The sequence below is a fragment of the Sphingobacterium sp. UBA2610 genome (assembly GCF_002339225.1).
GTDB classification, from domain to species: domain Bacteria; phylum Bacteroidota; class Bacteroidia; order Sphingobacteriales; family Sphingobacteriaceae; genus Sphingobacterium; species Sphingobacterium multivorum.
Genome location: NZ_DDKA01000001.1, coordinates 452,469 through 510,139, shown reverse-complemented (window position 1 = coordinate 510,139; position 57,671 = coordinate 452,469). Strand labels below are relative to the sequence as shown.

The window sequence follows — 57,671 nt, the reverse complement described above, 5'->3', positions numbered from 1 at the left end:
ATTATCGCTCTTTGATGAAAGCCTCGAGACATTTGGTTACCTTGCCTTAGGCAGTCAAGAGACGCTGCGCTTCTCTGCGCTGGCACCCAACTATGATCAGGTAGGAAACGAAAAAATATGGCGCAAGGTCAAGTAGAATGGACTACTTTTTTTTAACTGGATAGTATTAAAAAATTAACTTATTTAAAAAAATAAAGTATCTTAGTAGGATTGGAGGAAAAATGACTAAAATTCTTTTAGTTGATGACCACCGGCTTGTACGCAATGGGATACGCTTGATAATTGATACCCACGACAAGCTTACGGTGGTAGCTGAAGTAGATAGTGCGGAGGATGCACTGATCTACCTCGAACAAAATACATTGCCAGATCTGGTTTTAACTGATGTGAATATGCTGGGGATGGATGGCATAAGTTTTATCCGTATGGCCAAAAAAATCTATCCGGATGTTAAGTTTGCCATATTATCCATGATTGAAGAGCCCGCTCAGGTAGCCGAAGCTTTTCGGAGCGGAGCGGACGGCTATCTGTCCAAGGGTGGCGATTATGATGAGATCTTGTTTGGCTTATTGCGCTTGGCGCAAGGTCACAAGTATCTGATGACCAATTTCGGTTTGCGCTTTATGGAAGATTATAATGTTGAGAGCAGTGCTACGGTCGATGTAGGTTCGCGCCTGGCACAGTATGAGATTTCCGATAGGGAGTTTGCTGTGCTGGAACTGATTGCCCAGGGTTTCACTGCAATGGAGATTGCGGATAAAATTTTTCTAAGCAAACGAACCGTTGAAGGACATCGCCAGAACTTGATGGATAAGACAAAAAGTAAGAATACGGCAGATTTGATCCGTTTCGCTTTTCAGCAGAAGCTTTTGAGTTAGCGCAGGATTTTTCGAATGGCGAAGACCTTAGGAAAGGTATCAGGAAATATTTTGCTAAAGTGAGTTATTAAGAATCGGGCTTCCATCTAAATGGAAGCCCGATTTTTGGGCGTCTTACGATCTCTTTTGTTTCTAGCGTGAATGCTAGCGTAGATATAGCCCATGTTTAAGTCGACCGTTGCCTGGATTTTTTGCTACTTCAGCTTTTTCAATTTTACCGTTTTTGTTGATAGGGGTATTACATAGCGATTCATCGCATCTTTGGCTATTCCTTCCACATCATAATGGCTTTCTGGATTTACATTGAGCAGCATATTCGTGCTATATTGGTTCGCCTCCGTATTGAAGATCAGGGTGACGCTGCGGTCTTTTTGATCGTACTGTAATTCGGCAATTTCTCCGGCGTCGGTGGTCAGCCAAAGATTTTCTTTTGCCAGAAAGACACGCCCTTTGGAAGCTGTAGTCAGGGCAACCTTAACCAGCTGTTTTTCGGTTTTTAGATTACCACTGAAAGCCAGCCAGCCAAATTCGGGATGGTCGACAATATAGGTTCCCGAATTGACGGCATAGCCATAAAAACCGGTTCCATAATCGCCCGAGATACCGTCATTGGCCAGTGTGGACGGGTAAGAGTGGAATGCTCCCGGGCCAAAGCCGTCTTGGGTGACATTGGCCAATGCACCCATCATGCCGGCATGTCCGATACGGAGTAGGTAGAAGTCGTCCGGATGATCGCGGTAGGCAGTCAGGACGGGAATGGCATTGAGGGCCGAACCATAATGATGCAGCTGCCGCTCGATACGGGAGAGCTTGCCGCCATAGACAAAATCCCAGTAACGGCGCGCACTGCCATTGTAACCCCAGTGCGGAACGGTTGGCATGTAGGCGATGATGGCATTTAGGGTGACTTGAGCCTTTTCATCGAAACCAAAAAAGCGTGACCAGAGGTATACCTCTTCCTGACCGGTAGAGTCCCAGGGCATCTCGCTTCCGAATGGATAATTGAGGGTTTTCCAATGCTCTGCTCGTTTGCGCATGGCAGCTTCAAGCTTATCGGCCATGGTGGTTAATCCTTCCTTTCGGAGGTCATTGAGGACGATAAGGAAAATACTGCCTTCCATTTGACCGAACTGCGCGTAATAAGGCGCTTTTTCGACCATGGCGATACTGGTCTGGTACGCCCGTTCGAGGTACTTGTCCCAAGTTTCCTCGTTGACCAGATTGTTGTAGTTGCGGGCAAGCCTGTACATCACCCAGTGTGCTGCCGCCACGTGTGGGTAATTGTAGGACCGCCCAATGTCGTCGGCTTCTTTTTTAGGCCAAGCAGCCCAGGTCTTCCAGTTGATGTCCGAGCGGTAGGTTCCTGCGGGCATCGAGTCGGGTTCATAATAAAAGAGGCTTTTGACAACGCCATATTTCTTGTCGCCTTCTTTATGCTGGATATGGCCATATAGCGTCTCATTGACAAAACGTTTCAATTTGGCTATTTCCTGCTGATTGGGCTGTAGTACCTGTTTCATCAGGGCGGCAAGCCAGCTTGCGGCACCGGCTTCATCGCTTAGACCCGCAAACCAGGCACTCTTATTTTGGGTGATGGGCTGCTGTTCTTCATAGTCGTAGGATATAACAGATGGTGATCGGTCAAAAAGATCTTTATCATTTTCATACCACTGCTTTGTAGTGAGGAAATGGCCCAGATCTTGGACGACTTCATTTTCAGATTTGATCACTTTATAGTGTATCGTCTGTGTAATGCCATCCAGGTAGTTGATGGTAAGCCGCGCACGTCCCCAACGGTTGCCCTTCACTTCGTATTCGGTCCAGTGCTGTGCCGTACTTCCTTTTTTTGTCAGGGTCAAAGCACCTTCAGGATAGACACTGACATTTTTGACCGCTTTGCTATGCTTAACAAAAAGTTTGGCGGGATTGTCCATGGGGACAACATATCCGGGAAGCCCAACAGCAACAGGCCTATTATTTTTCAGTAACTCCGATTCAATTTGTCGGATACTTGGTGCGAGAACGAATTTTAAGGCAAAGGTCTTTGATTCCTGTGGCTTCAGGAGGGTAGAAGTCGGTGTATTCCATTGTTCTACGCCTTTCCAGTCAGTCTCAGCATGGGCCTTACTGTGGATCAGCCATTCATGAAATCCCTCAAAGGTAATACTTCGGGGGGTCGGGTCGGTATTGAGCGGATTGTAGGCTTCAAAGCCTGCATTTTTATAGGGCAATACCAATAGACTCGGTCCATTGCCATGTAGACGGTTGACCTGTAGATAACCCGCATCTTGGCCGATATAGGGATCGAAAAACACATTCTGTGCATGCGCCTGATCGAGATTTTTCCAGTCCATGTTGTTATTGAATGGAAGGGGGATCCCCAGCGCGCCAATTTCTATGGTATAATCAGTTGGATTTGAAATCTCAAAGCTAAGGATCAGGTCGCCATGGTCATCTTGCCAGTTGCGGATGACCTTTAAGGGGATGTTGTTGAGCGTAGGACTAATATCCGCGCTGGCCAGGTTGTTTTTTGTAGGACTTAGCGCCTTTACGTGCTTACGCGCTGTAGCCGATGAATAGGCGCTCCAGGAGCTGTCGCCCTGACGACGCAAACTGATCGTGATATCACCGATATGAAAAAATTGATTACGGTCTCTTTTGCGCAGGAGTTCAACAGGTGTATAGTCAAAGTCTTTTTCGCTTCCGTTGGGACGAAAAGAAGATAGCGTCTGCGACGCATTGAGAATGGCTACATTGAGGTTTTTGAGGGTAAAGCTTTTGGCGCCCTCTTCTACGCCTAAGGTGGCTTGCTGCGCTTTGACTGCTTTCCATACGGGGTGTTCGTCCTGCTGGCTATATACGCTGCCTGGCAACTGTGTGCATACGAGCGCAAATAGGATCCAATAGCATTTTTTAAGATTCATTTTAGATATTTTAATACTCATTATAAGACAGCTAAGGTCAATGCTCTTACAAAGATGAAGGATTGTACCCTGTATTTATGGGTAGATTTTAACCTTCAATAGCCCATTTTTAACCAGTTAGCCCTCAAAATTTGTAATGTGATGACTGAAGTTATAAATTTAATGTTAAATAGACATTTATCGTAGATTTTATTTGTTGTAAAGTCTGTTAAATGGCAATATCGTTTCTTATGTACCTGTAAACTCTTATGTACTTGTAAACCTTGTGTTATCATGAAACATCATTTTTCTTTCGCTATTTTGGCAGCAATGGTAATGTCGTTAACAGGGCTGGTGGCTCAGCCATTGAAACCGTACCAACAGCCTAATGTATTGAATCCACTGCTGCCCGGATATTTTGCGGACCCGAGCATCAAGAAAATTTCCGATACGTATTATATCTATGCGACTACGGATGGGAACGGTTGGGGCGCAGGCCCTTCGCAGGTGTGGAGCTCCAAGGATCTGAAGAACTGGACCATTCAACCCATGAACTGGCCCAATACACATTGGTACTGGGCGCCTGATATGACGCAGGGATACGACGGACGATATTACCTCTATTATAGTCAGCCTGTAGAAATTTTTGGGGCAGTGGCCGACAGCCCAAAGGGACCTTGGGAACCTTTGGTAGCCGAAGGCAAATCGATGATCCCTAATTATATGATTCCAGGTGTAATTACTCTGGACGGGCAAACCTTTCGGGATGATGATGGCCGCATTTATCTATTTTGGGGAACCTGGGGAATCTACCCCGATCATGGATGTGGGGTGGGGATACTCAACAGGGATATGAAAACGTTCGACAAGACAGCATTGATCCCCAATACGGTGGCAAAGGACTTTTTTGAGGCCCCTTATATGTTTAAGCGTAAGGGCATCTATTACCTGATGTACTCCTCGGGGCATTGCGAAGATGGTACGTACCGTGTTCAGTACGTTAAAAGTAAAACCGGTCCCATGGGGCCTTTTGAATACCCATCGACCAATCCAATATTGATTACAAACGAGGATGGCAGTATGCACGGTCCAGGACATCATAGTATTCTTGAACAGGATAATCGTTATTTCATTGTCTATCACAGGCACAACAATCCACACGCTGGGGGTGGCTTCCATCGTCAGGTTGCCATGGACGAGCTATTCTTTACGCCTGACGGCGATATTGAGCCGGTGCGGCCCACACATGTTGGTGTACCGGATTTGTTTCCAACAGTAGCAGAGCCAGTCGATTTGGCTTTTGGTAAAACCGTGACGGCCTCTTCCTGGTACAATACCGACTTTAGGCCTTCTTTTTTAGTAGACAACAACAATGGAACGCTATGGCGGGCCAAAAATAATCAGGGACCCGCCTGGGTAGCTATCGACTTAGGTAAAACAATGGATATACAGACCATAGCCATTCAGTTTGAATACCCGACGTATGCCTATCGATACCGACTCGAAACCTCTATGGATGGTATCGTCTGGGAAAATTTTGTGGATCGCTCGGATAACGACCGCTGGGCGAGTCCTATTGTAGAACATGGCAAAGCTAGGACGAGATATGTTAGGCTAAATGTATTGAACAGCCAATTGAATGGACTTCCTCGTGGCGTTTGGAACATGAAGGTGTATGCACAAAAGCTTCCACAACAGACGCTATGGTCCGCAGCACAAAAGATGCCTGTGCAGGAAGTCGCAGTGGGTAATTTGATCCACATCGATGCGGCCAATTACCAGGAAGGACAATACGTAAAAAGTATTCAGAATAAAGGGCTACTCGGGGGCATATTCAGCACGGAACAGGCCCTGGCTGTTAAAAATTATCAGGGTAAAAAGGCATTCTTCTTTGATGGTGGAACTGCGCTGCGATCGACATTCGCCGTGCCACAGTCGTTGGCTGCAAATGGCTCCTATAGTATAGGACTATGGGTCAATAATCCGGACATAGCGCGGTTTGAACAGCTGGTTGCCTGGTCGTCGGGGCAGCAGGATCTCAGTAAAGCGATTTTTGGTTATGGTACTGATGCCGGACGTGGGGCCATCTCGCATGGCTCCTGGCCTGATTTGGGATATGCATCGGTTCCGGACTCAAATGTGTGGCATCATATTGTATTTTCCTTTGACGGCTATCAGGAGTCTGTTTATGTGGATGGAAAGCTGCAGCGTAGGGAAAATAGGATGCTGTTTGTCAAGCCCGGGGATGTTTTTGTCCTGGGAGCTTCGGATATACTGGACCAGCATTTTTCGGGCTATGTATCCAGTTTGCAGGTATATAATACGAGCTTGGATGAGGAGGAAGTGGTTAGGTTGGCCAATGAAGTGCCGAAATCGAATTTCTTTGCGCTGCAAACTGACGATTTAAACCTCGGAAAGCTCAGTACCTTGCGGAACCATGGAACAGCAAAGGATACTTTAGTGACGGTTGACGATGCGGTGGTCACGGTAGCGGGAAATAGACTGGCACTGAAAGGTAAAGCTTTTGAAAGTGCGGCGCTAAGGGAGATTCTTCAGCAGCAGCGGTATACGCTTTATTTTGATTGGTATGACGATGGTTCCTGGCAGCATGCTGTGCTTGTCAATGATAAAGGAAAGAAGAGCTTTTATCGCAATGGGAAGATTGAAAAGCGCGTGTTTTCTGACAAACTGCTGCGGGTAAGTAAGAATACCCTCGAACTGGCTTATCCATTTCATTTCTTTCGCGCCTATGCTGGTACCTTAACATCGGATGAAGTAGACGCAAAGTTCAGTCAGTGGAAAGAGGGCCTAGCCAAGGGACTGGACGGGTATGTTCCGCAGGTGCTTTCTCCGCCGCACCTGATCAATGCCGATCAGGTATTTGCACAGGTAGAGAAAAAGCCAGGAATGTGGTATTTATTCCGTTCTGATGGTGAGAGCTCAGGCTGGAAGCAGCAGTCTTACCACCTTTTTAAATCATCCGGACCCGGAAAATCGATCGAAGTTCTTGCGAAGGATGCCTTTGGCCATGTCAGTGAGCCGGTAGTGGAAGCGATTTCGGCGCAAAAGCCGAAATTGGTGCAGCCAGCACAGGATGAAAGCTATTCAGCCAAGGATCAGAAAATTCCTTTCTGGGATGGTTATCAATACAGTGAAAGAATCGATAGCACACAGACAGCGCTTTCCTACCTGGCTGGAACCTGGAAAATCCAGTCCAAAAATACCAAATGGGGCGATGCAGATCTTCTAGCCCCGTTTGTTTTTAAAGAGCTGGAGGGCGATTTCACGCTAGAGGTTAAGGTAAGTGATGTGGTAGGCCTGGGCCGTAAAGTACGTACATCAAGTGAAGCTGGTGTCATGATTCAAAGCATGGATCGTAAGGATGCCTACATCAGCAATTGTATTTTGACGGGATGGAACCTGGGCAACCTTTCGCGGAGCATCGGTCCACAGATTTTTCAGGAAGAGAATACAGGAACGGGCCTTAATTTTTCGCCTTACCTTCAGGTCCAAAAGGTCGGTAGTTATTTCTTTTTGCGTTGCTCGATAGATGGTGTGGATTGGAAAGATCTGCCTGGAACACCGTTTCTACGTCCAGATCTGAACGGCAAAAGACTGCGCGTCGGCCTTTACCAGATTGCCGGTAACAACCAGTTGGGCTATGGCGAATTTGAAAGACTTCGTATCTGGAAATAAAAACAGTGAGTAGATGAAAAACGGTAAGAAGGATCACTTGGAGTCATTTGGCGTTAAAGTGCTGATTAATGAGTCAGCCTCCGCCTTTCCGACAAGCCTGGTGGATGATATGGTCTGCAATTTATAGCGGAGATCCACCACTTTCGCTTGTATATTATAGCGAGTCATCACTTTCAGCACTTTGGTATATTGCCTCTTTTCGGCATCGTACCCGAAAGCGAAAAGATCCAGTTCTTCCTTGATGTTGCAGCCTTTAAAATAAACATTTTTCCAACGATGCCCTATATTGCCGCTCGGATTATACCAGATGATGGAAGAATCGAGATTTCTTCTGCCCCAGCTATCGGGAATGGGATACAGGCCCAGTTTCTTACGCTGTTCATTGTAATGAACGCCATATTTTTCGGTGATACAGGTTTTGCTGAAATACGACCGGATGGAAGGATAAATGGGCAATAGAATAGCAATAAAAGATAGTACGACAAATAGGTTCCGAAAAGTGGTCTTCTTCATAAGTGGTCTTTTGATGTTGCTAGGCTCGTATATTGTGCACCTTCATTGTATCTGTCTACAATGGGTTTCCTGTTTTCATTTTAAATATATTAAAAAAATATGGAGTGATCGACCTGTTGTGCGGATTTTCAAAAAAATATAGGGCCTTCTTTTTGTTTTCCAAAAAAGTAAATAGGTGGGGCAAAAACATTCTGAAAAGGTTATTGTTGTAAAAATTAAGGCATAACCTCAGGTAATGAAAATACTTCTTCTAACGCTTAGATCCTTTCTCTTTTTGTCCGTATTGCTGTTGACAGCCTGTTCGACCTTGATCAACAATGTTCAGGTACATACGTTGACAACAAACTACTGTGCGCCAAATGTGGCCTATACATCAATTCCAATACAGGAAATCGCTGCCTCGGATAGTATCCAGATAAGGAAAATTTTTTCTTACCATGATTTTGTGCTGATCAAATACCTCAATCTTGCAGAACCTATCATCCAGTATTTGGGGACTGCGAATAATGCTACGCTGAAATTGGCGGCCAAGCAAAAGATGATTGAAAGGTACATGCTGTTTGAGACAGAGCTGAATGCCATCGCAGCAGAGTTGGATTGTAATGGTGAGCGTATCGATAAGCTCGCAGGTTATATAGACGAACTGAATGCGAAAACGCAGACCCGTCTGACTGTGGCTTCTATACTACTGGGAGCCGTTACAGCCGTGACTGCAACCACGGTCAAAAATGATGGTCTCAACAATGGGTTGAGTATCGCTGGCGGGGTCGGCACCGCCGTATTGGGGTTTATGACACTAAACCCCAAAGGTAAAAGGATCAAGATGCAACTGCAGCGAAATATGCTTGAAAGTATTTGGTATCAAAATAATAAGCAGCAGATCTACCCAAGCTCAGTTTGGGGAATTCTGTCCGAGAAAAAATTTAGCAACGCTGAAAATTTTTCTTTGATTGAAACAATGCGGCAGCGCTGGTTGCAATATGGTTTGGATGATGAACCGGGTAGTCCCCGGCAGCAGCTTTATTTTAAGGATGGTGGAACTTTTTCAGCCGCGGAACTACATGATCTAGCCAATATGCACAATGAATTGCAGGCGACCATTCGTTCCATCCAGCAAGATATGCGAAGTTTAATACTGGCCATTCATACACTGGAATGAGGTTAAGTCCTTTCATTACTGAAATGACTAGTCACAGTTCTAATTTTGGTTCTAGTGGGCGTTGATCTTTAGATATTTTTCAATTGCTTGCCCGATACTGTTGGCCTCGATAAATTCAACTAATTCCTGTACCAGGTTAGAAAATTCAGGATAGTCCGCGAATGATAGCTCCCAGATATCCTTATCGGACAGTAAGTCGTGAGTGGACTTTAAACCATTGATATACTGGCTCAGCTTGGGTTGGAGGTCGTCCTGAAAAACAAGCCTTTCACTGGCGGCTTCACGAATGACCAGCAGATAAGCCGCAACACCAATGGCTAGACCCACTGGTGGTTTGCCCTGAAAGGAATACCATGGGGCGATCAGCGGAAACACACGCATTTTCATCTTGGTGGTATACTGTAAAGCAATAGCATGCCAGCGGTGGGCAAGAAAGGGATTTTTAAAACGGTCGATCACCGCCCTGCCAAACTCTTCCCATGCTGCTTGCTCAATATGGGCATAATGCTGTAGTGTGGGGCCGATTTCGTTGAAAAGAATATGGCGGATATATCGGTCAAACGCAGGAACCTGAAAAAAGTCCTTCACATATTCTACAGAAGACAAAAGCGCGATGCCGCAGCATAGGGTATGGGTAGCGTTTAATAAACGTAGTTTAATCTCTTTGTACTGCTCGATGTTGGCTACAAGTTTAACTGCAGAATCAATTGCTGCAAATGAAAGTTGTTTCTTTACGGTTTCACTGTCTGTTTCTATTGCCCAGAGACAATATGGTTCGGCCATAATAGCGAGTAGGTCTTCATAGGGGAACTTGCTGCTCGAGATACTCCCTGGGACGATACGGTCGACGAGTGAATTGCAAAAGTGATTGGCCTCTTTAATCCAGCTGACAAATTCGGAATTAAGATTTTGCCGTTCAGCTATCTTAAGGATGACTCTTTTAAGTACCTGTGCATTGTCGGGAACGAGTTCCGTCGGAATAATAATAAGTCCTTTGCTTGGATCGCCGTTAAAATGACGGAATCTTGTATAGAGATATGCAGTTACTTTAGCGGCAAAGCTTGCCGGAGGATTACCTCCGATGTCACCTTTATCTTCGACCAGACCTGCTTCTGTGGTATTGGATAGCAAGATTTCCATCTGCGGATTTGTAGCAGTTTCCAAAATTTCTGACCAGCTTTGCTGTGCCGACAATACCCTGGAAATGGAGGCATTTACTTGCTGACGATCGACAATCTTTCCATTTGAATAACCCTGCACGGAGAGGGTATATAGCGCATCCTGTGTATTGAAAGCTGAACTGTCACCTTGGGTAGTTGATTTTACAACCAAAATTCGTCCATTAAATAGCCCTGCCTGATTCGCCCGATGGATAAAATCATCGGGTAGTCCTCTCAAAAGGGAACCTGTCCCAAACTGAATCACTTTTTCGGGTAAATCGAAAATGGAGGAGTGGGGTAGATGTATATTGTGAACAGCTATATTAATCAAATTTTCTTTAGACAGCTTCATGTGGCGTAAGATTAGATTCTAAAAATCAAAAATGATGACGCAACTATTTATGACGCGCGCATATTTATCTAAGTACAAGTCTAACGGATCTTTATCTTATTTACAAATGAAAATAATCTAGCAGCCTTTATTGGTCGATATTGTACTATTTTTGGTCGATAAGCATCCTGTCTTCGAAAGGAATAGTATGCTACTTGACCTGGCTGGGACTGACCGCAAACTTTTTCTTAAATGCAGTACTGAAATGCTGCAGCGAACAATAGCCCATTTCAAATGCGATTTCAGTAACCGGTTTTTTACCCTCGAGGAGCTGGTTTTTAGCAAGTTCTAGACGCAGGTCGGAAAGATAAGAAAATGCAGTTTGATGGAATACTTCTTTAAATCCCCGTTTGAGTTTATATTCATTTAGACCGCCTATCTTTGCCAGTTCGATCAGCGAAGGTGGTGATTCCATATTTTTGACTAGATAATCGCGTGCGAATATAATCCGTTCTTTATCGTGGTCATATTTGAGGTAGGCGGAGTTTGAATGTTGGATAGTATTGAAGGACTCTGCTTGCAGGACAAGTAATTCAATGGTCTTCGAAAGAAAAAATAACTTTTTGAGATCGGCAGTGTAATTACAGTTCAAAATCGAATGAATGCAGTTCAGTTGGGATAGATCGATGTTCAAATTGGCTTTGGAAAATAGGATGGGCTTCCCTGCTACAATGCTATCGGCAAATCGTTTAAGAGATTCGTTTCCATTTTTTGATATATCCAAAAAAGCATCCTTCTGGAATTGGATCATAAAGGATTTCATTTTTAGTTCATCAAACCTCATTTTACCGGAAGCCTGTGTGCCGTAAAACAAATTGTGCTGATTTTTTTTTCAGTTCAAAAGCACCATTCATCCCATCCTGTTGGATCGATGTACAACCTTGCAAATTAAAATGCATGTTGATCAGTTCGGTATCTCCCTTCCAGTCGAAATGCGTTGTCCGGTCAAGAATGGCTTCGGTGTATAGGATTTTGATCCCATCAAAAATCCACTGTTTTGACGAGAGCTCACCATTAGATAGCTTGATTTTAAAGACCTCATCTTTAAAATCACTGCCCTTAAAGCGTTCTTCGTCAAAGGCCATTTTAAATGGCTTTCCTTCGTTGGTGAATTCAAATCCCATGGTTCCCTAATTTACTAGTTTTACTCCTTTTTTTGCAAGTTGATGCGATGGAAGCGAGGTAGTTTTGTATAGAAAATTAACGATAATTCCTCAACATGCAAAATACTTTTACATTCTCCAAAGCTACCCATTGGCTATTTTATTCAATCTGTGCATACTTTCTGATGAATGGCGCCCAGCTTTGGGAGACAGCGCTCATGGTGCCTGCGTGGACAGTAGCGCCGCCTTCTTCTCTGATTGTTTTTCAGAAGCCATATGCCCTGGATTTAAGGTTTTCTGGATTGTCATGCACAGCCTACATGAAATTATCTTTATCGTCGCTTTATGTTATAATTGGAAAATAAAAAAGCGCCGTTATTTGATGGTCGCCGTGTTTTTGGCCCATCTGAGCGTTCGGATTTGGACCTTGATCTACTTTGCGCCCACCCTGATGGAATTTCAGCGATTGCCCTACAGTGATACCGTGGACCTGATCCTGAAAGAGAAAGCCATGCAGTGGCGCAATCTCAATATTGTGCGTGTGGTCCTATTTTTTATGCTCAACTTTTTATTGATCTGCGTATTGAAAATAAAACAAAAAGACGATGAATAAAAATACAAATATTATCCGTGTCGGAACCGTCAGAGCTATACCGCTGAAAAATATCAGACAGCAGCCCCTTCTTCCTGTAACCGATTAGTTTGTTGTCTTTTAATATCTTTGATGCCTTTGCTACCCAACCATTCCATAAAATGATCGGGATTGTCCGGTATAAAATGGATTACCTGACCATTTTTAAGAAGTAAAGAAAATATACCGCAATTAGCGATGAATTTAATGATTTCATCAGAACGATGTTTCAATAGTGAAAAATATTCCATTAAGTTTGGTTCGTTTTTTTCTTTAAAAAATAGGTTGGGTAAGATTACCCAAAATATGCGTTAAATGGTTAATTTAAACGATTGCATAAATCAACTCAAAGATGTGAAATATTGTTGATATTTCTTCAAAAGATGAAAAATTATAAGAAATTATTTTTTTCCGTTAAATTGTTTTTCGTAGCGTGCTGATCGCTGCATTGTATAGGCCTTCCCGAAAGGCTTTTCCCATAGACTTGCTGTTTTCGTTCGAAAGGTTGGCTTTGAATCTTTAGCTAAAATCAATTAGAGATGTCATTGATAACAGGTTTTAAACATTTTTACCCTTCTTTTAATTATTCGTTGCAAAGCCTTTTTGCGGAAAGCCATAGTTTTGCTTTGTAACCAATTGGCGAATAGCCGGTCCATTTTTTAATCAAGGATCGGTAAAATCAAAAATAAAATTCTAATGATGCATCGTATGGATGCAAAGTTATTAAGTATGGACCTGCTTAAATAGGCGGGCACCAAAAAAAAATAACCAAGTACTTGCCTCTCGGGGCAAAAAAACGTCTCTGCATTCGGCTTGAGGTAAAATATGGGGTAGATCTTGAAAGGGTAACTCAGTTGCTCAAAAAAATAATGGATGAGGACGAGCAGATTCTCTCTTCTGGGGGTACTGCTGTGCAGTTTGCACAGGTAACCTCACAGGCAGTGGTGGTCGAACTCTATTTTTGGGTCAGAATATCTAAAGACGGTGGTAGTGTCAAGAGCGGACTATTAACCAAGATTTATAACGCGTTTGCTGATGAAGGTATCGATATGGCTTTGCCGATTCAACAGGTAATGCTCAATCAAACCAATAGCGAAACAAAAGTGAAACCCAATCATTAAAGTTGCTCTGCCTGATCAAATAGAGAAGATTATTTTACCATGTTATTGACTGATGGTCGCATCAGCACATTAGTTTACGAGAGTCAACTTTTGAAGAAATGGGGTAGAATGTCCTCCTTTGGGAAGACAGAAATCACTTAAGGAAATAATAAAGTCGGGTTGTTCGTGGTTCATTGCATCGATAAAGCTTTGAGCACGGCGGTCCCCATCCTGCATCAGATCGTAATGTAGATCGGTGATAACACCGAATTTTAAGTTCTGATGTCTAACATCAACTTCTCGGTTGGAGCTGTGTCAAAGTCGGTACGCATTTTTGCAAGTTTTTAAGAATTTTTTTCGGTTTATCATGGCTTTTTATTTGATATTGATTTTGGACTTCGGACAAAACCAATGATTGTTGCACATATCGCACATATCAATGCAACAAAAAGAAATATATTGGCCGTGTTGCCTGTGTAATCTATCAGCTTACCAAACAAAGGTTCACCAACGGCCGCAAATACATACGCAAACATGTTCATCACGCCGATACCTGTTCCAACAAGTTTGGTTCCAAGCAGATCTGGGCTCAGGGTCCAGAAATTGGCTTGCGGACCATACACAAAGAATCCTGAGGTAAACATGAGTATGCCCATCAGGAGGTGATTGTGAATAGGTACCAAATAAATGAGAAGGGCAATAATGCAGCTGATCATCATACCCGCAGCGATCGATTTACTTCTGTTTTTGTTAAAGACGAGGTCTGAAATGTATCCGAAAGAAACAGCACCAAGGGCCATCCCAATGGGGATGAGTAAGGTTAACCACATATTGCCTGAAGATTCTTTGTAGTTGTTGCCTAAAAAGTGGATCGGTACCCAAAAGATTAAACCATACCGTGCCATACTTTGAAAACCGATGGCGAGCGAAGCGATCATAAAGTTGCGATGCTGAAATACATGCAGATAGGACTGCTTCCAGTTTTCTTGTTTTTCTGATGCTGCAACTTGTTCTGATGTGTCTTCCTGATCCGTGATTCCTTCTTTTTTGTCAGCAGGAGTATAGCCTTTTTTTTAGGGTCGCTGTATGCGACAAAAAGAAAGACCAATAATGCGCCGGCGAGAAATAGGATAGGATAGCGAAATAGGGTACGCCAGCTTTGTTCCTGTTGGACGAGTACCAAAGCCATCAGAAAGGTCAAAACGGAGGAGCTTCCGGCAGCCATGGTATAAAAGCCAAAAGCCTTGCCACGTTCGGAGCTGCTCCACCAATTGGAAATAAGCTTACCTCCTGAGCCCCATGCCATGGATTGGAAATAACCGTTCAGCGTCCAAAGAACCAAAATAGCTGTATAAGAACCAGCGAAACTGATGGCGAGATTACAGAGAATGGACAAGCCTCCTCCAGCGACAATCATCATCTTGGGACTCCATCGATCGGCTAGATTTCCATTGATGAGCTGGCCGATCGCATAGCCCATTAACATTGCAAAACTGATCCAGCCTACTTGCTGAAAACTGATGTCTAGCTCTTTGGCAATACCTCTTGCTGCCCATCCAAAATTGTGTCGACCTGTGTAAAAGAATAAGTAACAAAACATGGTTACAAACAACATTTTCCACTGATCTTTTCTAAATTTTCTTTCCATTAAAGCTGCTCCGTTGAGGGGTGGACGAATAAACCTGCTCGTATTGGTTTGTGCGTTAACGCATAGCTTATTGCATCATTGACTTCAGCAAGTGGGAATTCACGTTCGATCAATGATTCAAAGGGATACTTTTGCCAGTTTTCAATGATAAAGTCTACAGCGACAGAGAAATCGGTATAGTTGTAATTATGCAGTCCTTTGATCGTGAGCATCTTTCGAATTACTTTTTCGGCGTCTATCCCAGTAGCGCGCTGCTTAAACACGGCACCTACGAGAACATCATTCCCATGGAGCACCAATGTATCGATGCCAAGCTCCATCGCCTATGGCGAGCCGCTCATGTCGATAAATCGGTCTATAACTGTAGCTTCTAATGCTGTGCTGGATGTGGTTTCACGTAGATCTATTGTAGCTGTCGCGCCAAATTTTTTAGCGAGTTCTAAACGTGCAGGATTAGTGTCAGAAGCGATGATACTTTTAGCACCCATTTCCTTGCACATGGCAATGCTAACCAGTCCCAATAATCCAATGCCTGCAACATGAATGTTTTTTTTCGTAATGGTCTCTGCCAGGCGAAGGGCTCCTGCCGAAGTAGCAACAGCACAATTGATGGTGGCAGCTACTGCAGGAGAGATATCTTTTGGAAGTACTCGTATGCAGGTATTTGGCCGTAAGATGATATGGGTTGCCAATCCACCATGAAGGTCATCCATTTCGGTTATCTGACGGTGACCATATTTGTAGATCTTATCGTTTTTCTGCGGAATCTCCGGCTGATAATTGGCACTATTGGGATCACTGGAAAAAACAGTCCAGGTAATTAGGTCGCCAATCTGTAGCTGATTGCCTCGTGCATCAAGTCCGCTATGATCAGAAGAAATCGCTGCGATAACGCCCACAATCTCATGACCTAAAATCGTAGGACATGGTTCGTTTCGCAACCCACAATAGGTATGAAGATCACTACCACAAAGAGTGGTATAGCGTATGTTGACCAAAATTTCGCCATCTTTCAAAGGTGGAATAGGTTTGCTCACTTTAGCGAGCGTCGTATTAGCTTGATCAAAAACGTAATATGTTGCTAGTTGTTTCATTTTGCATAAAAATACATAAGTTATGCGATACTAAACAAAGTTTATTTATACTATATTTTCAAATGATTAAGTTTTTGTGAATAAGGTCAACGATTGATCAAAATTAATGAGATTCGTTTTAAGGTAAATTTTTTAATTAGCACGTGATTGTTTAGCTTTGATATTCCATTAGTCATTATTATTAATTTATTACCTAAAAATTGTGCAAAGCCAAACTATTATTACTTTACTTATTGTTGGAATAGTCATCAGTAAAACGCTGATAGGTGTACTGATCTACTTTTTAATCCGAAAGAACCAGTTGCTAAAGGTCGAACAGCTCAAATTAACGACTGCCAACAGTATCCTCAGTGAACAGGCAATTTGTATTCATCATTATAATGAGGAGTTAAAAATTGCTGAGAGTTTCAAGACTAAAGTCCTATCCATTGCATCGCATGATCTCAGGGCACCATTTGCATCGGTCGAAATTTTGCTGGCGATTGATGATATTTCTCTCGTTGATAAGGAGGATCTTAAACTCATTTTTTTAAATCTAAAAGGTCAGGTGGCCAGATCGCGGACGATGTTGGAAGAGGTCTTACTTTGGACAGAATCACAACTTCGAGATAAGCTTGAAAATACAGAGAACTGTAATATTCGCGATCAAATTGATGCGGTATTGGGAATCTATGCGCTAGAAATCCAACGTTTCAATATACAGATCATAAATTCGGTGAATCCAGATTTTTGCGCGCATACACATAAAGGAATTCTCGCTTTTGTGCTAAGAAATGTGATTAGCAACGCCATTAAATATGGACGAGTCGGCGGTAGCATCGTGCTGCAATTGATCGATGACCAAAGCGATCGATGGGAGCTTACCGTTAGCAATGATGGGGAAGAACTTTCATCAGAAGTCCTCCACAATTTAAATTTTGTTAATAGCTGGGACCGTAAAAGATCTGAAAACAAAAATGGTGCAGGGTTGGGTATCTCCCTCTGTAAGGATTTGATCAAACGGATTGATGGAAAAATGCAGTTCGAGAATCAGCATGGTATAGGCGTTTCTGTTCGGATCTCGTTTCCGCGGAAGGCTTATCAGGCTGTCTCTTGATAACAATCAATCTACTATAAAAGCCCGATCTATATCGGGCTTTTTTTATGAAGAATTAAATGACAAACTTAGTTTTTTATGAATGATCAGTTGGTATGAAAGATCCGTAAACCAATCATTTTGAGTCTTTTCCAAACGAAAAACACCTCAAAGGTCTTAAAAAAGTTTTACTTCTTTAGAGCTTCTAGCATAAAAAGTCCTTCAGTTTCGAAAGGGAGTTCAAGAATACGATTTTGGGCATCCATATCGACTTTAATAGAACCAAATCCAACTGCTTCCAATAGTTCGATGTCTTTGGCAGGAGGTTGATGTGCACTGATGTCTAATGCCGATTTGATGTCATTGATCTGATCTATAGCGCCCGATGGACATTCATCGTGCCTTTCGGTACTAAAGACCGTTTTCCCAAAATCGGCATCTAGGTTGATCATTTTTCCGCCCGGCTTGAGCACACGTTCCATCTCGCGGTAGCATTTTTCGAGATCGGGGATGGTCCACGTCATCAACCTGGTGAAGACGAAGTCAAAGGTGTTGGCTTCAAACTGTAGTACTTGCGCATCCATGACCCGATAGTCTACGCGAAGTTCTAGTTCTTGGCTGACGAGTTTTGCATATTCAATCATCTGCGGGGAGAGGTCAACGGCAGTAACCTCAAAACCCGCAAGGGTCATAATGTTGGCGAAATATCCCGTAGCAGTACCGACTTCAAGTACCTTATTGCCCGAAGCCTGGCTACGGACGGACTTGAAAAACGCTAGCCAGCGTTCGGTCTCCGGCCTGGACCAAGCTTCATCCCTTTCCTTGCGCCAGGAGCTACTACGGTCATTCCAATATGCTGTTATTCTTTTAATCATCGCAATAGTGTTAACAGGTACAAATTTATCCATTTTATCAGCAACAATTGCTGGAATTTATGTCATATCTCTGACCAGCTTATTTTGGATTTTTATTCTGCTTGCCTCAGCTGCGGACATAAATATCACCCAGCCAATCCACAAACGTAATATTAAATAATAAGCAATACCTGTTGAATGTTGCACGACGACGTGGGTGAATTTGCCAAGGAAAACAAATTTTAGCTGTTTTTTGATTGTTTTAGTTCATCAATCGTCCGGTTGTATCGATCATAAATAACTTTTTCAGGTTCAAAATTTGGATTAGGTTTCCAATATTCTTCGATCTGAATCGTATTTTCCTTTAAGATGGTCTTTGATCTCAGTAGTGTACCTTTTCCATGGACTTCGTTTATGTCAACAGGGTTGATGGAGGAAAAATGTTTTTCTAGCATTTTCGGGATTTCGCGAAAATTGATGCAATTTTCGTAAATAACGACCTTTTTACTTCTTTTTATCAAGGGTAAGAGAACTTTCGCTATCCATCCTGGCTTTTCTGACGCGATTTGAATTGCCGGTTGTGTCAGATAAAAGCTGAACTCCGCCTGATCGTCGCTGTGGTAGTTGCAGTAGATAATGGTCTCGATAATTTCCCAGGAGATAAATTGGGTTGTTTTTAGCAAGGGGATTTGATAGGATATGCCTTTATGATCGGATGTTACACTTTCCTGTTGGGCAATCTGTCGTGTTATGGTTTTCTCGGATACTCGAAATCCAAGGGTCATACCGTACAGGATAATACCGGGGAATAGTATGAAAAGTACAGAAACGACATAAGCCCCCACAATTTTGCTGCCATGAACCATCATGAATATAGTCAAAGCTATTCCGATACAGATAAACAGCCCAAGTAATAATTTAATGACTAAAAGAGGATTAAACTTCATTTGTTCAAAGCGCGTGATTTTTAGCTAAATGTACTAAAACTTCTTGATGTTTTAGAAAACATTTGAGCGTTTTGAAAAGAGGCAGTTCGTTGCTGGTATGTCAATAATTAGTATATTTGCTGCACTAGCGATACATGAAAGCGAAACAATTGATATGGATTCTACTGCCGCTGATGCTCCTGCAGAGCTTCTCGTCGGTATGGCTATGGACTGTTTTTGAATTTAACAGAGATTATATTGCTAAGAATGAGTGTATCAATCGATTCAACGAAAAGGCACTTTCCTGTAGAGGACAATGTATCTTGATGAAGAAAATGCGTGAACATGAGGAGAAGGAACAAAAGAACCTGGAATCTCGTATAATCGACGTTGTATTTATCAATAATCAGCAACGTTTTAACCTTGATATCGCTTTTTTTGAAGAAGCGGCTGCGGAGACCTTACTTCCAGCATATCAGGCAAACTATAGCTATAGACCAATCTTTACTATTTTTCATCCACCTTTGGTTTAAGTCATTTTGCTTTTCGTACGGGCTGTCGGCATATTGACTGATGGCAGGTACTGTCTATTTTCAAAAGATTTAAATTAATACATATGAATTTATATTCCCGTGTCGGGACTGTCGGGGGCGTAATCTTACTGCTACTCGCATTTTCAGTTGCTTTTTCAACTTCATCCTGTACTGCCGATCATTCAAAAAAGAACGGTAAGAAAGCTACGGATTTTATCTTGCCTAAGGAATCCGATCTGGTCCGTATAGCGGATACTGTTTGGGATGTTACCAATTATACCATATATGCGGATGCCAAACTCAACAATAAATACCATACCATTTATCTGCGTTTAAGAGATACCTCGGGAATTCCGATCAATGACAAATCCCTTGATTTCTATCCAGAAATGAGTATGGGACGTATGAAGCATGGAGGCCCCTTTGAGCATCCCGTCGCGCTCGGCGAAGGCTGGTATAGCAGCCCAATGGTTTTTATTATGGCGGATATCCCGCAGATGGGGAAGGGCTGGCAATTACATACGATACGTAGTCACAATCGCATAAAAGATACACTTGCCATCAAGATTCCGGTTACTGCAGCAGCAACCATGCGAACAATGAGCTCTGGAACCAGAGACGATAGCCGCGTATTTATTTCCTGCCTATTGCCTGATAGCGTAAAGCAGGGAAGGCATCCCATCCGATTTTTAATGAATAAAATGGATGGTCATCATTTTCCGGTATTAGATCATTATGTCATTAAACTAAAGACCAATAGGCCTACTACGGAAACGGGGTCTTCGGAAAATTTTGCTGCTGAAAGTACAGGTAATGGTTACTATGAAGGCACTGTTAATTTTTCTATGCCTGGTCGTTGGGAAGTCGTTGTCGAACTATGGAAAGCGGGCAAAAAATCAAATCAGGATGATATAAAATATCTAGTGCAGGTCACTTAATACAAACAGAATTTATTTTACCAATATACTTAAACAATAAAAATGAAAAAGAGAATCAACGTAATCCTAGGCTGTTTCGGTTTTGTAGCTATACTGGCGTGTAGCGGAAATGAGGCGACAAAAGTCAAGAAGGAAAATAGTGCCCAGCAATCTTCCGCAGTTGAGTCTGGGACCATGCTCGATTATAAAACCGAGGGGCCCAAAGGGGTGGGAACTATTTCTTCCTTCGAACACAAACCTTTTGATGCGCAGCTTGCAAATAGGGGCGTAGAACTATTTGTGTCGAAATGTGCAATGTGCCATAGTTTTGATCGTACATTGGTAGGTCCATCGTTGGACGCTGTCATCAAACGTCGTACCCCGGAGTGGATTATGAACATGATGCTAGATCCGGCAACCATGCTGGAGAAAGATGCCGACGCGAAAGCACTGAGTAAGGAGTATGGGTCGCCAATGATTAGCTTGGGCTTGAAGCAAGAAGAGGCACGTGCCATTTTAGAATATTTGCGCGAACGTAATAGCACTACAAAATAGATCGGATCAATGAAGTCACAACACTGTAGATGGTGGTTTTGTATGACAATGGCTTGGGCAATATGTGTGCAGGCAACCAATCTGTTGTGGGCATTTATTGAATTTGAGTGCAATCGTACCTATATCGAGCAAAACCTCTGTGTCAATCGTTTTGAACCGGCAGTGAGCTGTAAAGGCTTCTGTTTCCTTAGCGAAAAGACGGTTGAACAAAAGGATGTGAACAATGTGCTCGCCAAAATGAAGGGGATGGAAATATTGGTCTTTGTGCAGTATGTGAAGGGAGTCTTGCTGTACTCTCCAATAGTACCTGCTGTGAAAACTGTCTATCCGAAAGACTTTGTCTCCGATACCTTCGGAGGTATACTGCCTGAAGTTTTTAGACCGCCAATCATTTGATTATTCCACAAATATTTTTTCACAGAATAATCATAAAGAAATGGTAATACGAAAAGAGAAACTAGATTTTCTAAAATTAGAAGATATTGATTCCACTTCGCAGGGAATCGTTATTATGCCTATAGCAGCTTTTTTACAAGCTAAAGCAAATCAAAATACGCTCCACCTAAGGTCTTTTTATACCCTTTTGTTTGTCAATAGTGGTGAACTGTCTATGGTAGCGGATCAGAGCGTACAGATTATTGCTGCCCATGATATAATCAGCATAAATTCAAATTGTGTGTGTAGTTTTCATGCAGGTTCGTCTGTAGAAGGATACAGTGTCTTATTTACAGCATCCTTTCTCATGGAAAGTCAGAACACTGCTGTAAGAAACTTCTTTCATTTTTTAAGGAGTAGATGTAAACACGCTTTTGTGCTATCGAAAGAAGATATCATCAGTTGTCTACATATAGTAAGTTTGATGGAAACAGCTTATAATTCAGTTAAATTAAGTGCTCACGGTGTATTGAGCCGCTACTTAACCATGCTGCTCCAGATTTTGGGACGGCAAATCGTGGTCGATCATGTGGCTGCAAAGCAGGAGGAAGATGACGATAAAATCCGGAGTTTCGAATCTTTGGTTGATAGTCATTATGCACAGCAGCGTTATCCGTCATTTTACGCAGAGCAATTGAATATATCGATCAACTATCTTAATCGGATTTGTCGAAAAAACAGATCGACGAGCTGCGGCACTATTATCCGCGGACGGATACTATTGGAGGCCGAGCGATTGCTTTATCATACCTTTAAAACGGTAAAAGAAATTGCCTTTGAACTCGGTTTTGAAAATGTACCATATTTCAGTACTTTTTTTAAAGCAAATAAAGGAATGAGTCCTGAAGAGTTTAGGAAAAATTGTTGATGTAAATATGATTAAAAGCCTTTTTCATGTAGTTGAAAAAGGCTTTACTTTTCAAAAAAAATGTCCTGTAGCCTACGCAACCTTATTTTTTCTTTTCCGATTTTTCCTTACCATCAACAGGTAAATCCAATATAGCCATTAGTAATAGATAATAACCTTTTTCCAATCCCATTTTTTGTGCTTTTTGGTGTATCGTATCCATATCTTTAGTCAATTATTGTTTAAATTTTATTTTGCTATTTGTGTAAACAGAATCAAATGCTGTACCCAAAACTTTCCCGAGGTTCGCTAACCGTATTTTTAGGGCATAAATAACGTAGAGCGTTCATTATTTGACAAAAAAATACGGACTGCTCAGGTATTTAATACAGTGAAAATATCAGATGAATCGGCAATGAGAAGTAAAAAGTACATGAACGTCTTTGCTGTAAAACATTTTCTATGCCAGCATTGTCATACTTACGATTAATAATAAAAACAGGTATTTATGAAAAAGATAATTCCATTTGCGCTCATGTCGAGTTTATTGATGCTCGTGTCGAGTTGTGCAGCAATTGAAGGTATATTTAAAGCAGGCGTATGGTCGGGTATCCTATTGGTTGTTGTCGTAGTCGCAATTGTCATTTGGTTGATCAGCAAGTTGTTTGGTGGATCAAAATGATTTTATGAACGGGATTTTCGCTATTTTGGGACTTATTGTATTTAGGTACTTATTGTTTTTCGACGAGATATTTCCAGTAACGTTTGGGAACATGTCTTAAATGAAGCTTCAGGTTTTTGCGTGATTCAATAGAGGTACTTTTAAAATAAGTCTTCCAGAGATGCTGATAATCTTTTTCTTGAGGATCGAGATCCACTTCTAGCTGATATGGATCTTGAACCTCGTCTTTATTGTTGTTGTATACCTCCAAGATATTTTTGCCATCATAATGGAAGCCATAGTTTCGCCGTATATCATAAATTAACCAGCACTGGTCGGCGAATCGGTTTTTAAAGAAGTCTACAACCAGGGGAATCACATTGAAATCGGGTTCAACGATGGCTGTGTAGAGATTATCGTTAGACTTGACAAATCGGATAAAAGCTTTCATGCGGTGTCGTTCGCGGCTGATCTTTTTGACTGTCTGATGGATACGGAGTATGGGTGGGTATCCATAATTGCGTATATCTAATTTTCCCCTTCGAAAAAGTTCAACAATCAATTGAAATCCATTGAGCCATTCAGATTGATTATCGGACAAAAAATTATGATAAAAGATTTTTGTTTCTTTTGCTCCAAGTATCTTTTCCATTCCCACTAAAATGCGCATGGCTTTTTTAACCTCAGTATGAACCTGTCGCTTTTCCGAAAAAATACTAATTGCCATAGACTTTTCTGTTGTGGGAATGCAATCAAATTCTTTCCGTTCAAAAGCTTCAAATACACAACAGAGGTAACCGGAATAACTTCCGTCAAAAATATAGTCCATTAGAAAAGTGTTAGCTGTGTATTGGAAGCCTTGGCTTGTGTACGAGGATTACTTTCAAGAATAGACTTTCTGATGTTTTCGGGATAGTGGAAGCCTCCAGCGATGAGTGTATCCTGGCAAACCATAAAATATTTGGCGCGATTATAGGCAATTCCCATTTTTCGAAGTTGATATTCCTTTAATTTTCCATATTTGCGCGACTGTACAATTTTGTTGGCAGATTGCCTGCCAATACCCGGGATTCGGATAATCCACTCATAAGTAGCGCTGTTGATGTCGATAGGAAAGAATTGCGGGTTGCGTAGCGCCCAAGCAAGCTTAGGGTCTATTTCTAGATCGAGATGTTGATGCGTGCTGTTGAGTATTTCATGAAGCGAAAAACCATAAAATCGAAGTAGCCAATCTGTCTGATAAAGTCTGTTTTCACGTACAAGAGGCGGTGTTGTTCCAATTTGGGGAAGGTTGGAATCGGTCGCGTTGATGGGAATATAACCCGAATAATACACCCGTTTGAGATTGTAATCTTTATAGAATGTATTGGCCGCCTGCATAATCTGTAGGTCGCTCTCTGGAGTTGCTCCAATAACCAGCTGCGTACTTTGGCCTGCTGGTACAAATAAGGGTGCTTTCTTGTCTTTTTTTCGATCCTGACGAAGATTGAGAATTTCATTTTTAATAATCCCCAGAGGCTCGCGAACGGACTGATGATCCTTTTCCGGAGCAACAAGTTTGAGTCCCTCCTCAGTAGGAATTTCGAGGTTTACACTCATTCGGTCAACATATAAACCTGCTTCTTTTAATAATGATTCACTTGCTCCGGGGATGGCTTTGAGGTGGATATAACCATTAAAACGTTCTTCCGTCCGAAGTTTCTTGACAACTAACATTAAGCGTTCCATGGTGTAGTCTGCAGATTTGAAAATACCCGAACTTAAAAAAAGACCTTCGATGTAATTTCGACGGTAGAAATTCATGGTCAATTCGACAACTTCCTTCACCGAAAATGCTGCGCGTTGCACGTCGTTGCTACGTCGGCTAACACAAAAGGAACAGTTGTAGATGCAGTAATTGGTCATTAAAATTTTTAGTAGAGAGACGCAACGGCCATCTTCGGTGTAGGTATGACAAATGCCACTAGCCGATGAATCGCCTATTCCACCACTATTTTTTCGTTTACTTCCACTTGAACTGCAACTTACGTCGTATTTAGCGGCATCAGCTAATATTTGCAATTTATCATCAAAACCAAACATGATTTATTCTCCAATAATTTGCTGTAAAATTACTAATATTATTAGTTATAAATACCCGTAAAATTACTTGATTTGCCTTTTTTAGGTTCGTACTATTCATCTTCAACTGCGGGAGGATGCCCAAATTTGCTAAAAAAATAAACGATTTGTGACGGGATTTTGTTCATGAGTAAACTACATATTATGGCAGAGAATAATTTGAATAATAAAGAAGCGCTAGAAAAGCTAAAAGGGATCGTCGATCAAATTGATGTGGGAACAGTCTGTTCATTTCCATCGGATTCTTACTATCCCCATGGTGTTCCGATGAGCAGACAGGAAGTGGATGCAAATGGTGACATTTGGTACATCTGTTCGGCAGAAAGTGAGACGTTTAAAAATATTTCACAGGATCCCAAAGTTTCCCTATTCTATGCCGATCCCAAAACCTACACCTTTTTGAGTATAAACGGTAAAGCAAGTCTTTCGCGGGATCAGGAAAGGATAGACCGTTATTGGAACAAAATGATGGAAGGCTGGTTTAAGAAAGGAAAAGAAGATCCCAATATCCAATTGCTACAGATCACACCTGAAGAAGCGCATTATTGGGATTCAAACTCAAATATGGTCATCAACTTGTTTAAAATGTTGAAAGCGGCTGTTACAGGCAATACACAAGATATAGGTAAAGAAGGAGATCTTAATATTTAATATAAACGGAATCTATAATATCAACACAGTAATTAGCACCCTAAAAAGGTCCTCTTTTCCAAAATGAGGACCTTTTTTCTAACCAAACTTTTATCGAAAAAATCTGTTACGCGTTTCCTTTGATCACACGTAAAAGTACCGCGATGATTGCAATTACCAAAAGAATATGAATTAGCCCTCCGCCAACAAAGCCTCCAAAAAAACTGATTGCCCAAATCAGGACCAAAATAACAGCGATAGTATATAGTAGATTTCCCATAGTAATGAATATATATGTGTTTATTGAATAACAATACTTATCCAGCGATGGTTTAGTATTTTTTCTCTTTTTTCCACTTACGGATCCTCCCGACTGCATTTTGATAAGGTGAAGCGGTGTAAAATTGAATCATTCTGCCTAAGGTCCATTTTTCATACCACGATACACCATAAAGCTGCATGTCTGCCTTTTGCTCAATGAGTTCCACAATTTTTAAAACAGTTTGGTCTAGTTTTGCGCACAAAGTATTAAAATCTAGATTGTTATAATCCTGATAAAATTTTTGAGCCAGTTTGCCTAGCTCATTCCATTTAAAACCAGTCTCCGGAAAATCAACCTCTTTGCCATCTTCACTTTTCTTATTCCATTTGAGAACCAGCTCACCCCAGCCAATTAAATAGGAAATTAGGTTATTTATACTCATTACTGTTCCTTTAGCATGACCCTGGAGTATAAGAAGATTAGTTTGATCGTTCGGAATATCGGAAAGTTCACAGACAAGCTTGCTGTAATTTATACGGATAGCTTGAAGGAGTTCGTCTTTTGTGGTTGGTATAGCCATGGCATAAATGTGAATTATACATAAGATACAGATAATTATGTATAATTGATTAGCTTGGGATGGAAGTTGTAGAGCAGAACGTGTTCACAAGCCCACAGCAGACAATGTTTGACAACGCCTTTTGTTTTAGTCTGATAGGGTTTTTGAATATATTATTGTAATTGAAAAAACAATCAACTTTAAATTGTAAAAAATTTGGTTTTATGTGTGTTTTTTGGTAAAATTTATTGTTTTATTAAAGTGGTGTTGTATTTTATTCTGTTTATAACGAATATTGTTGTAAGTATTTAGACAGGATCTTTCATACGGGAAATACTGTCTAAGATGTACTGCCAATGAAATAATAAACTGAAAAATTGATACAAAGATGAAAAAGATTTTATTGTTAATAACCGTGGTTATGTTCGTCGTTTCGGGCGCATTCGCTCAGATTCATAAGCCTGTTAAATGGACTGTGGCCAGCAAAAAATTGAACAACAAAGAAGCTATGGTCTATGTGAAGGCTACTATTCAAAATGGTTGGCACATTTACTCCCAAAATGTAAAAGACGGTGGCCCAATTCCAACATCTTTCAATTTCGGTAAAGCTGCTGACTACGTTTTGGTCGGTAAGACAGCTGAACCAAAACCGAAGATCAAACACGAAGAGGTTTTCAAAATGGATGTGGGATACTTCACCAATGAAGTGATCTTTCAGCAAAAGGTTTCGCTCAAGAAAGGAACAGCAACAGTAAAAGGTACCGTGGAATGGCAAGCTTGTGACGCTTCACAATGTCTTCCTCCAGATGAATATGCTTTTGCTGTAACGATCAAATAGTCTAATAAATAAAAGCAATTAACGATCTAAAGCGATTTGGTGCTTAGTATAATTGATAGAAAAAGGAAAATTAAGGATAAAGGCTAGGTAATCACACCTAGCCTTTTTTGTTTAAAGGGGGCTTTTGGTATAAAAAATAAGCCCTTTGGTATAATATGTTAAATCTATTTTTTACGGAATTTTAGCTTTGTTTAAATGGATTACACAAACTTACTTGAGCAGGCAGATCTTTTTTTAGTGCATAGTTACCGCAAGAACCACAACCCACAGTTATATTTTCACACCATTGAAAGGGTTCGAGATATTGTAAACGCAGTAATGACCCTAGGCGAAAAGTATACCTTGACGGCCGAGGATAGATTTGTGGTTGCGGATGCGGTCTCATTTCATTTGGGAAGTAAAAGCTTTGTTGACCTTAACCAAAGGATGTATCTGGAGGTAAATTATAGAAGGAATCAGGTGATCGATGAACGCATATGGTATGCACTGACCCTGGTCTTCTTACGAAACCATACTTACTTTACAGAGGAAGCACGCCTATTGAAGGAAGGTATAAAGAAGAACAATATTGTCTATTTTGTGACGTTGCAAACTGCAGGAAAACAGTCATCGGTCTGATGTAAAGGTGTGTTTTATGATAAAAATGATAAAGGTAGATCGATTAAAGTTGAAGCATTGTACACTAGTTAGTTTTTTGATCATGGGATTGTTATGTTTCAAGACCGCATGTTACGGACAAATGGGGTTTGGACTTCGGGTGGGTGGTAATATTTCGCGTGCAAGTGGCAATGCATTTGGCGCCAATAGAATGGGATATCAATTAGGAGGGGATTTGATTTTTGGACTTAATAGCAAGATGGATATTCAAGTTGAGCCTAGTTACAACTTAACCAGAATTCGTGTCAATGGTAACACGGCTTCTCTTGCTGGAGGCTTATCCAAGGGGACCCGTTCGCTGAAATATCTCAATACACCCGTATACCTAAAAATTAATTTTACGAGAAAATTTTCAATCTTGGGTGGCCTAGACTTGAATATGTTGCTCAACGACGACAGGTATAAACTTAATGATGGAAAACCAGCGTTCAACAGTCGTACACGGATAGGTTACGCATTAGGGATAGATCTTGGCGCGCTGTATTTTAGATACCGACAATTCAAAAAGAATAATAAAATTGTAGACAATTGGGATGCACATATTGACCAGTATCAACTGGGATTTAAAATGCGTTTGTTTTAAGCTAATAGTTCCACTGGTAGGTAACCTTTGCAGACTTTCCTGTGCTGTAAGCTGAGCCGCTCTGATTTTGCTACATCAGGCGGCTTTAATTTTATTAATGATTTACGATTTGTTGTGGAGATGTTTATTGCTGGATATCATGGATATTTGCAGGACTAGCTCGACACACCAATCGATGTACTTGTAACGGGCTGATGGAGGATGGAGCTCCTATAGGGCTGAAGGATTTTCCCCGTTTATCAAACTAGACTGCAAATACCGGGATGCTGATCGTGAACGTACGTTACGACAAGGGGATGCTGATCATGTTAAACGAGGTTTGTACTTCATCATGCGAAAGTTTTTAAGGAAGTTCACCTGTTATTGTTTTAGCGTATATCTTTATATAGCAACAATGTTGCATTTGTGTTGTTTTGTTTTTACATTTGTTTAAACGAAATTACTATGAGCAGCATTTCCAAAAAAGTTAAATTACCTGTCACCGTTCTAAGTGGATTTTTAGGTGCGGGAAAAACCACACTATTGAATCATATTCTACACAATAAGGAAGGCAAGAAAGTTGCTGTTATTGTTAATGATATGAGTGAAGTGAACATTGATGCACAAGCTGTTGAACGTGAAAATGTGCTTTCGCGAACAGAAGAAAAGTTAGTGGAGATGAGCAACGGATGTATTTGTTGTACCTTAAGGGAGGATTTGATGGTGGAGGTGGAGCGACTAGCGAAAGAAAATCGCTTTGATTATCTTCTTATCGAGAGTACTGGTATTTCGGAGCCTATTCCAGTAGCGCAGACATTCAGTTATAGTAGTGCTGACAATGGGATTGATCTGTCTACGTTCAGTTACATTGATACTATGGTAACTGTGGTGGACTGTTTCAATTTTGCTAAAGATTTTGGAAGCGCCGATACCTTATTAGATCGGAAACTGACGGATGACGACTATGACAATAGGGCAATTGTAAATCTGTTGACTGATCAGATCGAATTTGCCAATGTTATCCTTTTGAATAAGGCCGATCTGGTATCTGAGGAAACTTTGGGCACTCTCGAGTCTGCTATTGGGCGGCTCAATCCCGGAGCCAAGTTAATCCGTACACAATTTGGACGTGTTGATCCAAAGGAAATTATGGGTACGAGCTCGTTTGACTTTGATGAAGCTTCCTCTTCGGCTGGATGGATCAGAGAACTTGAAAATGAACATAGCCCCGAAACAGAGGAGTATGGTATTTCATCTTTTGTCTTTCGATCGCAACGGCCCTTCCATCCACAACGGCTGCACCGTTACCTCAACGAGCGTTACCCGCACAATATCATACGAGCCAAAGGTCTACTGTGGTTGGCCTCCCGCCCGCATTTGGCCATCAGTTTTAGTCAGGCAGGTGGTAGCGTAAGGTTGGAAAGTGCAGGCTCATGGTGGAGTAGCATGCCCGAAGAGCAGCGCTATCAGTATCCCGGTTATGCCGAAATCAGCGCTGAACTTCTTAAACGTTGGCATCCGGAGTGGGAAGATCGAAAAAATGAATTGGTATTTATAGGTCAGGATCTGGATAAAGAAAAATATCTGGCGGAGCTGGAAGAATGCCTGTTGACCGAAGAAGAAGGCGATGACTGGCGTTTTACCTGGTGGAAAGACGAATTTCCTAAAAATATTTAAAACTATTTGCGATCTGCATCGGTTAAAAAAGTAAGTAATGTAGGTTAGATATTGTATTTTTCGAAGGTCAGGGGGTGATTTCCTGGCCTTTTTTATGCTGATTTGTCAGATGTTATTAAGTTACGGTTCTGAACCTTCATCAATCCCCCATAAAAAAAATAGGGATCTCTTCCTAAAACGCTTGATCATGATGGTTGAAAATCATCCTTCTGATTCCAAAAATTTCAAAGTATTATAGCAATTTTGAAATTGTATAGTAAAAGGACAGCATAGTTGTGGGACAATTATCGTCACCATGCACGATAAAATTAACTATGAGCAGAATGTAATTTCTAAAATAATACCTTTAAGATTTTAACTTGTATTAATGTCGATACTAAAAAAGTATTATAAGAAAGTGGAGGCTTATTTTAATGCTATTGAATACATGTACACGCTGGTAATATCTTTAGGCCTTGATTGGCGAAAGGAATCGATCTGAAAAATGTAATTAACACGCTCTCAAAAAAATAGTATTGATATAACCTAAATATAGACACTCTTTGACCGATCTATTCGGTGAAATATAAGTAACGAGATTGTCAGAATAATCATTAGTTATTTAGAATAGTTTTAAATAGATGACTTTGGATGTATATTTGGAATGCAGAAAAGGTATACCATTTAACTGCATACTGATTTTATATTGAACGATTATTGTTAGCTAGATGAATAAAGTAGAACTGTTTGAAAATGAGCGCGCAAGTGGCTATGACCAATTTGTTGAGACCTGGATTCCCAATTACCATTATTTTTTGGATCAGCTGCCTAAGCTCCTCCGAGAAACCGAAAATAAGGATTTATTAGTGGTCGGATGTGGCACAGGAAATGAAATAGAACGTTTTGTTGACACAGCAGAATCTTGGACAATAACCGGGGTAGATCCGTCGCCTGAGATGATTAGTCAGGCCCTGGAAAAATTTGAAGCGGACGAAAATGTTCATCTTGTCGAAGGTGTGGTAAGTGATTTGGACGAAGAGAAGCAATATGGTGCTGCGACACTTTTACTTGTATTACACTTTCTAGAAGACAATGGCCAAAAATTGGCTATGCTCCAAGATATTTCCAAGAGAATGATGTCGCAAGCACCCTTGTTATTATTAGATATTACGGGCAATAAGGAGCAGATTCAACAAAACTTGCAATTGTTGAGACTTCTTCTGCCCGATGGGATAGATGAAACACAGGTCGCTCAAAGATTGCGAAGAATCGAGCGTGAATTGTTGCATGTCTCGGAAGAACGATTAGCCGAGCTCTGTGAAGAAGCCGGATTTGAACCTCCTGTTCGATTCTTTCAATCATCGATTTATATGGGGTGGATAACCCGAAAAAAAGATATTATTTCCTTTTCTTAGCAAAGGGATTGAAGGAAAGCCCCGCATGAATATAAAACGAGGGATCGGGGCTTGCTTCCCATATATAATCGCGCTGGGTTTTGTTTTTTTCAAATACGCGTGAGCGAGGTATGGTTTTTAGTCCTGATTTAAGGGTGGCAATAAAAGATCGGCCCAGGTTATGTTCATAAGTCAGACCCGAATTGATTTCCATCTGACTGAAGGTATATACTTTTTCAGCGCCCTGAAAGTTATAAAGGTAAAAGATCGTACTATTTAAATCGGAACCTATTGAAACGCGGCCATTCCGCAAGACCTCTTTTCGAAGGTAGGCTCCTTTAGGTAAGATGATATCAAGTATCATCCTATTGGCAAATTGTTGCTTGTAGGCAAAGGTTGGGAAAACCGGAATAATGGCTGCCGGATCTATAAAGCCGATGAGGCCTACCGCCATTTGAATCTCCCGCGTAGCTTTTAGTACCACAGTAGCAGATAATACCCCATTCATGCGTTCTATTGCTTTTTCACTCCCATTGGCAGCAACCGTTGCGGTATAAAATGCTACTTTGCCCCATAAACGTGAATAACGGGTAAGATTAAGTGATTCGTAATGATAATGATATTGATGGGTTGACTGTATGGTGGATTGTGCGATGGGGTCTAGACGATTGGAGTTGACAGAAGTGAACTGATAGCCAATATTGGTACCCAAGTTCCAGGTTCTGCTCTTTAAAAAATTAATGTTGATACTACCTCCGGCTTGGTACATCGATTCTACTTTTGTTTTAGGTAAATCCTGACCTTGGAGTTTTGATGAATAACTGTATCCTGTATTGGATTCATAGGTCAAATTGAGAACCCGTGTTATGGGGAATTTGTCGGTAACAACAGGCCTCACTTTTTGCTGTACGCTATCTTTAGTCTGTGCGATTGAAGTGGATATACGAAACAATAGTACAAACACTAAAAGTATTTTTTGCATAAATGTATGATTAAAATCATTATAAGGATAGCCGAAATTTGTAGGTGGGATTTTTTTTTTAGACCAACAGGTCTTGTTTTTATACAAAAGTCCAATTTAGGGGAACAGTGAAAAGGAACGTTAAAAATCATCTCCCAGTTTTGGTATAAAAAAAACAGGTCTTCGTATAAGAGATCGGATTCCTGCCAAGAAAAGCTTTATTTTTGTTATTTAGGTTAAAATCATTCTAATGCATGCAAGACTTCAATAATAGCATTGTTTTAAGGTATTTTACAGAAAATAAATTCAGGCCACTGCGACATGTGTTTTTTCTGATCGGTTTACTGTTGCTCTTTGCAAATGCAAATTCGAGTTCTCATTTTCAAGGGAGTTACCGGTTTTATTTTTCTATTATCCTATGGTTTGTATTCGTCTGCATGTTTTACGCCAATATGTATGTACTGATCCCAAAGTTTTTCTTTAAGGCCAAATATGAGTTATATGTCTTAGCACTGATATTGCTGGTAACAGCCAGTTTGCTGGTAGTCATGTACATTGCAAATTACATCTATTCCATTCATATTCCCGCTATAAAAAAACCGGAGTCGGACTCTATGGGGCTAATCGCCGCATTATTTATCTGTATTCCGATTATTCTGACCACCACGACATTTAAGCTTTTTAAACGTTGGTTGGAAGACAATAAGCGTATTTCTGAACTGAAAAACCTGGCTTTGACCACAGAGCTTGTTTCCTTAAAAAATCAGATTCAGCCACATTTTTTATTCAATATGCTGAACAATGTTAAGGCTTTAATTCGAAAAGATCCGAATATGGCTACCGAGGTCATCATGAAGTTATCAGATTTTCTAAGATATCAGTTGTATGAAAATAACGATGATAAGACACTTCTGAAGTCCGAAATCAACTTTATAAGCAATTTCCTGAAATTGGAGGAAATACGCCGCGATAACTTAAAAACGCGTATATCTTGCCCAATAGAATTGGAAAAAAAAGGTGTATTTCTACCGCCGCATCTATTTACGGCCTTTGTTGAAAACGCGATTAAACATAGTCTCAGCGCTGGTGATGCTGATACTTTCATCACAATCCATTTTTCTGAGACGGATCAGCAGCTTTGTTTTGAATGTGAAAATTCGAAAGATCCCGACAACTCATTTGTCCGAAGCAAATATAGCGGACTGGGATTGGCTAATGCCAAAAGACGACTGGATCTGCTGTATAGAAATGATTATGAACTTTCGGTGTCAACAACTGAGACATTATATAGCGTTAAACTTACTATTCCCTTATGAATTGCATTATTGTAGACGATGAACCCCTGGCTAGGGAGGAAATGAAAAATTTAATCGAAGAAATTTCGTCTATTCAGATAGTCGGTACATTTTCCAATGCGATATCGGCATTGGAATGTATTAAGACAAACCCGGTGGACTTGCTTTTTTTGGATATCGTGATGCCGACGGTCAATGGACTCGATTTTGCACAGTCTCTTCCAAATGACAAGCTGGTTATCCTGACGACTGCCTATGCGCAATATGCACTGAAAAGTTACGAATTGGATGCAATAGATTATCTGCTGAAACCGATTAATAAAGACCGCTTAGCCAAAGCGATCGATAAAGCAATGGCCTATAAAAAATTACTAGCGTTAAAAGAAAACCAAAGTACGGTTGAGAAGGCCAGTGAGGATGCACTTTTTATTAAATCGGATAGGAAATACTATAAAATTGCATTTACTGATATTCGCTTTATAGAAGCACTCAAAGATTATGTGGTTATCTATACCCGGAATAATAAACTGATTACTGCAATGAATTTGAAGACAATTCACCAGAAACTTCCGGTGAGCCTGTTTGCGCGTACCAGCAAATCCTATCTGATTAATTTATCGTTTATTGATTCTTTTGATAACCATACTGTTTACATCGATAAGTTTGAAATCCCGATTGGTGAGATTTATCGAGAATCTTTCTTTAAACAATATACCGGAGGGCTACTTTGATCGAATAGTTATCCTAGGCAACCACAAAGCGATCCAGAAAATCGACTTGGATACCATAACTACGTAGGAAATTTGTCAGATAGTCGACACAACACTCTTCTGTTTCGAACCGGAAAATAGCATCTTCATCATCAAGATCAACCGTGGCATCTTGTACTTGTGGAAGATGGGTTTTGACCAATTGCATCAAAAAATTTTTCTTGTCTTTGGTCTTCACAGAACTTTTAAAAATCAACACTTGCCTAACTTTCATCGCTACTAATTTATTTGCGTTCAAAATCATTTGATTCCCCAATCACCTGAGGTATCCTTACAAATCTATATTCTTCATTGCTTCACGCAACCTATATTATACGAAAGCATTTAGTTTTTATACAAAAACAAGGTTGAGCATTGAGCAGATGAATGGTGTAGATTATATGGAGGGCTAGGGATATCAATTCTAAATTTCTACAGAAAGTCGGTGCATTTTTGTCAGAGGCTACAGTGAAGTAGTTTTTTTGTTGAAATCCTATGATAAATTTAGTTGTCCTGTTTTTAAGTACCATAGTCGCTTTTTGGATCAGCGCCATATGTGGAGGGGGAGCAAGCCTTATTCTTATTCCTTTATTGAATTTTATGTTGCCTTCATCGTTAATTCCATTTTCGTTGACGATTGGTACGTTTACCAGCTCAGTATCGAGAATAATTGTTTTTAAGCGGCATATCAACTGGAAGATCTTTCTGTGGTTTGTACCGTTTTCAATTCCGGCTGTACTATTAGGTGGATATCTGATTAAATATATAGAACCTTCCTATTTGCAGTTGATTGTTGCTTTTTTCCTCATGGGAAATATCCCTCAATTGTTTAAATCAAAAAATGCAGCGTTATCTTCGGAAAGTAAGTGTTCGAAATCTTTTTTGGCAATTATAGGTTTTCTTTCGGGCTTTATTTCAGGAATTACAGGTGCAATCGGCTTGTTGTTCAATCGGTTTTATTTGAAAATGGGGCTTTCCAAAGAGGAGATTATTGCCACCCGTGCTGCAAATGAAGTGTTTTTACATCTCGTAAAACTTATTATTTATATTATTTTAGGTCTGTATTCTAAGGCAGCGCTGGGACTGGGCCTGGCAATTGCCGTTGCAACAATAGTCTCATCATTTACTGTTCAGTTTATATTACCCTACCTCAGCGACCAGGTATTTAAAAAAATAGGTTATGGTGCTATGGTGGTTTCAGGGGCGATATTGCTGGCAGGTAGTTCGCGTAAGATTGTCGATCAGAATGACGTGCTGATAGCCTTAGATCGCACGAAGAATAAAACTGAAATTGCATTGAGCTGGCGAGACACAAATTTTGTCTTGGAATTTAGTCAGACGCATGGCTTAGAACTCGAACGATCTATTCACTGGACTGGTTTACCACTCAAACTTCAGCAAAAGTATTTTGCCCTTAGCAAAAAACATAATAGTATCTATATCGAAAAGGTTATACGTTTTAGAAGGAAGGCTAGTTATGAATTTTACTGTCATAAAGAAGGTGTGTTAACACGATTGGATTAAATTGTCTCTTGCCTTTTTATTTTAAAATGCTTATTTCTACTGGTTTTAAAGTGTATTGATATATAATCTATCTATTTAGTAGATTATTGAAAAATATTCCTATATTTGAACCGAAGAATTATTTAGCAGGAAGGATATGGCAATGGAATTTTTAGCACAACAGGTACAAACGCAGCATTTAAATCAAGCTTTTTCAAGTAAAAAACAAATGATGATGCGCGGGCTATCTATGCTTAAAATTTCGGATCGTGTTTTATATACCGGTGCCCATCCAGACGATGAAAACAATAAATTATTGACATTTCTAGCGCAGGATCAGGTGGTCGATACTGCCTACCTTTCTGTTACGCGAGGTGAGGGAGGACAGAATTTTATAGGTAGAGAAAAGGGATTGGATCTGGGGGTACTTCGGGTGCAGGAGTCACTTGCGGCACGTGAAATTGAGGGAACAAAACAGTTCTTTACACGGGCAAAGGATTTCGGCTTTGCAAAATCAGTCGATGAGACGTTGGCGCGATGGGATGAAAATGGGGTACTGGCAGATATGGTATGGACTATCCGTTATTTTCGTCCCACTGTAATTGTAACGCGATTTTCGCCGAATGTCCCTGACTCGCATGGACACCATCAGGCCTCAGCAATCCTAATGGCGAAAGCTTTTGATCTGGCTGCTGATCCAACAGCTTACAGCGAACAGTTAGCGGAACTAGCACCTTGGCAAGCTCAGCAATTGCTATGGAATGTATATCAGGAGAGTGGTGTTAAAGATATCGGCGGAGAAGTAACACCTTTGCCAGCATATATTTCTTTGGATATTCCTATAAGACATGGCTCTTTTGACTTACATTATGGTGAAATTGCAGCAGAAAGTCGTAATCGACATCGTTCTCAGGCCATGGGAAGTTTGGCGCAGCATCACCCTAGTATCGAGTATTTTGAAGTATTAAAAAGTGCATCGATCAATTCAGAGGCTGTGAATACTATTTTTACGCATTGTTCAGTGCAAGATTCTTATGCAAATGTATTCAATAGGTTGGTGAATAGCCTTATCGCAAAATGTGAGTCAGATAAAGCAGCGCTTACATTGGAGCTTGCTTCGATTTTATTTTGGATGAAGATTGTTCCTGAAGATAATATTATTCATGAAAAACGAGCTGAGGTAGAACGTCTGCTACTTGATTTTGCTGGTGTCTCCTTAGAAGTACAGGCTCCTAACGCCCTATGGGTGCCGGGAACCGAGGTTAATATGATCTTGCATGCGCATATTCCAGTGGAGTCTAATTTGCAGTTGACAGCGGTAAATGTTCCTTTTATAAGGGGGGCAAGGCAAATAGATCTTCCCTCGTCTCCATCGAAAATGATCCATTTGAATGGTCAGCTTCTTGATACAATTTTACCTTCTTTTCCAACTTGGCTTAATGCTAATGGTGACGCACATAATTATACACCAGAATCGTCTGCTGATGTTGTATTGACACAATATGGGACCGAATTGTTGGTTCATCTGGAACTGGAATTTGCCGGCTTACCGATCGCGATTAAGCTTCCTGTAAGACATGCAGGTAGTCCCGTTGTCGTAGCTCCCCCGGTAACAGCAGCATTTGATTCGGAAATCGTTGTGCTGTCTAAAGCGACCCAACGTTTAGTTGCTTTGGAGCTGCAATCCAATATAGCCGAATCCTTACCTATTAAAGTGAGGTTAACGCTTCCGGACGGATTGAGCGCATTTCCGACAGAAATTGATCTCAACATCGCAGGTAATGCAGCGGAAAAACTTTATTTTGAGTTGAGTTCATCAGCATCACAGGAAGAGATTCAAGAGATTGGATTTGAGATTGAGACCAGTTCAGGTATATATCCGTTCACAGCTAAAAGTATTGTTTATCCGCATATTAACAAAGTAACTTACTTTCCCAAGGGAATACTACGGGTGCTGAACTTGCCAGTGGATATTACGGCCCGGAAAGTTGCTTATATTTCGGGGATGAATGATGAACTTGGAGGGAGCTTGTGCCAACTTGTTGAGCAATTGGATATTATTCCGTTTGAGTCCATTGGTGAAATAAATCTCTTCGATTTTGATGCAGTGGTCTTGGGAGTACGGATTTACAATACCCATCCCTTAATTGCGGAATTTCATCAGCTTTTCCGTGACTATGTGGAGCAGGGCGGTGTATTGATAGGGCAGTATAATACGCCATATGATTTGCATATGACTGAGGTTGGGACTTATCCTCTAGCTGTTTCTCAGGAAAGAATTACAAATACAGAAACCCGCATTTCATTTTTGGACCCATCCCATCGTATATTGAACTACCCCAATGTAATTGGGCAGCATGATTTTCAAAATTGGGTGCAGGACAGGGCACTTTTTTTACCGCAAAAATGGAGTGCAGACTTTGAACCAATACTACGGGGGCAAAACGCAAATAATCAGCATGAAGATGGTTTGTTGCTGCTTCGCAAAACAGGAAAAGGTTATTATATCTACAATAGTTTGTCTCTATTTAGACAACTGCCTGCAGGAGTAGCGGGAGCATATCGTCTTTTTGCCAATATGCTTTCACTTTCATCAGTCTCAGATACTTATTGATCAATAAGTGTTGTAGGCAAGATGATCTAAAAATTGAATCAACACATTTTCGTGGATGGATTAGAAGACCGCTACAATTAAAATGCCCCAAATAGTGGCAACTATTTGGGGCATGTCCAATTTTACAATAGGTTTCTTATCAGATACTTTAATCCGATCGTACGTTATTGTACAGAAATAATTCCTAAATCTTTCACACTTGCTTTGGCTACTTGCACGCCTTCAATGCTTTTTTTCATGTAACCAGCTACTGAGGGTTCGACAACAATCTTGTAAGTGCCTTCAGGCATACCAGGAAAGTAAAACTTTCCGGCTGAGTTTGCCAACGTACCTACAGTATCTACACCGGTAATAGCAAATACATTGGCTTGTGATTCCGCAGGACTAACTGTGCCAGTGATTGCTCCAGATGTGGCCACTGGGATGGCGCGAATAACGGGTTTAAGAAGATATTGATCGTTGCCCGTCTTTACAATCGATTTTGACGCATCAAAATCCAAAAGAAGTGTGTACGCTACATCCGGAATTAATTCATCTTGTACTTTGAGTTTAACGCCAGAGGATTGTCCGCTAGGTGTTTTTAGCGGATGTACAACGCCATTGACCCAAATTTCATTTCCTGAGTCATTAAGTTTGAGCCGAATTTCTTGGATCATACCAGAAGGAACATCCTGTCCGGCTATGACGGTATCTTTTCCCATTGTATAATTCAAAATATTAAATGGATCGGCGGCGACATCTATCGTTGTGCTACCCGAAGTAGTTCGGATCTCGATCGCATCGATGTGAAGATTGATCGCGTCATAGTAACCTGGAGCATCCGTAATTTTTACTGTGACAGGTGTTTTTTGTGAGGAGGGACCATCATTTTTGCTGCAGCTGCTTAAGAACACTAGGGTCGCTAGAGCAAGGAGAATAAAGTTCTTTTTCATAGTTAGTAACATTATGGTTACAGCTGGGCAAAACTTATGCCATTCTATAAATAAAACAAAGTCCCCAGGCCCCAAAAAATAACCCCAGATGGAATTGACCATACTGAGGTTGTTTCTATACTTCATAATGATTATTAATCCTTTCTATGGAAAAAGGACTCTTTGGGAATATCAATTACCTTTGAATCATTGAGACTGTATTGAAGTTTTAGGGTAAATCCGCCTCCAGCTTCAAGGAAATCTACAGCAATTGGATGGTAGCCTGGTTCTAAAGCAATCTGTCCACTTTTCATAATCGGTGCATGCTGCCCGTCATTATTGACGACGAGCTGATCATGTGTCCGCAAGACACCGCCATCATCGCAGGTGAAGTAGAAATTATAGATTCCTTTTTCCTTGACATAGATATATCCCCGTATTTTTGCACCAAATGAAGGCATTTTGATGGTATCGCTTAAAGCGACATTGCTGATCACTTCCTGGCGTACTTCGGGCCCTGTAATGGCCGAAGTGTTGGCAAAAGTTCCATTGAAAAGTGTTGCCATAAGCCCTGGGGCTATGCTATTTTCATTGGGTTTTACGCTCTTTTTCCAGGTATCATTTTTAAAATCAACCTGATAAAGTTCACTTTTTGCACCGGAAGAGGAGATTGTTGCAAAACGAATTGGCCCTTCTTTTTTAACCACGAGCGAACCGTTCAATACTGGGCTCTGCTGTGTTGGAAGGCTACCATCCGTTGTATAGTGTATTTGATTCTGTGGAAGTTCATTTACAACCTTTAGAACAGATTGTCCGTCAACAATAACCTGTGTTTCGGCGAATCCTGTGAGGTCTGGCATACGATAGCGTAAACCCATTTTGTTCCAAAGTCCAAAGTGCGCAATTACTCGATTTCTATAGCTATCATACAGCGGTTTGTTGGTCCATACACGTTCTGATAAAGCGCTTAACCGCGGGAGAATCATAAACTCCAACCGGGCGGTGGAAGGAATCATTTCTGTCCAGATATTGGCCTGAGCACCTTGGATCAGCGGTGCTTTTTGGCTGGAAATATCCGTAGGTACGACATTCATATTGTACACGGCATCCAGACTGCTGCTATTGGGTAAATAATCAAAATATAGCGGGTTTGTAGGTGTCATAACGACCCGGTGACCACGGTTTACAGCTTCTATCGGTGCATTTTTTACCCAACCACGCCAGTACATCACCATCATGCTCGTGTCTGAACTACCGTCTAATATTTCATCCCAACCAATGCTCTGTTTATTTTTTGAACGAATAAAACTGTTTACTCGTTTGACGAAATAACTTTGAAGATCATGTAAGTTCGCTATTTGCTTTTCTTTCATAAAAGCTTGAGCCGCTGCTGATTTTGACCAGGAGTCTTTTTCGACCTCATCGGCTCCGATGTGAATATAATGCGAAGGGAATAAGTCAATAATTTCGCCTAGTACGTTCTCAACAAAGGTATAGCTGCTCTCTTTCCAGGGGCTGATGGGGACAGAAAATTGCTTTCCCCAGCCCGCGGATTGGCTGTCCAATAGGAGTTCAGGATAGGCCTTGGTAGCCACCATCATATGTCCGGGCATGTCTATTTCAGGAATAATTTCTATCTGGCGACTGGCCGCATAGGCAACAATGTCCTTGATATCTTGTTGTGTATAGAAACCACCATATTCTTCCTTTCCGTTTGTTGTGCGGATCAATTCCTTCGGTAGATTAAAGTCGGGGTTCTCTTTGGCTTTCACAAAGCAGGCCGAATCTTGGTTGTTATAAGTACGCCAAGCCCCCTGTTCTGTTAGTTTAGGGTATTTCTTGATTTCTATGCGCCAGCCTTGATCGTCAGTTAAGTGCAAGTGAAATTTGTTGAACTTATAGGTTGCAAGCAGATCAATGAATTTATAGATATAATCTTTTGGAAAGAAGTGGCGGGCTACATCGAGCTCAACACCGCGCCATTTGAAAGCGGGCTGATCTTTTACGGTTACATAGGGAAGAGCAAACTTACCTGTTGTTCCCGAAAGTAGATACAATTGCTGGACTGTCTGTAAACCATAAAATGCGCCCTTTTCTGAAGAAGCGATGATTTGTATACCTTTTTGATCTATCTTCAATTCATACGCTTCATTTGAGAGGCCCTGGACTTTGATCAATTGCAGCGTGGCGTTTGTCTTCTTCACGCTTTTTTTGTTCAGTTGACCGAATAGCGATTGGTTGATCCATGCCGGCAGTGACGTAGAAGAAAATGCTGGATCAATAGCGTAGCCCAATTCTTGACCATTTAGCTGAAAAAGGCCCGGCCCGGCTTCCAGCTGTTGAGGAAACGGAATAAGTTGAGGAAGTATGTTTTTTTGTTGTGCAAAACTTAATGTCGGCAGGTACAGGGCACAGGATACAAGTAAGGTTGAGAAGATTTTATTCATAAATGTGTTTTTTGTGATTCACAAGTAGTTTTAGATTTTGCTGCAATATACCAATATTTCGGGTATCGGCCGGCAATTTTGGTTGATCTGTACTTCTTAGCATTATAAGCAAAGCATTTCTCCTAATATTGATATAAATGTTTGTTCGACATTTATATATTTATTCTTATCTTTAACTTGAAAATAACCTGTATTTGAATAGGCCTATAGTATGTTTATATCTTGAATATTTTCATTGCATAATTATTTTACTGCTGTTTTAAACAAGATCGTAAAAAGTTGCCTGTGGGTTAACTGCTTTGATATTTTGCAGAGAAGCCTTTCAATAAAGTAGGTTGGTGTTGTTAATTTATTGGTGGTGGTAGAGCTATGAAAAATTTTCTTATTAGCATTGTTTTCTTTTGTCAGTTGGCCCACGTTTATGGACAGCCTAATCGCGTCCATTTTTTCTCCCTTCAAGATGGTCTGACCAATCAGCAGGTGCTGGATATTGTGCACGATGATGACGGATTTATGTGGATAGCCAGCGAGCTGGGATTGAACCGGTATGCAGGGAAGTCTTTTAAATCATTTTATGCAACAGACAAGCCGGATGGGTTATCGGTCAATAGTAATGAAATCAATACCTTGCTTTATACCGACAAGAAATTGTATATCGGAACGCGGTCCAATGGCCTGAATGTACTTGACTTACGTACAAATAAATTTAGCTATTACACACATGACGGTACTAATCCGAAATCCATCGCGACAAATGATATAACCGATATGATTGAAGGGAAAGATGGAAAACTGTGGCTGGCCACCTATCATCAAGGTGTACAGCATTTCGATCCAATAACCAAAGAGTTTAATCATTTCAATAAGAAAAATTGTCCCGGACTTCCCGAGAATAGTGTTTGGTCTTTAGCTGAAGATCGCAGTAACATGCTTTACATTGGGCATGTAAATGAAGGCCTGACAATTTTGGATCCCGCCCGTCGGTCACTGAAACGATTGACTAATCAGAATACATTGGGTAAACTTCCTGATAATGAAATTAAAGTGTTGTTTTGCGATCAGGGGGGGAATGTGTGGATTGGAACCCGTAAAGGGTTGGCTGTATATCATCCGGCTTCAGGTCAATTACAGCAAGTCCCTTTGGCAGGATTAGCAAAAAATGGGAATGAACCTTTTGTCTACGCAATCAAGGAAATTGGCAATACCTTATGGATAGGAGGCGAGTCGTCGCAACTATTTTTGTTGCAGCCGAAATATACGTTTGATAAACGTTTTGAAGGCGTCCAGCACATACAGCTTTTTGATCTTGGCAAAGGTAATAATACCATGGTCCAGCATATCACTCCGGATCGGTTCGGAAATATTTGGCTGGCGTTATATGGTGGAGGTGTAGGGGTTGTTTCGCATATGGCTCCTTTTTTTAGTGTTTTTCCTTCAGACAATATGTTACCTGACCGATTGGCAACAGTGAGTAATGTATTAACTGGTGAAAATCGGACTCGACTGGTAACTGAGGGCTCGGGTATAGTAGAAATGAATGCTGAAGGCCGTTTGTTGGGACAAATTACCCAAAAAAACGGATTGCCCGACGATTTTATACTTACGGCATTTAAGGATCGGCATCAGCATGTATGGATGGGATTGCGGAAGGGCGGGATTGCTGTCCAATATGCTGGATCTTCCGATTGGCATATGATCGATTTAGGGGAGTCTGTGACCGAAGTTCGTGCGATATATGAGGATCATTTGGGGCACATTTGGATTGCTGCCCATCAAGGTCTTTTTATATACGATGGAGTGGCACACCATGTTCAAAAGCTTCTGATCAATAAGCCTATGCTTGGTGATTATGCACCGCGAACGCTAGTGGAAGATGGTCAGCACAATATGTGGGTAGGAACTTATGGGCAAGGACTCTATGTATATAATTCCGACCGTAAACTGCTTCGTAAGATGGACAATAAGAGTGGATTACGTAATAATACAATCAATCATTTGCTACGCGATAGAGATAATAATATTTGGATCGCTACAAACCACGGATTGGCCATGCAGGATGCAGGTAAGAAAATCGGTGATCTCGCAGTATTGTTACCCCCGGAAGGTAATGCTTGGCTGTTTGTCAATGGAGTTGCTGAGGATCATACCGGAAATATTTGGTGCGCAACCAAATCGGGGATGTTGCGCTATGTCCCGCAAGAGAGGCGTTTTCTCCACTACGACCAATCCTTTGGTTTACCCTTGGGTGGCTTTATCAACGGAAGCGTTGGAAAGGATGCAGAAGGACGCCTGTATTTTGGGATGCAAGAAGGGATGTGTTATTTCAATCCCACAGCTATTCCATCCGATTTACCTAGTTCACCTGTAAGTGTGAGCCGATTTATTGTTTTTCAATCGAGCGAATCCAATGCGCAGGTTGATAAATATCCGTCGGGCACAAAGACTATCACGCTCAATTATGAGGAAAATAGTTTTCGCATCGAACTTGCTGTCATGGATTTTGCTTTGGATGGATTGGTCGAATTTGGGTATCATTTGGAAGGACTCAATAATGACTGGATTTTTTTGGGCAATGAGACAAGCCTCGATTTTCGTAATATTCCCTATGGTGAGCACGAGCTGCTCATTCGTACGCGAATGAAAAACGGTCAGTGGTCGCAAGAGTATCAACGGCTGCTGATTAACATCGCGCCACCCTTTTATTTGAGCTTACCTGCTAAGGCATTTTATATGCTACTCGTGCTTCTAATTGGATATGTGATTATATCCTTTTATTTCAAAAGGATGAAAGCCGAATCGGAACTCAAACTTAAAGAACGGCAACATTTACAAGACGAACAGCTGCATGCCGAGCGGATGAACTTCTATACGCATATTACCCATGAATTACGTACACCCCTGACGTTGATCCTGGGTCCCCTTGAGGATCTGTCGCAAGAAAAGCAGCTTGCTGAGAAACACCGTGCGTTGGTTCAGACGGTTCAGAAAAGTGCCAATAGACTTTTCACATTGGTCAACCAGCTTTTGGAGTTTCGGAAGGTAGAATCGCAATTTAAACCCTTTGTTCCCGAAGCAGGATCCTTGGGCGAAATGCTCGCCGATCTGACACATAAATATAAAACATTGAATCACAAACCTGGTCTTCGCGTATCGTCCGAGCTCCCTGCCGAGGATATACGTACGTCGTTTGATGCAGAAATTGTGCAATTGATTGTCGACAATCTATTGTCGAATGCGTATAAATACACAGCGTCGGGCTATATTAAACTAAGCCTGCGCTACGAAGGTGCAGATCTAAATCATTGGGCCATATTGTCTGTAGAAGACACGGGGGTTGGTATTGCCGAAGAAGATATTGAGCGGATTTTCAAAAAGTATTATCAGATTCCAGGCACAGGTACGCAAGGTACAGGAATTGGCCTTGCTTTGGTCAAGGAACTAGTTGCAATACATCATGGAAAGGTAGAGGTAAGTAGTACGTTTGGGCTAGGCACTACATTTACGGTCAAGCTAAAAGTAGATCAAGTTGTCGCACAAGAAAGCGAACCGCCCACGGCTTCGCAGCGCCCCCTGATTCTACTGGTCGAGGACGATTCGGAGCTCAGGGAGTATCTGGGAACTACCCTGCAAAGGCATTATGATGTGGTACTTGCTGAAAATGGAGCTGCGGGCTATAAAACGGCGATGGCACGAATACCTGATCTGGTGATCAGTGATATTATGATGCCCGATATGGATGGCTTTGAGCTGGTACAGCAGCTCAAACAGGAACGCAGTACAAGTCATATTCCACTGCTACTATTGACGGCGAAAAACACCGATGCAGACCGGCAACGGGGCTATGATCTGGGGATAGACTCCTATCTGATCAAACCTGTTACGGCAGCTTTACTCTTCAAACGTATCGACAACCTATTGAGCCGACAGAAACAGATCAATGAACTGATTTTGGAAAGTTTAAACAGCAAATCACCCTATTCAGATGATTATACCGAGCAAAAACCTCCTGAGGAGCTGTGGCGGGAAAATGAATTTGTTCAGGATTTTATGCAGATTGTCGAGCAGCATATGCAGGATGAAGTATTGGACGCTGCTGCCCTTGCTGACCGAATGAATATGAGTCAGTCTACCTTATACCGCAAGTTGAAGGGGATCACAGGTAAAAATATCAATCAGCTGGTTCGCAAGATACGTATCCATAAGGCTGCGGATCTACTTCGGACGGGGAAATATAATGTGACTGAAGTGTCGTTTATGGTCGGAATCAATAGTGCAATTTATTTTCGGCAGTGCTTTAAGGAAGAGTTTGGCCAGCTACCTTCCGAATACCAACGAGCCGACAATAAGATCCGGGTAACGTATTAAAAGAATACACAAACGCTCATAATGCCCCTGCTACTCCTCCGTGGCGAGGGGCATTTTTTTTCGCATAAAACAGCCTCCTCATGGCAGACCGATAAAGCAGGCTCAGGTTTCATCAAACAGGAAATATGCCTTAAATATATTATAAAAGCTGTTTTTGACTGAAAATTATATGATTTTTGACGGATTTGTATATGATGTAATGCTGCAAAATGGGCTAAGTTTGAGGTATTATCCAATTATAAAATCTAGGTAGGGGTGGCAACGATGCAAAAGAAATAACCAAAGTAGACCATAGTTTACCATCATATTGTCTTGTCCGGCTAGATTGTATTATTTACTGTTTAATTCGTATTTAAATTTATGAAAAACTTAAAGATTGCTTCTTTTTACACCATGTTGAGTGTGATGCCAACATTGCTGTATGCGCAGGAGAAGGTTACGGGACAAGTTTTCAACAAAGCAAACGAGCCTATCGTTGGTGCGAGTGTACTCCTTCTAGAAGGGGGAAAGGGAACCTCAACAGACAAATCGGGGAAATTTGAGCTGAATGCCAACAAAGGAACGCTCGTTGTGTCATTTGTTGGATATAAGACTCGCCGAGTTCCATTGGATGGAACAACAAATTTAAAAATCCAGCTCGAGGCAGATGAAAATGTTTTGGAGGATGTCGTCGTTGTTGGTTATGGTAAACAGTCCAAACGTAATATTACGGGGGCAGTAAGCAATATTAAATCAGAGGATATTGTACGGTCATCATCGACGACAACTGCTGGGGCTTTGGCAGGAAAGGTGCAGGGGATCTCCGTGCGTGCCAAAGACGCGCGTCCCGGTCGTGGTGCAGCGATTGAAATCCGGAATATGGGCTCGCCATTATATGTAATTGATGGGGTTGCCTACGGAGGTCAGGAAGGTACGGACTGGGTCGGTACACAGAATGGCTCCGGAGCAGATATCTTCAACTCGCTAAATCTCGAAGATATTGAGAGTATCTCTATTTTGAAAGATGCCGCAGCGGCAGTATATGGATTCCGTGCTTCTAGAGGTGTTGTACTTATTACCACCAAAAAAGGAGCAAAAGGAGAAAGTGCAAAAATCAATATTAATGGCTACCAAGGCTGGCAGAATTTGACACGTTTTCCGACCATGGCAAACGCGAAACAATACACGCGTGGATTGGTTGAGGCTGCGCAGAATGAAAACCGCGATCCGAAGACGGTTTATACGCCCGAGGAGTTGGCTAAATGGCAGGCTGGAACAGAGCCTGGCTACCAAGGCTATGATTATTATGATATGGTGATCCGTAAGAATATCCCACAGCGATACATCAATGCCAATGTCACCGGTGGAAGTGAAAAATCAAATTATTTCCTGTCATTGGGCCACCTCAATCAGGATGCAATGATCAAGGATTTCAATTATAAGCGAACCAATTTTCAGGCCAATATGGAAGCTGAGGTACTCAAAGGACTTACAGTGGGTACACAGATTTCAGGAAGACATGAGGGAACCCAGGATGTTGGCTTACCAGGTGGAGATGGCTACTTCTCCTCGATTTTGGCTATTATGAAAAATAGACCGACGGTAGGCCCTTATGCAAATGACAATCCAGAGTATATCAATCATACAAATGATTTTCCCTATAACCCGGCGCTCTTTAGTCGCGATATCGCCGGCTATAAAGACAATAAATACCTTGCTGGAAACGTGAATCTCTTTGCGGCCTATAAGACAAATTTTGGTTTGTCGGCAAAGGGAACTGTTTCTTACAATTATACCAATAATAAATTTGAAGGCTTCCAATATACCTATGATGTATATCGATACGAAAATAATGCCTATAAGCGAACTGGCGGAAGTGATGCTGGCTGGCGTTACGATACCACGAGGGAGATTGTTTCTCGGTTTGCGCAGTTCCAGATCGATTATAACAAGCAGATCGGCGATCACACTTTCGCAGGAATGTTAGGCTATGAGCGCTCAGACTGGGACCGGACGTATAAAGCGTTGGGCGCAAATCCTTCGAACAATTATATCCCGTTGTTGAGACTGTCGGAGCTCAATAGTTTGGCCGATGAATGGGCTTACGAGGCTCGGGCTGGATATATTGGCCGTATCAATTACAACTACAAGGGCAAGTATCTTCTGGAAGTTCTGGGCCGTTATGACGGGTCCTTTAAATATTATGAGGGTAAACGCTGGGGATTGTTTCCAGGAGCATCAGTAGGTTGGCGTATTTCGGATGAGGGGTTCTTCAAGCCTTTGAAATCCGTCGTGAGTGACCTTAAAATCCGTGCTTCGATCGGGCAAACCGGACTTGAAGAGGGTGTGGGAATGCATGATTACCTTGCCGGATATAATTGGGCGGCTGGAAGTGCTGTCTTAGACGGAGCCTATGTACCCGGGGTACAGCCAAGAGGTTTACCAGTGCGCAACCTCTCCTGGGTTAAAAATACCAATTATAATATGGGGGTCGATGCAACCTTGTTGAATAATAAGCTGACATTGACGGCGGATATCTTTAAAATTATCCGTACTGGATATCCTGGAAAACGATACGATGTCCTATTACCAGCTGAAATCGGTTATGACCTTCCCAATGAAAACCTCGGTAAGAACGGCTATTATGGTGCGGAAGGTATCATTACTTATACCGATAAGGTCGGTGAACTTAACTATGTTGTCAGTGGGAATATGACTTTTTCACGTTATCGTGACCTAGAAACCTATAAGCCTCGTTTCAGTAATTCGTGGAATGAATACCGTAACTCGATTGAAGACCGCTGGGGTGGCGTATGGTGGGGATACCAAGTTGTCGGAAGATTTCAGTCGGAAGAAGAGATCCGTAACCATCCGATCAATAATGATGGTCAGAACAATAGGACACAACTTCCTGGTGATCTGATTTATAAAGATGTAAACGGCGACGGTGTTATCAATGATATGGATCAGCGTCCGATCGGTTATCCGACAGGTTGGGCACCGATGATGAGCTTCGGTGGCCGGATAGGACTTGACTGGAAGGGTATCAACTTAAATATTGATTTGGCCGGTGGTGCGGTGCAATCCTGGTTTCAGGATTATGAGTTACGTAATGCCTTCCATGGTGGTGGTAATTCTCCAGCCTACCTGCTGGAAGATAGATGGCATCGCAAAGACCCTTATGATCCAAACAGCGAATGGATTCCGGGACGCTACCCTGCGATTCGTAACGGCAACTCGGGTCCCAATAGTCGAAACAGTGATTTTTGGTTGACCAATGTGCGTTACCTCCGAGTCCGCAACCTGGAGGTTGGATACAATCTGCCAAAAGCATGGATTCAAAAGATTAAGGCCGAAAAAATACGGTTCTATATCAATGCTTCAAACTTGATTTCGTTTGACAATGTCAAAGACTACCAGATTGATCCCGAGATCGAAGCGAGAGCAGCAGTAGTATATCCACAGCAAAGGGTATTTATGGTTGGATTTAATATGACTTTTTAACATGAAACTACGATTTAAACTTACCTACATAGGCGTTGCTTTATTGACCTTGTCCTCGTTGAGCAGCTGCAATCACGACGATTGGTTTGACCGGGATTCAAAATCATTGATTACCGATGCACAGCTTTGGAATGATCCGAAACTGTTGACTTCACTCGTCGCCAATTATTACGATAGAATGCCAACGTTACATGGTGTTTTCAATACAGGAGGAATGACCGAATTGGATGATGCGATGTGGTCGGGACATCGCGATCAAAACTGGCGTAACGATTACCAATTTGGTGACGATTACGGTCGCTATTGGGACTATGGACTTATTCGGGATCTGAATCTTTCCCTAGAAAATATCGATCAGTTCAGTACACAATTGTCTGATGCACAACGCAAGCAGTATAAAGCCGAATTACGCTTCATCCGCGCTTTTGTTTACTTCGAACTCGTCAAACGCATGGGAGGGGTTCCGATTGTCACTACGCAACTTATCTATGACTTTAGCGGCGATCCAACACCATTGCAGGTGGCACGTGCCAAAGAGTATGAAGTCTACGATTTTATTTACAAAGAACTGGAAGAGATCAAGGAAGATCTCGCCGTCTATAATGCCAGTAAGACCAGAGCCAACAAGTATACGGCATTAGCTTTGGAAAGTCGGGCAATGCTTTATGCGGCATCCATCGCGAAATATAATAATCTGATGGCCTCACCGATAACGACTGCAGGGGGAGAAGTGGGAATTCCTGCCAATATGGCTACTGGGTATTATACCAAGTCGCTGGCTGCCTCCAAGGAAATTATGAACGGTCCCTATGCGCTTTACAATGAGAATGCCGATAAAGGTGCCAATTTTTATGATATGCTCAATAAGAAAACTGGTGCTGAGGTCATCTTTGCAAAGGATTTTGTAACGAGTTTAAAAGTTCACCGATTTGCTTATGACAATATCGTCAGAAGTCTGACCGAAGACAATGAGTCGTCATCGACGATTTCGCCTTCATTGAGCCTTGTAGAAAGTTTTGATTATCTAGACGGTAGCAAAGGTACATTACATGATAAAAACGGCGCAGGAAATTACGTAGCCTACCAAAATATCAACGATATTTTTGCAAATAAAGATGCCCGTTTGTTTGGAACGGTGATTTATCCGGGAACTTCATTCCGCGGACGTGCTGTAAGTATTCAGGCTGGAGTGGCAACTTGGGGGGCAAATGGAGCCTACCAGTTTACTGCAGCACCACAACTGGGACAGAATTATGCGAGTGGTGGTTTGTGGACCGGCTTTGATGGACCGCTTTATGATGCACAGGACGTCAGCAACACCGGTTTCTATATCCGGAAATTTGTCAGTGATGCGCCGGCGGCCAGCACACGTGGTACATCAGCTGCTAACTGGTGGCCGTGGTTTCGTCTGGGTGAAATTTATCTCAACGCGTCAGAAGCTGCATTTGAGCTGGGGCAGACTGTAGATGCAAGAACTTATGTCAATAAGTTGCGGGAAAGAGCAGGATTTCCGGCCAATAGCATCAGTAATCTAACGATGGATATCATCCGCAACGAGCGTCGTGTTGAACTTGCCTTCGAAGATCATCGTTACTATGATCTTAAAAGATGGCGTATTGCACATTTGGTGTGGGACGGATCTGAAAATGATCCCAACGCGGTTGTATATGGACTATATGCTTATCGTGTCGTGCGCCCAGGGCATGCCGATGACGGTAAGTATATCTATGAACGGGTAAGACCTGCGCGTTTCAGAAAGGCACGCTTTTTCCGTATGGCCAATTATTATGCATCCATTAGTCAGGATGTCATCAATAAAAATCCTAAAATAGTTAGAAATCCATTCCATTAATCTAATTGAACCATGAAAATAAAATTTTTAAGCTTATTGGTAGCTTTTGCAAGTCTACTCGTTGTAGGTTGTGAATATGATAATTTTGAAGCTCCAAAATCAACCCTTTCAGGACGCGTTGTTTATGAGGGGAAGGCAATTGGCGTTCGGAATAACGGCCCTCAATTGGAATTATGGCAGGATGGGTACCCGCTTCGCTCAGCAATACCCGTATATTTTGATCAGGATGGCTCTTTTTCTGTTAGTCTTTTTGATGGCGAATACAAATTGGTGCGGAAAGGAGATTCACCATGGCTGCAACAGGCAACTGATACGGTTTTGGTACAAGTGAAGGGGAATACGACCATTGATGTACCTGTAACACCCTATTTTACGGTGACAAACGAGTCTTTTCAAAAAAATAATAACAGTATTTCGGCTAACTTTACGGTGAACAGAATAGTAGGTACGGCAAATTTGGAGTTTGTGCGTCTTTACCTCGGTAAATCTGTCTTGACAGATCAGGTACAACGCGAGCTACGTGTGGACGCCAATTTGGCTAACATTGCTTTCGGTCAACCGACGAGGATTGTCGGAGAGTTGCCGGACAATTTGAAAAACCTCGATTATGTGTTTGCCCGAATAGGGGTGAAAGCTACGGTATCGGGAGATTACTACTATACTGCCGTTCAAAAAATAGCTTTAAAATAGGTGCTGACGACAAGTTAAATGGTCAGATTACGAAGCCACGGGATCAAATCCCGTGGCTTTTAGAGATGCAAAAATGTATAGACGCGAAAATAAGCCAATGCTTATTTCTTCAACTAAATCTTCATGAAAAAAAACGGAATTTCAATCTTAGTTACCTTATTTTTAATACATGCTACGTGCGGTGTTTTTGCACAGGCTTATCGCAGCGGACCTACCGACAAAGATTTTGCAGGTTACTTATTTGCCTATTTCAAAGGGAATGCTGTTGTAGACGAAGCTGTTTGTTTTGCGATCAGCACAGATGGCTATACCTATCGCGCGTTGAATGACAATCAGCCTATCCTGGATTCGAAGATAATCAGTAAAACCGGCGGTGTTCGGGATCCGCATATTCTCCGTGGCGAAGATGGAAAAACATTTTATATGGTGCTCACCGACATGACTTCCTCCAAAGGCTGGGATTCTAATCGGGGTTTGATCCTGCTAAAATCCGAAGACCTTGTCCATTGGTCCCATCAGGCAATCGATATACAGCAGCGTTTCAAAGGTCAGGAAGCGTTGAAAAGAGTATGGGCGCCCCAGACTATATTTGACCCTTCGGTGGACAAATATATGGTGTACTGGTCCATGCAGCACGGAAATGGTCCAGATATCATCTACTATGCTTATGCAAACAAGGACTTTACAGATTTTGAAACCGAACCTAACGTGCTGTTTCTTCCAAAAAATGGTAAATCCTGTATCGATGGCGATATTATTGCAAAGAATGGTTTGTTCTACCTTTTTTACAAGACCGAAGGACATGGAAATGGCATTAAGCTAGCGATAACTGATTCCCTGACTTCGGGTAAGTGGATTGAACAACCGGGCTATAAACAGCAGACCAATGATGCTGTGGAAGGATCCAGTGTCTTTAAACTCAATCAGTCGGACAAATATATCCTGATGTATGATGTCTATGGTAAGGGGAAGTATCAATTCTGCACCTCTGAAGACCTTGATCGTTTTAAAGTAATCGACCATCAAATTGACATGGATTTTCATCCACGGCATGGGACCATCATTCCTATTTCAAGACAAGAAATTCTGGATTTGACCACCAAATGGGAGAAACCCAAAGATATGGAATTCACATTCAGAAAGAATCCAGTATTGGATGGCTTTTATGCCGATCCGGATGTCCTCTATTCCAATAAAACAAAGAAATACTATATCTATCCAACGAGTGATGGCTTTGACGGTTGGGGTGGTTATTATTTTAAAACTTTTTCTTCCACAGATTTAAGTCATTGGAAAGATGAGGGTGTGATTTTGGATCTGAAAAAAGATGTTGCTTGGGGGCCTCGACATGCATGGGCACCTACAATTACGGAAAAGAAAATCAAGAACGATTATAAGTACTATTATTACTTTACAGCGGCCCAAAAGATTGGTGTTGCGGTGGCCGATTTGCCAACAGGCCCATTTAAAGATTCAGGTAAACCCTTGATCGATTTCAAACCAAATGGTGTAAAAGGAGGGCAGGAAATTGACCCTGCAGTGTTTAACGATCCGAAATCGGGAAAAAGCTACCTGTATTGGGGAAATGGCTACCTAGCTGTTGCTGAACTCAATAAGGATATGATCTCGATTAAAAGAAATACAATCAAAGTGTTAACACCCGACAAGACTTTCCGGGAAGGCGCCTATGTTGTCTACCGAAAAGGTCTTTATTATTTCTTTTGGTCGGAGGATGACACCCGAAGTGAAAATTATCGGGTACGTTATGGAACCGCGACTTCTCCAGATGGACCGATCACTGTTCCTGAAAATAATTTAGTCTTGCAAAAGGATCCTACCCAAGGAATTTATGGTACAGGACATAATTCTATTTTGCAGATTCCAGGTAAAGATGAATGGTATATTGTATATCATCGTTTTAATTATCCCAAAGGTATCGATATGGGCGATGCTGCTGGGTTTAATCGAGAGGTGTGCATGGACCGGTTATTTTTTGATGATCAGGGCCATGTATTGCCTGTCGTTCCTACACTTTAATCACTAAACCTAATGCATATAGTACAATGAAAAAAATAATAAGAAATCTGGCTGTTTTAGCTGTGTCAAGTTATTTGGGTATGAATAGCTTATATGCACAGCCCGGATTTGGTATCGCCGAACGTGTGAATTCTGATTGGCGTTTCCATTTGGGCGATATTGAAGGACAGGCAAACGCTGAAAAGAATCGCGCAGGCTGGCAGCCCATTAGTTTGCCCCATGATTGGAGCGTAAAATATCCACTGAGCCCAACGCTAGCCAGTGCGACGGGCTATTTACCCGGCGGCATTGGCTGGTATCGAAAACAACTGACCATACCAGTGGAAGATCAGGGGAAAAGGTTGTTTCTATATTTTGAGGGGGTTTACAACCGAAGCGAAGTTTTTGTCAATGGTAAATCGGTTGGAAAGCGGCCCAATGGCTACGTTTCCTTTTCGTACGATATCACACCATACATTGAGTTTGGGAAGGAAAATACCATTGCTGTTAAGGTCGACCATAGTAAAAGCGCCGATTCAAGATGGTATACAGGATCAGGAATCTATCGCGATGTATGGCTTGTAAAGGCGAATACGCTGCATATCGATCAATGGGGAGTCTATGCATATCCAGAACTAAGACAAGGAAAAGGAATTTTAAATACAGAAGTAGCCCTTGTCAACAGTATGCAAGTTGCTGCCCCGATTAAAGTGGAACAGGAGCTGCTTGATCCAACAGGAAAGGTGGTTGCCAAAAAGTCGCAGAAAGTGCAGGTCGGGGCCGCGGGTAAGGCAACTGTAACACAGCAATTGGCAGTATCGAATCCATCGTTGTGGAGTTTGGATCAACCCACACAATATACCCTGCGGACCATCGTAAGCCAAAATGGAAAGCGGATTGATCAGTCAGAGGTGAAAACAGGCTTTATGGCCTTTACATTTGATCCGAACAAGGGCTTTGCCTTAAACAATTCCTGGATGAAAGTCAAAGGTGTTTGTTTGCATCACGACGCTGGGGTATTGGGAGCTGAAATGTATACTGAAGTATGGCGCCGCCGACTGCTCACCTTAAAATCTTTGGGGGTTAATGCCATTCGAACCAGCCATAATCCGCAGGCATCATCACTTTATGCTTTATGTGATGAGCTCGGTTTACTTGTTATGGACGAAGCCTTCGACGAGTGGGAGTACCCGAAGAGGAAATGGTTACAGGGATGGAATGTCGGGACACCGGGTTTTGAGGGATCATACGACTTTTTTGAATCCTGGGGAGAGCAGGATCTGGCCGATATGGTCAAAAGAGACCGCAATCACCTTTCGATCTTCGCTTGGAGCATAGGCAACGAAGTGGATTATCCAAATGACCCTTATTCACATCCTGTCCTTAACGGCGAGAAGAAGGAAGGTGGTTTCACGCAGGCCTCGTATGGTGGTTACAAAAAGGATGCACCAGATGCGATGCGATTGGGGGATATCGCCAAACGCTTGGCTGCGGTTGTGAAAAAATATGATAAAAGTAGGGCTGTTACAGCAGGGCTTGCTGGGGTAGCGATGTCGAATGAAACAGCCTATCCTGGAGCACTTGATATTGCAGGGTACAATTATACCGAAAGTCGTTATCAACAGGATCATCAGCGCTATCCAGCACGCGTAATTTTTGGAAGCGAGAATCGACACGATCTTCCAGCATGGCTTGCGGTACGTGACAACAACCATATATTTGGCCAATTTTTGTGGACAGGTATTGACTACCTCGGAGAGTCGGGGCGTTGGCCTTCACGTGGATTTTATTCAGGACTGCTGGATTTCGCAGGTTTTATCAAGCCGCGAGGCTATTACCGTCAATCACTGTGGTTGGATAAACCGATGGCCTACTTGGGTACTTATCCATTGCAGGGAGGTGCCGCAGCTACAGATGTTTGGTCTGCATTGGAATCTGAACAGGGGCAACGGAAAAATGAGGCACCTTCCATGGACGCCTGGCCAGTCTGGAACTACCAAGAGGGACAGCAGATCAGGGTGGTCTGTTATACCAATAGTGCTAGCGCGCGCTTAGAATTGGATGCTCAAGTGGTGGGCGAAAAGAAAAACTACGATCAGAAAACAGGGATCATCTTTTGGGACATTCCTTATAAAGCAGGAAAGCTAGAGGTTGTGGGTTTGGATGCGAATGGCAAGGAGGTCGTTCGGCATGCGATTCAATCCAGCGAGAGACCCGCAGTTATTCAAGCTGTCATGTTGGGTAATCAGCAAGTCGAAGCTGGTGGAGTGATCCAAATTGCTTTGCAGATCCTGGATGAAAAGGGCGTTCCTGTCGTTATTTCGGAGGATGAAATTACCTGTGATATCGTGGGAAATGCGCGTCTACTAGGAATGGAAGCTGGAAATAACGCCGATATGAGCGATTATACGGACAAGAAGCAGCGCGTTTATCACGGAAAGATGATCACTTATGTTCAGGCTTTGGGTAAATCTGGAGAAACGGTCGATGTACGTTTTACCGCACCTTGGTTGAAAACAGCAACGGTAAAATGCCGGATAAAATAATCCTCTTTTTGTTTTTTGTTCGCACAGATCCCGACTATTCTATTTGCTATGAATTTATTCTGATTTTGATGAGTGTCATAATTGCTTTATAAGGTTATAGCTAATAAGATAAACTTTAAAACTGGAATATACGAATACCAAATTATCACTAAAAACAATTTTTAATCAATTTTTATACAGTGATTAGTCATTATTTATTCAGTTCGTACTGAGTAATCACTGAACGAGCACTGAACAAGCACTGTTAAAAGGTGCAGTTGGATACCTATTTGGTACTCACTTGCTACAACTTAAAATTAACCGCATAAAAAGGGAACAAACTATACTTGTGCTTGAGCGTAGTGTTGAAGAATTGTTTGAACTTGAAGACAAAGATTAAAGTCATTTTGCAAATAGTTCTTGTCCTGAAGAAGTTACAAGGATGATAGATTTCAATTGGAAGAGGATGTTGATGCTTTGTCAAAAAATAAGTAAGGACTGT

General features: G+C 41.7%; 49 protein-coding genes (1 of these 49 only partly in view). 29 read left to right on the top strand and 20 right to left on the bottom strand.

Features of this window, described 5'->3' with window-relative positions:
* Positions 1-136 carry the final stretch of a CheR family methyltransferase gene (locus B4Z47_RS02260; protein ID WP_159333171.1) on the top strand. The gene continues 692 nt to the left of window position 1, outside the view, so the window shows 136 of its 828 coding nt (coding positions 693-828); its start codon lies off the left edge, out of view; its stop codon occupies positions 134-136.
* An 85-nt stretch (positions 137-221) separates the two neighbouring features.
* Positions 222-878, top strand: coding sequence for a response regulator transcription factor (locus tag B4Z47_RS02255; RefSeq protein ID WP_159333170.1), 657 nt, complete (start codon positions 222-224; stop codon positions 876-878).
* Between the two features lie 194 nt (positions 879-1,072).
* On the opposite strand, the gene B4Z47_RS02250 is transcribed toward B4Z47_RS02255, so the two are convergent.
* Complete coding sequence (locus B4Z47_RS02250) at positions 1,073-3,802, bottom strand: DUF5695 domain-containing protein (protein WP_286726694.1); 2,730 nt, start codon at positions 3,800-3,802, stop codon at positions 1,073-1,075.
* A gap of 273 nt (positions 3,803-4,075) precedes the next feature.
* On the opposite strand from B4Z47_RS02250, the gene B4Z47_RS02245 reads away from it, so the two are divergent.
* On the top strand, positions 4,076-7,477 hold the full coding sequence (locus tag B4Z47_RS02245; RefSeq protein ID WP_286726692.1) for a family 43 glycosylhydrolase: 3,402 nt from the start codon (positions 4,076-4,078) through the stop codon (positions 7,475-7,477).
* Between the two features lie 33 nt (positions 7,478-7,510).
* Here B4Z47_RS02245 and B4Z47_RS02240 read toward each other — a convergent pair whose 3' ends face one another.
* Entirely contained in the window at positions 7,511-7,990 is a 480-nt protein-coding gene (locus B4Z47_RS02240; RefSeq protein ID WP_286726690.1) for a hypothetical protein, read from the bottom strand.
* A gap of 235 nt (positions 7,991-8,225) precedes the next feature.
* Between B4Z47_RS02240 and B4Z47_RS02235 the strand changes: the two genes are divergently transcribed.
* Positions 8,226-9,149 carry a hypothetical protein gene (locus tag B4Z47_RS02235; protein WP_286726689.1) on the top strand — a complete coding sequence of 308 codons (924 nt, stop codon included), beginning with the start codon at positions 8,226-8,228 and terminating at the stop codon, positions 9,147-9,149.
* Between the two features lie 51 nt (positions 9,150-9,200).
* On the opposite strand, the gene B4Z47_RS02230 is transcribed toward B4Z47_RS02235, so the two are convergent.
* The 3 genes from B4Z47_RS02230 to B4Z47_RS02220 all read right to left on the bottom strand — a co-directional run bounded on the left by B4Z47_RS02230 (position 9,201) and on the right by B4Z47_RS02220 (position 11,824).
* Positions 9,201-10,661 (bottom strand): tagaturonate reductase, encoded by a 1,461-nt coding sequence (locus B4Z47_RS02230; RefSeq protein WP_286726687.1) that lies wholly within the window; start codon positions 10,659-10,661, stop codon positions 9,201-9,203.
* A gap of 190 nt (positions 10,662-10,851) precedes the next feature.
* Positions 10,852-11,451 carry a helix-turn-helix domain-containing protein gene (locus tag B4Z47_RS02225; RefSeq protein WP_286726686.1) on the bottom strand — a complete coding sequence of 200 codons (600 nt, stop codon included), beginning with the start codon at positions 11,449-11,451 and terminating at the stop codon, positions 10,852-10,854.
* A gap of 34 nt (positions 11,452-11,485) precedes the next feature.
* Positions 11,486-11,824, bottom strand: coding sequence for a hypothetical protein (locus B4Z47_RS02220; protein WP_286726685.1), 339 nt, complete (start codon positions 11,822-11,824; stop codon positions 11,486-11,488).
* Positions 11,825-11,888: 64 nt separating this feature from the next.
* Between B4Z47_RS02220 and B4Z47_RS02215 the strand changes: the two genes are divergently transcribed.
* Entirely contained in the window at positions 11,889-12,416 is a 528-nt protein-coding gene (locus B4Z47_RS02215) for a hypothetical protein (RefSeq protein WP_286726684.1), read from the top strand.
* Between the two features lie 53 nt (positions 12,417-12,469).
* Here B4Z47_RS02215 and B4Z47_RS02210 read toward each other — a convergent pair whose 3' ends face one another.
* The gene (locus tag B4Z47_RS02210; protein WP_286710073.1) at positions 12,470-12,685 is read right to left on the bottom strand and encodes a hypothetical protein; all 216 of its coding nucleotides are present in this window, start codon (positions 12,683-12,685) and stop codon (positions 12,470-12,472) included.
* Positions 12,686-13,210: 525 nt separating this feature from the next.
* Here B4Z47_RS02210 and B4Z47_RS02205 point away from each other — a divergent pair.
* Positions 13,211-13,555, top strand: coding sequence for a mechanosensitive ion channel (locus B4Z47_RS02205; protein ID WP_172462489.1), 345 nt, complete (start codon positions 13,211-13,213; stop codon positions 13,553-13,555).
* Between the two features lie 344 nt (positions 13,556-13,899).
* Here the strand turns inward: B4Z47_RS02205 and B4Z47_RS02200 are convergent, their stop codons facing one another.
* From B4Z47_RS02200 to B4Z47_RS02185, 4 genes are read right to left on the bottom strand one after another with little or no spacing between them, the layout of a single operon-like run.
* Entirely contained in the window at positions 13,900-14,499 is a 600-nt protein-coding gene (locus tag B4Z47_RS02200; RefSeq protein ID WP_262511822.1) for an MFS transporter, read from the bottom strand.
* Complete coding sequence (locus tag B4Z47_RS02195) at positions 14,469-15,182, bottom strand: MFS transporter (RefSeq protein ID WP_115050389.1); 714 nt, start codon at positions 15,180-15,182, stop codon at positions 14,469-14,471. The genes B4Z47_RS02200 and B4Z47_RS02195 overlap by 31 nt, the downstream gene beginning before the upstream one ends.
* Positions 15,182-15,502, bottom strand: a complete 321-nt coding sequence (locus B4Z47_RS02190) for a hypothetical protein (RefSeq protein WP_201649502.1) — start codon at positions 15,500-15,502, stop codon at positions 15,182-15,184. Before B4Z47_RS02190 ends, B4Z47_RS02195 begins: the two co-directional genes overlap by 1 nt.
* A gap of 3 nt (positions 15,503-15,505) precedes the next feature.
* Positions 15,506-16,276: an alcohol dehydrogenase catalytic domain-containing protein gene (locus tag B4Z47_RS02185; RefSeq protein ID WP_201649500.1), complete on the bottom strand. Its 771-nt coding sequence runs from the start codon at positions 16,274-16,276 to the stop codon at positions 15,506-15,508.
* A gap of 202 nt (positions 16,277-16,478) precedes the next feature.
* On the opposite strand from B4Z47_RS02185, the gene B4Z47_RS02180 reads away from it, so the two are divergent.
* Complete coding sequence (locus tag B4Z47_RS02180; RefSeq protein WP_286726682.1) at positions 16,479-17,372, top strand: sensor histidine kinase; 894 nt, start codon at positions 16,479-16,481, stop codon at positions 17,370-17,372.
* 167 nt (positions 17,373-17,539) lie between these two features.
* On the opposite strand, the gene B4Z47_RS02175 is transcribed toward B4Z47_RS02180, so the two are convergent.
* Together B4Z47_RS02175 and B4Z47_RS02170 are read right to left on the bottom strand one after the other, a co-directional pair.
* Positions 17,540-18,226: a class I SAM-dependent methyltransferase gene (locus B4Z47_RS02175; protein ID WP_286726680.1), complete on the bottom strand. Its 687-nt coding sequence runs from the start codon at positions 18,224-18,226 to the stop codon at positions 17,540-17,542.
* Between the two features lie 221 nt (positions 18,227-18,447).
* Positions 18,448-19,152: a hypothetical protein gene (locus B4Z47_RS02170; protein ID WP_115050393.1), complete on the bottom strand. Its 705-nt coding sequence runs from the start codon at positions 19,150-19,152 to the stop codon at positions 18,448-18,450.
* A 134-nt stretch (positions 19,153-19,286) separates the two neighbouring features.
* Between B4Z47_RS02170 and B4Z47_RS02165 the strand changes: the two genes are divergently transcribed.
* The 6 genes from B4Z47_RS02165 (at position 19,287) to B4Z47_RS02140 (ending at position 23,100) form a co-directional block, all read left to right on the top strand.
* Positions 19,287-19,664 carry a hypothetical protein gene (locus tag B4Z47_RS02165; protein ID WP_115050395.1) on the top strand — a complete coding sequence of 126 codons (378 nt, stop codon included), beginning with the start codon at positions 19,287-19,289 and terminating at the stop codon, positions 19,662-19,664.
* A gap of 83 nt (positions 19,665-19,747) precedes the next feature.
* The gene (locus B4Z47_RS02160) at positions 19,748-20,602 is read left to right on the top strand and encodes a FixH family protein (protein ID WP_115050397.1); all 855 of its coding nucleotides are present in this window, start codon (positions 19,748-19,750) and stop codon (positions 20,600-20,602) included.
* 42 nt (positions 20,603-20,644) lie between these two features.
* The gene (locus B4Z47_RS02155; RefSeq protein WP_115050399.1) at positions 20,645-21,136 is read left to right on the top strand and encodes a c-type cytochrome; all 492 of its coding nucleotides are present in this window, start codon (positions 20,645-20,647) and stop codon (positions 21,134-21,136) included.
* Positions 21,137-21,145: 9 nt separating this feature from the next.
* Entirely contained in the window at positions 21,146-21,532 is a 387-nt protein-coding gene (locus B4Z47_RS02150) for a hypothetical protein (RefSeq protein ID WP_147282078.1), read from the top strand.
* A 40-nt stretch (positions 21,533-21,572) separates the two neighbouring features.
* Positions 21,573-22,439, top strand: a complete 867-nt coding sequence (locus tag B4Z47_RS02145) for an AraC family transcriptional regulator (RefSeq protein ID WP_115050403.1) — start codon at positions 21,573-21,575, stop codon at positions 22,437-22,439.
* A 487-nt stretch (positions 22,440-22,926) separates the two neighbouring features.
* Positions 22,927-23,100 (top strand): hypothetical protein, encoded by a 174-nt coding sequence (locus B4Z47_RS02140; RefSeq protein WP_167450493.1) that lies wholly within the window; start codon positions 22,927-22,929, stop codon positions 23,098-23,100.
* A 49-nt stretch (positions 23,101-23,149) separates the two neighbouring features.
* Here B4Z47_RS02140 and B4Z47_RS02135 read toward each other — a convergent pair whose 3' ends face one another.
* Positions 23,150-23,908: a TIGR03915 family putative DNA repair protein gene (locus tag B4Z47_RS02135; protein WP_286726678.1), complete on the bottom strand. Its 759-nt coding sequence runs from the start codon at positions 23,906-23,908 to the stop codon at positions 23,150-23,152.
* Positions 23,908-25,161, bottom strand: a complete 1,254-nt coding sequence (locus B4Z47_RS02130; protein ID WP_115050405.1) for a putative DNA modification/repair radical SAM protein — start codon at positions 25,159-25,161, stop codon at positions 23,908-23,910. The genes B4Z47_RS02135 and B4Z47_RS02130 overlap by 1 nt, the downstream gene beginning before the upstream one ends.
* Positions 25,162-25,344: 183 nt before the next feature.
* Here B4Z47_RS02130 and B4Z47_RS02125 point away from each other — a divergent pair, with 183 nt between their 5' ends.
* Entirely contained in the window at positions 25,345-25,851 is a 507-nt protein-coding gene (locus B4Z47_RS02125; RefSeq protein WP_167450494.1) for a pyridoxamine 5'-phosphate oxidase family protein, read from the top strand.
* Positions 25,852-25,957: 106 nt separating this feature from the next.
* On the opposite strand, the gene B4Z47_RS02120 is transcribed toward B4Z47_RS02125, so the two are convergent.
* Together B4Z47_RS02120 and B4Z47_RS02115 are read right to left on the bottom strand one after the other, a co-directional pair.
* Positions 25,958-26,110: a lmo0937 family membrane protein gene (locus B4Z47_RS02120; protein WP_112376008.1), complete on the bottom strand. Its 153-nt coding sequence runs from the start codon at positions 26,108-26,110 to the stop codon at positions 25,958-25,960.
* 52 nt (positions 26,111-26,162) lie between these two features.
* Entirely contained in the window at positions 26,163-26,672 is a 510-nt protein-coding gene (locus B4Z47_RS02115) for a ClbS/DfsB family four-helix bundle protein (protein WP_115050409.1), read from the bottom strand.
* A 367-nt stretch (positions 26,673-27,039) separates the two neighbouring features.
* Here B4Z47_RS02115 and B4Z47_RS02110 point away from each other — a divergent pair, with 367 nt between their 5' ends.
* The 5 genes from B4Z47_RS02110 to B4Z47_RS02090 all read left to right on the top strand — a co-directional run bounded on the left by B4Z47_RS02110 (position 27,040) and on the right by B4Z47_RS02090 (position 31,779).
* A complete protein-coding gene (locus B4Z47_RS02110; RefSeq protein WP_115050411.1) occupies positions 27,040-27,489 on the top strand; it encodes a protein-disulfide reductase DsbD domain-containing protein in 450 nt (149 codons plus the stop codon).
* 195 nt (positions 27,490-27,684) lie between these two features.
* On the top strand, positions 27,685-28,107 hold the full coding sequence (locus tag B4Z47_RS02105) for a hypothetical protein (RefSeq protein ID WP_286726674.1): 423 nt from the start codon (positions 27,685-27,687) through the stop codon (positions 28,105-28,107).
* A gap of 25 nt (positions 28,108-28,132) precedes the next feature.
* On the top strand, positions 28,133-28,729 hold the full coding sequence (locus tag B4Z47_RS02100; protein ID WP_286726672.1) for an outer membrane beta-barrel protein: 597 nt from the start codon (positions 28,133-28,135) through the stop codon (positions 28,727-28,729).
* A 444-nt stretch (positions 28,730-29,173) separates the two neighbouring features.
* Complete coding sequence (locus B4Z47_RS02095) at positions 29,174-30,385, top strand: GTP-binding protein (protein ID WP_070568083.1); 1,212 nt, start codon at positions 29,174-29,176, stop codon at positions 30,383-30,385.
* 707 nt (positions 30,386-31,092) lie between these two features.
* Positions 31,093-31,779, top strand: coding sequence for a class I SAM-dependent methyltransferase (locus B4Z47_RS02090; protein ID WP_070568080.1), 687 nt, complete (start codon positions 31,093-31,095; stop codon positions 31,777-31,779).
* Here the strand turns inward: B4Z47_RS02090 and B4Z47_RS02085 are convergent.
* The gene (locus tag B4Z47_RS02085) at positions 31,763-32,740 is read right to left on the bottom strand and encodes a hypothetical protein (RefSeq protein WP_070568319.1); all 978 of its coding nucleotides are present in this window, start codon (positions 32,738-32,740) and stop codon (positions 31,763-31,765) included. The two genes, B4Z47_RS02090 and B4Z47_RS02085, sit on opposite strands and share 17 nt — an antisense overlap.
* A gap of 233 nt (positions 32,741-32,973) precedes the next feature.
* Between B4Z47_RS02085 and B4Z47_RS02080 the strand changes: the two genes are divergently transcribed.
* Together B4Z47_RS02080 and B4Z47_RS02075 are read left to right on the top strand one after the other, a co-directional pair.
* Entirely contained in the window at positions 32,974-34,035 is a 1,062-nt protein-coding gene (locus B4Z47_RS02080; RefSeq protein WP_070568077.1) for a sensor histidine kinase, read from the top strand.
* Positions 34,032-34,745, top strand: coding sequence for a LytR/AlgR family response regulator transcription factor (locus tag B4Z47_RS02075; RefSeq protein ID WP_070568074.1), 714 nt, complete (start codon positions 34,032-34,034; stop codon positions 34,743-34,745). The genes B4Z47_RS02080 and B4Z47_RS02075 overlap by 4 nt, the downstream gene beginning before the upstream one ends.
* 13 nt (positions 34,746-34,758) lie before the next feature.
* On the opposite strand, the gene B4Z47_RS02070 is transcribed toward B4Z47_RS02075, so the two are convergent.
* Complete coding sequence (locus tag B4Z47_RS02070; protein ID WP_139145043.1) at positions 34,759-34,998, bottom strand: hypothetical protein; 240 nt, start codon at positions 34,996-34,998, stop codon at positions 34,759-34,761.
* Positions 34,999-35,258: 260 nt separating this feature from the next.
* Here B4Z47_RS02070 and B4Z47_RS02065 point away from each other — a divergent pair, with 260 nt between their 5' ends.
* Both B4Z47_RS02065 and B4Z47_RS02060 read left to right on the top strand, forming a co-directional pair.
* Complete coding sequence (locus B4Z47_RS02065; RefSeq protein WP_070568068.1) at positions 35,259-36,287, top strand: sulfite exporter TauE/SafE family protein; 1,029 nt, start codon at positions 35,259-35,261, stop codon at positions 36,285-36,287.
* A 136-nt stretch (positions 36,288-36,423) separates the two neighbouring features.
* The gene (locus tag B4Z47_RS02060; RefSeq protein ID WP_115050415.1) at positions 36,424-38,880 is read left to right on the top strand and encodes a PIG-L family deacetylase; all 2,457 of its coding nucleotides are present in this window, start codon (positions 36,424-36,426) and stop codon (positions 38,878-38,880) included.
* Between the two features lie 164 nt (positions 38,881-39,044).
* On the opposite strand, the gene B4Z47_RS02055 is transcribed toward B4Z47_RS02060, so the two are convergent.
* Positions 39,045-39,812, bottom strand: coding sequence for a DUF4382 domain-containing protein (locus tag B4Z47_RS02055; protein WP_167450495.1), 768 nt, complete (start codon positions 39,810-39,812; stop codon positions 39,045-39,047).
* Between the two features lie 134 nt (positions 39,813-39,946).
* On the bottom strand, positions 39,947-42,238 hold the full coding sequence (locus tag B4Z47_RS02050; RefSeq protein WP_115050419.1) for a family 20 glycosylhydrolase: 2,292 nt from the start codon (positions 42,236-42,238) through the stop codon (positions 39,947-39,949).
* Positions 42,239-42,607: 369 nt separating this feature from the next.
* Here B4Z47_RS02050 and B4Z47_RS02045 point away from each other — a divergent pair, with 369 nt between their 5' ends.
* The 6 genes from B4Z47_RS02045 (at position 42,608) to B4Z47_RS02020 (ending at position 57,190) form a co-directional block, all read left to right on the top strand.
* The gene (locus B4Z47_RS02045; RefSeq protein WP_286726669.1) at positions 42,608-46,603 is read left to right on the top strand and encodes a hybrid sensor histidine kinase/response regulator transcription factor; all 3,996 of its coding nucleotides are present in this window, start codon (positions 42,608-42,610) and stop codon (positions 46,601-46,603) included.
* Between the two features lie 360 nt (positions 46,604-46,963).
* Complete coding sequence (locus tag B4Z47_RS02040) at positions 46,964-50,086, top strand: SusC/RagA family TonB-linked outer membrane protein (RefSeq protein ID WP_070568055.1); 3,123 nt, start codon at positions 46,964-46,966, stop codon at positions 50,084-50,086.
* 1 nt (position 50,087) lies between these two features.
* Positions 50,088-51,938, top strand: a complete 1,851-nt coding sequence (locus tag B4Z47_RS02035; protein ID WP_115050423.1) for a RagB/SusD family nutrient uptake outer membrane protein — start codon at positions 50,088-50,090, stop codon at positions 51,936-51,938.
* A gap of 12 nt (positions 51,939-51,950) precedes the next feature.
* The gene (locus tag B4Z47_RS02030) at positions 51,951-52,628 is read left to right on the top strand and encodes a DUF3823 domain-containing protein (RefSeq protein WP_115050425.1); all 678 of its coding nucleotides are present in this window, start codon (positions 51,951-51,953) and stop codon (positions 52,626-52,628) included.
* Between the two features lie 123 nt (positions 52,629-52,751).
* Positions 52,752-54,665 (top strand): family 43 glycosylhydrolase, encoded by a 1,914-nt coding sequence (locus tag B4Z47_RS02025; protein WP_115050427.1) that lies wholly within the window; start codon positions 52,752-52,754, stop codon positions 54,663-54,665.
* A 26-nt stretch (positions 54,666-54,691) separates the two neighbouring features.
* Positions 54,692-57,190 (top strand): sugar-binding domain-containing protein, encoded by a 2,499-nt coding sequence (locus B4Z47_RS02020; protein WP_115050429.1) that lies wholly within the window; start codon positions 54,692-54,694, stop codon positions 57,188-57,190.
* Positions 57,191-57,671 lie beyond the last annotated feature (481 nt).

Excerpts from the sequence above, each read along its gene's own strand:
- B4Z47_RS02255 (WP_159333170.1), top strand. The coding sequence starts at position 222 with ATGACTAAAATTCTTTTAGTTGATGACCACCGGCTTGTACGCAATGGG.
- B4Z47_RS02250 (WP_286726694.1), bottom strand. The coding sequence starts at position 3,802 with ATGAATCTTAAAAAATGCTATTGGATCCTATTTGCGCTCGTATGCACA.
- B4Z47_RS02245 (WP_286726692.1), top strand. The coding sequence starts at position 4,076 with ATGAAACATCATTTTTCTTTCGCTATTTTGGCAGCAATGGTAATGTCG.
- B4Z47_RS02240 (WP_286726690.1), bottom strand. The coding sequence starts at position 7,990 with ATGAAGAAGACCACTTTTCGGAACCTATTTGTCGTACTATCTTTTATT.
- B4Z47_RS02235 (WP_286726689.1), top strand. The coding sequence starts at position 8,226 with ATGAAAATACTTCTTCTAACGCTTAGATCCTTTCTCTTTTTGTCCGTA.
- B4Z47_RS02230 (WP_286726687.1), bottom strand. The coding sequence starts at position 10,661 with ATGAAGCTGTCTAAAGAAAATTTGATTAATATAGCTGTTCACAATATA.
- B4Z47_RS02225 (WP_286726686.1), bottom strand. The coding sequence starts at position 11,451 with ATGATCCAATTCCAGAAGGATGCTTTTTTGGATATATCAAAAAATGGA.
- B4Z47_RS02220 (WP_286726685.1), bottom strand. The coding sequence starts at position 11,824 with ATGGGATTTGAATTCACCAACGAAGGAAAGCCATTTAAAATGGCCTTT.
- B4Z47_RS02210 (WP_286710073.1), bottom strand. The coding sequence starts at position 12,685 with ATGGAATATTTTTCACTATTGAAACATCGTTCTGATGAAATCATTAAA.
- B4Z47_RS02195 (WP_115050389.1), bottom strand. The coding sequence starts at position 15,182 with ATGGAAAGAAAATTTAGAAAAGATCAGTGGAAAATGTTGTTTGTAACC.
- B4Z47_RS02190 (WP_201649502.1), bottom strand. The coding sequence starts at position 15,502 with ATGGAGCTTGGCATCGATACATTGGTGCTCCATGGGAATGATGTTCTC.
- B4Z47_RS02185 (WP_201649500.1), bottom strand. The coding sequence starts at position 16,276 with ATGAAACAACTAGCAACATATTACGTTTTTGATCAAGCTAATACGACG.
- B4Z47_RS02175 (WP_286726680.1), bottom strand. The coding sequence starts at position 18,226 with ATGATTAAAAGAATAACAGCATATTGGAATGACCGTAGTAGCTCCTGG.
- B4Z47_RS02170 (WP_115050393.1), bottom strand. The coding sequence starts at position 19,152 with ATGAAGTTTAATCCTCTTTTAGTCATTAAATTATTACTTGGGCTGTTT.
- B4Z47_RS02165 (WP_115050395.1), top strand. The coding sequence starts at position 19,287 with ATGAAAGCGAAACAATTGATATGGATTCTACTGCCGCTGATGCTCCTG.
- B4Z47_RS02160 (WP_115050397.1), top strand. The coding sequence starts at position 19,748 with ATGAATTTATATTCCCGTGTCGGGACTGTCGGGGGCGTAATCTTACTG.
- B4Z47_RS02155 (WP_115050399.1), top strand. The coding sequence starts at position 20,645 with ATGAAAAAGAGAATCAACGTAATCCTAGGCTGTTTCGGTTTTGTAGCT.
- B4Z47_RS02150 (WP_147282078.1), top strand. The coding sequence starts at position 21,146 with ATGAAGTCACAACACTGTAGATGGTGGTTTTGTATGACAATGGCTTGG.
- B4Z47_RS02145 (WP_115050403.1), top strand. The coding sequence starts at position 21,573 with ATGGTAATACGAAAAGAGAAACTAGATTTTCTAAAATTAGAAGATATT.
- B4Z47_RS02140 (WP_167450493.1), top strand. The coding sequence starts at position 22,927 with ATGAAAAAGATAATTCCATTTGCGCTCATGTCGAGTTTATTGATGCTC.
- B4Z47_RS02135 (WP_286726678.1), bottom strand. The coding sequence starts at position 23,908 with ATGGACTATATTTTTGACGGAAGTTATTCCGGTTACCTCTGTTGTGTA.
- B4Z47_RS02130 (WP_115050405.1), bottom strand. The coding sequence starts at position 25,161 with ATGTTTGGTTTTGATGATAAATTGCAAATATTAGCTGATGCCGCTAAA.
- B4Z47_RS02125 (WP_167450494.1), top strand. The coding sequence starts at position 25,345 with ATGGCAGAGAATAATTTGAATAATAAAGAAGCGCTAGAAAAGCTAAAA.
- B4Z47_RS02120 (WP_112376008.1), bottom strand. The coding sequence starts at position 26,110 with ATGGGAAATCTACTATATACTATCGCTGTTATTTTGGTCCTGATTTGG.
- B4Z47_RS02115 (WP_115050409.1), bottom strand. The coding sequence starts at position 26,672 with ATGGCTATACCAACCACAAAAGACGAACTCCTTCAAGCTATCCGTATA.
- B4Z47_RS02110 (WP_115050411.1), top strand. The coding sequence starts at position 27,040 with ATGAAAAAGATTTTATTGTTAATAACCGTGGTTATGTTCGTCGTTTCG.
- B4Z47_RS02105 (WP_286726674.1), top strand. The coding sequence starts at position 27,685 with ATGGATTACACAAACTTACTTGAGCAGGCAGATCTTTTTTTAGTGCAT.
- B4Z47_RS02100 (WP_286726672.1), top strand. The coding sequence starts at position 28,133 with ATGATAAAGGTAGATCGATTAAAGTTGAAGCATTGTACACTAGTTAGT.
- B4Z47_RS02095 (WP_070568083.1), top strand. The coding sequence starts at position 29,174 with ATGAGCAGCATTTCCAAAAAAGTTAAATTACCTGTCACCGTTCTAAGT.
- B4Z47_RS02090 (WP_070568080.1), top strand. The coding sequence starts at position 31,093 with ATGAATAAAGTAGAACTGTTTGAAAATGAGCGCGCAAGTGGCTATGAC.
- B4Z47_RS02085 (WP_070568319.1), bottom strand. The coding sequence starts at position 32,740 with ATGCAAAAAATACTTTTAGTGTTTGTACTATTGTTTCGTATATCCACT.
- B4Z47_RS02080 (WP_070568077.1), top strand. The coding sequence starts at position 32,974 with ATGCAAGACTTCAATAATAGCATTGTTTTAAGGTATTTTACAGAAAAT.
- B4Z47_RS02075 (WP_070568074.1), top strand. The coding sequence starts at position 34,032 with ATGAATTGCATTATTGTAGACGATGAACCCCTGGCTAGGGAGGAAATG.
- B4Z47_RS02070 (WP_139145043.1), bottom strand. The coding sequence starts at position 34,998 with ATGAAAGTTAGGCAAGTGTTGATTTTTAAAAGTTCTGTGAAGACCAAA.
- B4Z47_RS02065 (WP_070568068.1), top strand. The coding sequence starts at position 35,259 with ATGATAAATTTAGTTGTCCTGTTTTTAAGTACCATAGTCGCTTTTTGG.
- B4Z47_RS02060 (WP_115050415.1), top strand. The coding sequence starts at position 36,424 with ATGGCAATGGAATTTTTAGCACAACAGGTACAAACGCAGCATTTAAAT.
- B4Z47_RS02055 (WP_167450495.1), bottom strand. The coding sequence starts at position 39,812 with ATGAAAAAGAACTTTATTCTCCTTGCTCTAGCGACCCTAGTGTTCTTA.
- B4Z47_RS02050 (WP_115050419.1), bottom strand. The coding sequence starts at position 42,238 with ATGAATAAAATCTTCTCAACCTTACTTGTATCCTGTGCCCTGTACCTG.
- B4Z47_RS02045 (WP_286726669.1), top strand. The coding sequence starts at position 42,608 with ATGAAAAATTTTCTTATTAGCATTGTTTTCTTTTGTCAGTTGGCCCAC.
- B4Z47_RS02040 (WP_070568055.1), top strand. The coding sequence starts at position 46,964 with ATGAAAAACTTAAAGATTGCTTCTTTTTACACCATGTTGAGTGTGATG.
- B4Z47_RS02035 (WP_115050423.1), top strand. The coding sequence starts at position 50,088 with ATGAAACTACGATTTAAACTTACCTACATAGGCGTTGCTTTATTGACC.
- B4Z47_RS02030 (WP_115050425.1), top strand. The coding sequence starts at position 51,951 with ATGAAAATAAAATTTTTAAGCTTATTGGTAGCTTTTGCAAGTCTACTC.
- B4Z47_RS02025 (WP_115050427.1), top strand. The coding sequence starts at position 52,752 with ATGAAAAAAAACGGAATTTCAATCTTAGTTACCTTATTTTTAATACAT.
- B4Z47_RS02020 (WP_115050429.1), top strand. The coding sequence starts at position 54,692 with ATGAAAAAAATAATAAGAAATCTGGCTGTTTTAGCTGTGTCAAGTTAT.